The 57,671-nt window shown below is 70.6% G+C and carries 46 protein-coding genes and 1 pseudogene (1 of these 47 running past the window's edge); 28 read left to right on the top strand and 19 right to left on the bottom strand.

Features of this window, described 5'->3' with window-relative positions; genetic code table 11:
• A protein-coding gene (locus Cco03nite_RS43070; protein WP_203693068.1) for a hypothetical protein crosses the window boundary here: on the bottom strand, positions 1-801 show its 5' portion. Its footprint begins 54 nt before the window's first position; the window shows 801 of its 855 coding nt (coding positions 1-801); its start codon is at positions 799-801; its stop codon lies off the left edge, out of view.
• 352 nt (positions 802-1,153) lie between these two features.
• Between Cco03nite_RS43070 and Cco03nite_RS16940 the strand changes: the two genes are divergently transcribed.
• Both Cco03nite_RS16940 and Cco03nite_RS16935 read left to right on the top strand, forming a co-directional pair.
• Positions 1,154-2,380 carry a sensor histidine kinase gene (locus Cco03nite_RS16940; protein WP_239167436.1) on the top strand — a complete coding sequence of 409 codons (1,227 nt, stop codon included), beginning with the start codon at positions 1,154-1,156 and terminating at the stop codon, positions 2,378-2,380.
• A 28-nt stretch (positions 2,381-2,408) separates the two neighbouring features.
• Positions 2,409-3,095 (top strand): response regulator transcription factor, encoded by a 687-nt coding sequence (locus Cco03nite_RS16935; RefSeq protein ID WP_373314264.1) that lies wholly within the window; start codon positions 2,409-2,411, stop codon positions 3,093-3,095.
• A gap of 485 nt (positions 3,096-3,580) precedes the next feature.
• Here Cco03nite_RS16935 and Cco03nite_RS16930 read toward each other — a convergent pair whose 3' ends face one another.
• Positions 3,581-3,970 carry a ribosomal maturation YjgA family protein gene (locus tag Cco03nite_RS16930; protein ID WP_203693066.1) on the bottom strand — a complete coding sequence of 130 codons (390 nt, stop codon included), beginning with the start codon at positions 3,968-3,970 and terminating at the stop codon, positions 3,581-3,583.
• 332 nt (positions 3,971-4,302) lie between these two features.
• Between Cco03nite_RS16930 and Cco03nite_RS16925 the strand changes: the two genes are divergently transcribed.
• Entirely contained in the window at positions 4,303-4,971 is a 669-nt protein-coding gene (locus Cco03nite_RS16925) for a Type 1 glutamine amidotransferase-like domain-containing protein (protein WP_203693065.1), read from the top strand.
• 22 nt (positions 4,972-4,993) lie between these two features.
• On the opposite strand, the gene Cco03nite_RS16920 is transcribed toward Cco03nite_RS16925, so the two are convergent.
• Positions 4,994-5,152, bottom strand: coding sequence for a hypothetical protein (locus Cco03nite_RS16920; RefSeq protein ID WP_203693064.1), 159 nt, complete (start codon positions 5,150-5,152; stop codon positions 4,994-4,996).
• A gap of 99 nt (positions 5,153-5,251) precedes the next feature.
• Between Cco03nite_RS16920 and Cco03nite_RS16915 the strand changes: the two genes are divergently transcribed.
• Positions 5,252-5,572 (top strand): ArsR/SmtB family transcription factor, encoded by a 321-nt coding sequence (locus Cco03nite_RS16915; RefSeq protein WP_203693063.1) that lies wholly within the window; start codon positions 5,252-5,254, stop codon positions 5,570-5,572.
• The gene (locus Cco03nite_RS16910; RefSeq protein ID WP_203693062.1) at positions 5,572-6,051 is read left to right on the top strand and encodes an SRPBCC family protein; all 480 of its coding nucleotides are present in this window, start codon (positions 5,572-5,574) and stop codon (positions 6,049-6,051) included. Before Cco03nite_RS16915 ends, Cco03nite_RS16910 begins: the two co-directional genes overlap by 1 nt.
• Positions 6,052-6,191: 140 nt before the next feature.
• Here the strand turns inward: Cco03nite_RS16910 and Cco03nite_RS16905 are convergent, their stop codons facing one another.
• Positions 6,192-6,392: a hypothetical protein gene (locus Cco03nite_RS16905; RefSeq protein WP_203693061.1), complete on the bottom strand. Its 201-nt coding sequence runs from the start codon at positions 6,390-6,392 to the stop codon at positions 6,192-6,194.
• Positions 6,393-6,603: 211 nt separating this feature from the next.
• Between Cco03nite_RS16905 and Cco03nite_RS16900 the strand changes: the two are divergent.
• A pseudogene (locus Cco03nite_RS16900) lies at positions 6,604-7,245 on the top strand (Na+/H+ antiporter NhaA); the annotation flags it as partial.
• Here the strand turns inward: Cco03nite_RS16900 and Cco03nite_RS16895 are convergent.
• Complete coding sequence (locus tag Cco03nite_RS16895; protein ID WP_203693060.1) at positions 7,235-7,771, bottom strand: RBBP9/YdeN family alpha/beta hydrolase; 537 nt, start codon at positions 7,769-7,771, stop codon at positions 7,235-7,237. The pseudogene Cco03nite_RS16900 and the gene Cco03nite_RS16895 overlap by 11 nt on opposite strands.
• A gap of 150 nt (positions 7,772-7,921) precedes the next feature.
• Complete coding sequence (locus tag Cco03nite_RS16890; protein WP_239167434.1) at positions 7,922-8,485, bottom strand: GNAT family N-acetyltransferase; 564 nt, start codon at positions 8,483-8,485, stop codon at positions 7,922-7,924.
• 374 nt (positions 8,486-8,859) lie between these two features.
• Here Cco03nite_RS16890 and Cco03nite_RS16885 point away from each other — a divergent pair, with 374 nt between their 5' ends.
• The 4 genes from Cco03nite_RS16885 (at position 8,860) to chrA (ending at position 12,710) form a co-directional block, all read left to right on the top strand.
• Entirely contained in the window at positions 8,860-9,261 is a 402-nt protein-coding gene (locus Cco03nite_RS16885) for a tautomerase family protein (protein ID WP_203693058.1), read from the top strand.
• Between the two features lie 1,086 nt (positions 9,262-10,347).
• Entirely contained in the window at positions 10,348-10,845 is a 498-nt protein-coding gene (locus tag Cco03nite_RS16880) for a Chromate resistance protein ChrB (RefSeq protein WP_203693057.1), read from the top strand.
• A complete protein-coding gene (locus Cco03nite_RS16875; protein ID WP_203693056.1) occupies positions 10,842-11,276 on the top strand; it encodes a chromate resistance protein ChrB domain-containing protein in 435 nt (144 codons plus the stop codon). The genes Cco03nite_RS16880 and Cco03nite_RS16875 overlap by 4 nt, the downstream gene beginning before the upstream one ends.
• 33 nt (positions 11,277-11,309) lie before the next feature.
• Positions 11,310-12,710 carry a chromate efflux transporter gene (chrA, locus tag Cco03nite_RS16870; RefSeq protein WP_203693055.1) on the top strand — a complete coding sequence of 467 codons (1,401 nt, stop codon included), beginning with the start codon at positions 11,310-11,312 and terminating at the stop codon, positions 12,708-12,710.
• Between the two features lie 85 nt (positions 12,711-12,795).
• Here chrA and Cco03nite_RS16865 read toward each other — a convergent pair whose 3' ends face one another.
• Together Cco03nite_RS16865 and Cco03nite_RS16860 are read right to left on the bottom strand one after the other, a co-directional pair.
• Complete coding sequence (locus Cco03nite_RS16865; RefSeq protein ID WP_203693054.1) at positions 12,796-13,914, bottom strand: alpha/beta hydrolase; 1,119 nt, start codon at positions 13,912-13,914, stop codon at positions 12,796-12,798.
• Positions 13,915-14,165: 251 nt separating this feature from the next.
• On the bottom strand, positions 14,166-15,290 hold the full coding sequence (locus Cco03nite_RS16860; RefSeq protein WP_203693053.1) for a trypsin-like serine peptidase: 1,125 nt from the start codon (positions 15,288-15,290) through the stop codon (positions 14,166-14,168).
• 368 nt (positions 15,291-15,658) lie between these two features.
• Between Cco03nite_RS16860 and Cco03nite_RS16855 the strand changes: the two genes are divergently transcribed.
• Complete coding sequence (locus Cco03nite_RS16855) at positions 15,659-18,130, top strand: ATP-binding protein (protein ID WP_203693052.1); 2,472 nt, start codon at positions 15,659-15,661, stop codon at positions 18,128-18,130.
• Positions 18,131-18,244: 114 nt separating this feature from the next.
• Here the strand turns inward: Cco03nite_RS16855 and Cco03nite_RS16850 are convergent, their stop codons facing one another.
• Complete coding sequence (locus Cco03nite_RS16850) at positions 18,245-18,724, bottom strand: SPW repeat protein (RefSeq protein WP_203693051.1); 480 nt, start codon at positions 18,722-18,724, stop codon at positions 18,245-18,247.
• A 134-nt stretch (positions 18,725-18,858) separates the two neighbouring features.
• On the opposite strand from Cco03nite_RS16850, the gene uvrA reads away from it, so the two are divergent.
• Complete coding sequence (gene uvrA / locus Cco03nite_RS16845) at positions 18,859-21,387, top strand: excinuclease ABC subunit UvrA (protein WP_203693050.1); 2,529 nt, start codon at positions 18,859-18,861, stop codon at positions 21,385-21,387.
• A gap of 40 nt (positions 21,388-21,427) precedes the next feature.
• On the opposite strand, the gene Cco03nite_RS16840 is transcribed toward uvrA, so the two are convergent.
• The gene (locus tag Cco03nite_RS16840; protein ID WP_203693049.1) at positions 21,428-21,829 is read right to left on the bottom strand and encodes a hypothetical protein; all 402 of its coding nucleotides are present in this window, start codon (positions 21,827-21,829) and stop codon (positions 21,428-21,430) included.
• Between the two features lie 185 nt (positions 21,830-22,014).
• Here Cco03nite_RS16840 and Cco03nite_RS16835 point away from each other — a divergent pair, with 185 nt between their 5' ends.
• Positions 22,015-22,743, top strand: coding sequence for a neutral zinc metallopeptidase (locus Cco03nite_RS16835; RefSeq protein WP_203693048.1), 729 nt, complete (start codon positions 22,015-22,017; stop codon positions 22,741-22,743).
• A gap of 43 nt (positions 22,744-22,786) precedes the next feature.
• Here the strand turns inward: Cco03nite_RS16835 and Cco03nite_RS16830 are convergent, their stop codons facing one another.
• Positions 22,787-23,560 carry a 2-phosphosulfolactate phosphatase gene (locus Cco03nite_RS16830; protein WP_239167433.1) on the bottom strand — a complete coding sequence of 258 codons (774 nt, stop codon included), beginning with the start codon at positions 23,558-23,560 and terminating at the stop codon, positions 22,787-22,789.
• A 255-nt stretch (positions 23,561-23,815) separates the two neighbouring features.
• Between Cco03nite_RS16830 and Cco03nite_RS16825 the strand changes: the two genes are divergently transcribed.
• Positions 23,816-26,785: an AfsR/SARP family transcriptional regulator gene (locus Cco03nite_RS16825; protein WP_203693046.1), complete on the top strand. Its 2,970-nt coding sequence runs from the start codon at positions 23,816-23,818 to the stop codon at positions 26,783-26,785.
• Here Cco03nite_RS16825 and Cco03nite_RS16820 read toward each other — a convergent pair.
• On the bottom strand, positions 26,782-27,300 hold the full coding sequence (locus Cco03nite_RS16820) for a Calx-beta domain-containing protein (protein WP_203693045.1): 519 nt from the start codon (positions 27,298-27,300) through the stop codon (positions 26,782-26,784). The two genes, Cco03nite_RS16825 and Cco03nite_RS16820, sit on opposite strands and share 4 nt — an antisense overlap.
• 307 nt (positions 27,301-27,607) lie before the next feature.
• Here Cco03nite_RS16820 and Cco03nite_RS16815 point away from each other — a divergent pair, with 307 nt between their 5' ends.
• Positions 27,608-29,446: a VWD domain-containing protein gene (locus tag Cco03nite_RS16815; protein ID WP_203693044.1), complete on the top strand. Its 1,839-nt coding sequence runs from the start codon at positions 27,608-27,610 to the stop codon at positions 29,444-29,446.
• Here Cco03nite_RS16815 and Cco03nite_RS16810 read toward each other — a convergent pair.
• Positions 29,409-30,050 carry a LamG-like jellyroll fold domain-containing protein gene (locus tag Cco03nite_RS16810; protein ID WP_203693043.1) on the bottom strand — a complete coding sequence of 214 codons (642 nt, stop codon included), beginning with the start codon at positions 30,048-30,050 and terminating at the stop codon, positions 29,409-29,411. The genes Cco03nite_RS16815 and Cco03nite_RS16810 overlap by 38 nt on opposite strands.
• A 233-nt stretch (positions 30,051-30,283) precedes the next feature.
• On the bottom strand, positions 30,284-33,313 hold the full coding sequence (locus tag Cco03nite_RS16805) for a 3-keto-alpha-glucoside-1,2-lyase-like domain-containing protein (RefSeq protein ID WP_203693042.1): 3,030 nt from the start codon (positions 33,311-33,313) through the stop codon (positions 30,284-30,286).
• A 296-nt stretch (positions 33,314-33,609) separates the two neighbouring features.
• Here Cco03nite_RS16805 and Cco03nite_RS16800 point away from each other — a divergent pair, with 296 nt between their 5' ends.
• From Cco03nite_RS16800 to Cco03nite_RS16775, 6 genes are all read left to right on the top strand, one after another.
• Positions 33,610-33,963, top strand: a complete 354-nt coding sequence (locus Cco03nite_RS16800; RefSeq protein WP_203693041.1) for a cupin domain-containing protein — start codon at positions 33,610-33,612, stop codon at positions 33,961-33,963.
• Entirely contained in the window at positions 33,947-34,726 is a 780-nt protein-coding gene (locus Cco03nite_RS16795; protein ID WP_203693040.1) for a cupin domain-containing protein, read from the top strand. Before Cco03nite_RS16800 ends, Cco03nite_RS16795 begins: the two co-directional genes overlap by 17 nt.
• A gap of 163 nt (positions 34,727-34,889) precedes the next feature.
• Complete coding sequence (locus Cco03nite_RS16790) at positions 34,890-35,777, top strand: ABC transporter permease (protein ID WP_239167432.1); 888 nt, start codon at positions 34,890-34,892, stop codon at positions 35,775-35,777.
• Positions 35,778-35,818: 41 nt separating this feature from the next.
• Positions 35,819-36,817, top strand: a complete 999-nt coding sequence (locus Cco03nite_RS16785) for an ABC transporter substrate-binding protein (RefSeq protein ID WP_239167431.1) — start codon at positions 35,819-35,821, stop codon at positions 36,815-36,817.
• Positions 36,818-36,821: 4 nt separating this feature from the next.
• Positions 36,822-37,610: an ABC transporter ATP-binding protein gene (locus Cco03nite_RS16780; protein WP_203693039.1), complete on the top strand. Its 789-nt coding sequence runs from the start codon at positions 36,822-36,824 to the stop codon at positions 37,608-37,610.
• A gap of 95 nt (positions 37,611-37,705) precedes the next feature.
• Positions 37,706-38,818 (top strand): purine-cytosine permease family protein, encoded by a 1,113-nt coding sequence (locus Cco03nite_RS16775; protein WP_203693038.1) that lies wholly within the window; start codon positions 37,706-37,708, stop codon positions 38,816-38,818.
• A gap of 12 nt (positions 38,819-38,830) precedes the next feature.
• Here Cco03nite_RS16775 and Cco03nite_RS16770 read toward each other — a convergent pair whose 3' ends face one another.
• On the bottom strand, positions 38,831-41,614 hold the full coding sequence (locus tag Cco03nite_RS16770) for an AfsR/SARP family transcriptional regulator (RefSeq protein ID WP_203693037.1): 2,784 nt from the start codon (positions 41,612-41,614) through the stop codon (positions 38,831-38,833).
• A gap of 232 nt (positions 41,615-41,846) precedes the next feature.
• Between Cco03nite_RS16770 and Cco03nite_RS16765 the strand changes: the two genes are divergently transcribed.
• Positions 41,847-42,737 carry an AfsR/SARP family transcriptional regulator gene (locus Cco03nite_RS16765; RefSeq protein ID WP_203693036.1) on the top strand — a complete coding sequence of 297 codons (891 nt, stop codon included), beginning with the start codon at positions 41,847-41,849 and terminating at the stop codon, positions 42,735-42,737.
• Between the two features lie 57 nt (positions 42,738-42,794).
• Here Cco03nite_RS16765 and Cco03nite_RS16760 read toward each other — a convergent pair whose 3' ends face one another.
• The 3 genes from Cco03nite_RS16760 to Cco03nite_RS16750 form a co-directional block, all read right to left on the bottom strand.
• Positions 42,795-46,790: a GDSL-type esterase/lipase family protein gene (locus Cco03nite_RS16760; RefSeq protein WP_203693035.1), complete on the bottom strand. Its 3,996-nt coding sequence runs from the start codon at positions 46,788-46,790 to the stop codon at positions 42,795-42,797.
• A 150-nt stretch (positions 46,791-46,940) separates the two neighbouring features.
• A complete protein-coding gene (locus Cco03nite_RS16755; protein ID WP_203693034.1) occupies positions 46,941-47,570 on the bottom strand; it encodes a DUF2690 domain-containing protein in 630 nt (209 codons plus the stop codon).
• Between the two features lie 112 nt (positions 47,571-47,682).
• Positions 47,683-48,636: a LysR family transcriptional regulator gene (locus tag Cco03nite_RS16750; RefSeq protein ID WP_203693033.1), complete on the bottom strand. Its 954-nt coding sequence runs from the start codon at positions 48,634-48,636 to the stop codon at positions 47,683-47,685.
• Between the two features lie 197 nt (positions 48,637-48,833).
• Between Cco03nite_RS16750 and Cco03nite_RS16745 the strand changes: the two genes are divergently transcribed.
• Both Cco03nite_RS16745 and Cco03nite_RS16740 read left to right on the top strand, forming a co-directional pair.
• A complete protein-coding gene (locus Cco03nite_RS16745; protein ID WP_203693032.1) occupies positions 48,834-50,105 on the top strand; it encodes a M64 family metallopeptidase in 1,272 nt (423 codons plus the stop codon).
• Between the two features lie 139 nt (positions 50,106-50,244).
• Entirely contained in the window at positions 50,245-51,087 is an 843-nt protein-coding gene (locus Cco03nite_RS16740; RefSeq protein ID WP_203693031.1) for a CHAP domain-containing protein, read from the top strand.
• Positions 51,088-51,288: 201 nt separating this feature from the next.
• Here Cco03nite_RS16740 and Cco03nite_RS16735 read toward each other — a convergent pair whose 3' ends face one another.
• Complete coding sequence (locus Cco03nite_RS16735; RefSeq protein WP_203693030.1) at positions 51,289-51,942, bottom strand: DUF6357 family protein; 654 nt, start codon at positions 51,940-51,942, stop codon at positions 51,289-51,291.
• Between the two features lie 352 nt (positions 51,943-52,294).
• Between Cco03nite_RS16735 and Cco03nite_RS16730 the strand changes: the two genes are divergently transcribed.
• The 4 genes from Cco03nite_RS16730 (at position 52,295) to Cco03nite_RS16715 (ending at position 57,616) form a co-directional block, all read left to right on the top strand.
• Complete coding sequence (locus Cco03nite_RS16730; RefSeq protein WP_203693029.1) at positions 52,295-52,894, top strand: hypothetical protein; 600 nt, start codon at positions 52,295-52,297, stop codon at positions 52,892-52,894.
• Between the two features lie 454 nt (positions 52,895-53,348).
• Positions 53,349-54,761 (top strand): radical SAM protein, encoded by a 1,413-nt coding sequence (locus tag Cco03nite_RS16725; RefSeq protein ID WP_203693028.1) that lies wholly within the window; start codon positions 53,349-53,351, stop codon positions 54,759-54,761.
• A gap of 129 nt (positions 54,762-54,890) precedes the next feature.
• Positions 54,891-56,213, top strand: a complete 1,323-nt coding sequence (locus Cco03nite_RS16720) for a hypothetical protein (RefSeq protein WP_203693027.1) — start codon at positions 54,891-54,893, stop codon at positions 56,211-56,213.
• Positions 56,210-57,616, top strand: a complete 1,407-nt coding sequence (locus tag Cco03nite_RS16715; RefSeq protein WP_203693026.1) for an ABC transporter substrate-binding protein — start codon at positions 56,210-56,212, stop codon at positions 57,614-57,616. The genes Cco03nite_RS16720 and Cco03nite_RS16715 overlap by 4 nt, the downstream gene beginning before the upstream one ends.
• Positions 57,617-57,671: the final 55 nt, after the last annotated feature.

Below are 57,671 nucleotides of genomic sequence, written 5' to 3'. Positions count from 1 at the left end.
ACCTACCTGGTCGGCGACGGGCGGCTGACGTTCACGAATGTCGGAGCCCAGGTGCGGGTCGTGCCCGCCGAGCTGGGCGAGCTGCCGCTGCTGCGGGGGTTCGCCGACGAGCAGGTGCTCGAATCCCTGCTCGTCGGAGGTCGATACGCCGTCAGGACGGTCAGCTGTTCGAGCGCGCACCAGCCGCACGCCGGTCGCGAGCAGCCACACGAGCCAGGCGGCGTAGCCGGGCATCCCCACGAAGAGGAGCCCTGAGCCGTCCGCGATCGCGAGGTTGGCCGCCCCGGCGGCGAGCAGCAGGCCTCCCCCGGCCACGGCGAGCAGACGCTGCCACGGTGGCGTCAGCTGGCTCGCATGCGCCGCCAGCGCAGCGCCGATAAGTGTGGCGCCGAGTGCCGGCAGCGCCAACGCGAAGGCTGCTGCGTGCAATTGCCAGGTGAGCTCGAACTCCGGGCTCGGCTCGGCGAGCTCGCCGGCGGACAGCACGACACCGTTCCACAGGACGGCGTAGAGCGCGAAGACTGCCGAGAGGGTCGCGCCTGCGGCGACCGCGAGGCGTGACCAGTCTGCGCCCGCACGCCCGCGGCGCGCGACGAGCCCGTGGAGACCGGTCAGGAACCCGAGCAGCAGCGGCAGGTTCAGCGCCTCCAGGCCGACCGCGATCGTGACCGCGACCCGGTGCTCCGCGTGGAAGGCGAGTACCTCCTTGATCGGGTCCCCGTAGTCTGGCGCTCCGGCCCAGACCACCACCGCGTTCTGGATCGCCACCGACGCTGCCAACGTGATCGCCGTCGCGCCCACGACCCGCTCTCGGAGCGCTCGGGTCGGGGTCGGCCTCGTCGTTGCCGCCGCCGCGCTCATGGGTACGTGCAGGGATTCCAGCGCGGTGGCGGGGTTATGCGGTGATCTCATCTCTCACTCTTTCGTTGCGGTCGGATGATCGGTGCAACACCGCGTCATTCGCTGGCGCAGGTATGGTCGGAATTGGTTTCGGTCTTCTTTGGCTGTCGGTTCCGGTGATGTGGAACAGGTTGCTGGAGCAGCCGGATACACCGCTACGAGCCAAGGTCGATGGTGGTGGGCCGAAGGTCTACACCGCGGGATCGACTTTGGTCGGATGCCGTGGGGCCCGACCCGGCCGTACCCTTTGATCATGATGTTCCCGGCGCCGCCGCAGGATCGGAGCCTGCTCCCGGCGGGCGTGACCAGCGATGCCGGCCACGATCCGGCACGCCCGGCCGGGCGCATGATCCGCGGCCGGGTGGTCGACGCCGCGTGTTTCCTGCTGGCCGTCGGCCTCACGGTGCTCGCCCTGGGCGACGGCCTCGCGCAGCACATCGCGCCGGTCCCGCTCACTGTCGACCTCGTCCTCGGCGGCCTGTGCAGCCTGGGGGTGTGGCTGCGCCGGCGCTGGCCGGTCGGCCTCGCCGTGGTCGCCGGTGTGGTCGGCGTCTACGCGACGTCGGCGGCGGGCGCGGCGGTCATCGCGCTGTTCACCGTCGCTGTTCACCGGCGCTTCGCGGTGGTCGCCCCGATCGTGGCTGGGTACGCGCTCGTCCCGTTCCTGACGCTGCTGGTTCGGCCCGACGTCCCAGTCGGGTCCCCGTCGGAGATCGTGCTGGGCGTCGTCTTCGCGGCCGCGGTACTCGCCTGGGGCATGTTTGTACGGGCCCGACGCCAGTCGCTGCGGGAGCGGGCTGGGCGGGTCGAGGCCGAACAGGAACTGCGTGTCGCCGAAGCCCGCCAGGGTGAACGCAACCGGATCGCCCGGGAGATGCACGACGTGCTCGCCCACCGCCTGTCCCTGCTTTGCCTGCACGCCGGGGCGCTGGAGCTACGCCCCGACGCCGCGCCCGAGGAGGTCGCCCGTGCCGCAGGGGTGGTCCGCGACAGCGCCTACCAGGCGCTGGAGGACCTTCGGGAGGTGATCGGCGTCCTCCGTACCGGTGTCGACCGGTCTGACGAGACGCCGGAACGGCCGCAGCCCACCCTGGCCGACCTCCCTGACCTCGTCGACCAATCGCGGCGCGCCGGGATGCGGGTACGGCTCGACTGGCAGACCGACGCGCTGTCGGCCGTACCGGCTGGTGTGGGGCGCAGCGCGTACCGGATCGTGCAGGAAGGGCTGACCAACGCCCGCAAGCACGCCCCCGACGGCGAGGTGGCCGTCACCGTCCGGGCAACCCCGGGCGACGGCGTAGCCGTCGAGATCCGCAACTCGCACCCTGCCGAGGCCAGTCCTGCCGGCATCCCCGGCGCCGGCATCGGCCTCATCGGGCTCACCGAACGGGCCGCCCTCGCCGGCGGACGCCTCGAACACGGCCCCACCCCCGCCGGTGACTTCCGGCTCAGGGCCTGGCTACCGTGGCCTACCCTCTGATCGCGGTCGGAACCGGCCTCCGGCCCAGGTGAGCACGGACAAGGAGCCCAACGTGAACGCACCGGTGCGGGTCCTCATCGTCGACGACGACCCGCTCGTGCGGGCCGGCCTCACCATGGTCATCGGCGGCTCGCCGGACCTCGCCGTGGTGGGCGAGGCCGGTGACGGAAGCGAAGTAGCCGCCGCCGTCGACGCATACGCCCCGGACGTGGTGCTGATGGACATCCGCATGCCCACCCTCGACGGCCTCGCCGCCACCGAACGACTCCGCGCCCGACCCGGCCCGCCTGAGGTCATCGTCCTGACCACCTTCGACGCAGACGAGTACGTCCTGCGCGCCCTGCGCGCCGGGGCCAGCGGCTTCCTGCTCAAACACACGCCACCCGCCGAGATCCTGCGCGCCGTCGCGCGGGTTGCAGCCGGCGAACCCATCCTGTCGCCGACCGTCACCCGCCGGCTCATCGCCCACCTCAGCAACACCGGCGCCGCCGCCCGGCAACAGCACGCCACCACCGCGCTGCGTCTGCTCAGCGAACGCGAACGCGAGGTAGCCATCGCCGTCGGGCGGGGCAAGTCCAACGCCGAGATCGCGGGCGAGCTGTTCGTGAGCGTGGCCACCGTGAAAGCCCACATTTCCCGGATACTCACCAAACTCGATCTCAACAACCGTACCCAGGTCGCCCTACTCGCCCACGACGCCGGCCTCACCGGCTGACACCGGAAACCTTCTGGCCCCCGCCCGCACCCAGCGTGGGCAGGCGAGCCGACCAGCTCCCCACCGCCAGACAGCTCAGGCTATGTCCGTCGACCACTTGCCATTGCCCAACTTCTGCACATCGACAGAAGCGCGCGTCGACCCCTGGTCCAACATCACTGTCGACGTCTACGCAGAATGACGTGGCAGCCCGTGCGCCAGTCTCGCCGCTGACTCCCGATGGTCGACAAGTGGCGCGCGTTCTGACGAACATCCGCAGGAAGACAGGAGCACGAAGTGGCGGACATCTGGCTCGGATACCTCTGCGACAGAGGTATCCCCTGCTCAGAGCCGTGTAGCGTGCCGGACAGGTCGCGGGTCCTGGTCGGCACGCTCCGCCAGGGGTAGCAGGTCACGGATCGCGCGGCGCGGTCGCCTGGCCCGCCGCCCGGTCGGGCGGACCGGGGTCGGCCTCGCGCCGCCGACCCACCTGGTGTTGAGTTTGTTTAGGAACGTGTGCGGGCACGCAGAAGCCAGTGCGCGGCGACCAGTGGAACGGCGCCGACGGGATACCAGGCGACATCAATGAGGTCGAATTGGGCACCCAGCAGCTGGCGTGCGAGCCAGTCGCGCTGCGAAAGTGCCGCAGGCAACGGGGTGAGCTGCGCAAACTCGATGAGCCAGCAGTATGCGATCGCGACGCCACCGGCGGCCAGCGGAGAGATCATCGGCTTTATGAAGATCACTATCGTGTAGACGATGGCCGCGGACAAGGCGGCCCCCGCGTACTGCTCGACAGGCCCGTCCATCGCAGCGCGGATGGCGTAGGCCGCGCCCGCGAAGCCGGCTGCCGATGCCACCATCAGCAGCCGAGTCCAGCGCACTGCGAGAGACATCGCGCCATCATAAGCGGCCTCGCGGCCAAGGCTGGCGACTGGTCTGCCGAGCTTGCACGGGCTCGTCGACGCGAGACCGGCCGCTGCGCCTGGCCCGCTGCGTCGCCTAGAACGGCTGGCTACTGCGCCGGGCCCGTGGCCACCGCGCGGTAGCGCTTGAGCCGATCCTGCCCCCCGGTGTCATGGCGGTCCCAGTCCCAGCCAGCTTGCTCGTACACTTGTGCGAGTCAGTGCACCGTGATTGACTTCTCAACCGAAGCTCCCGACAGCGTTCGATGGATTCCACGGCTCGCCGTGACCGGTCCGAGCTCTCGATGGATAAGGAAGACGCGATGAAGCTTCTCCTCACCTCCGGCGGCGTCAGCAACCAGAGCATCCGTGACGCCCTCGTCGACATGCTGGGCAAACCCATCGACGAATCCACCGCTTTGTGCATCCCCACCGCGATGTACGGCATGCTGCCCAGGACCGCCGTCATGACGTGGCGCCAGATCGCCGGGCAGACGTCCACGCCCATGGTCGAGCTGGGATGGAAGTCCGTAGGAATGCTGGAGCTGACTGCGCTGCCCAGCATCGACGCCGAGAACTGGGTCCCCTTGGTCCGGGAGACCGATGCCCTGCTCGTGTGCGGCGGCGACGTGCTGTATCTGCACCACTGGATGCGTGAGTCCGGCCTGGCGGATCTGTTCTCGGAGCTGACCGAGACGGTCTATGTGGGACTGAGCGCCGGCAGCATGGTGATGGCCCCACACGTCGGCGAGGAGTTCGTGGGCTGGAAGTCGGCCGCCGGCGGCGACAGCGCGCTGGGTATGGTCGGATTCTCGATCTTCCCGCACTTGGACAACGCGATGTGCCCGGAGAACACCATGGCCAACGCCGAGAAGTGGGCCGCGCGCGTGCCGGTGCCCGGATACGCGGTCGACGACGACACGGCTATCAAGGTGGTGGGCGGTGCCGTCGAGGTCGTGTCCGAGGGCCACTGGAAGCTCTTCGAGAGCTAGAGCGCGGTTGAAGGGGACGTAATCAGTCGTTGATGGCCGCGGTCTGCACGGTGGCCGCGTAGCGGATGGCGAGTTTGTCGAAGCGCGTTGCCACCGCGCGGTGGCGCTTGAGCCGGTTGATCCCGCACTCCATCGCGTGCCGCTGCTCGCAGATCGCGGCATCGAACGCGTCTCCGGCCACCGGCGCGTGTCGAGCACACGCGGGTGGGAGCAGGTTGCCCAGTTCAGAGCATGATCGGGGCGCTTGACATCCCGCTTATGAAAGTCGTAGCTTTCGTTAGTGCCTACTTTCAAAGCACATGAGGGCTGGGAGGCTCTCGGCGATCCCAGCCGCTTCGCCATCGTGCAGTGCCTGGCCGAGCGGCCCAGTGACGTCGGGCAGCTGGCCGGCCGGCTGCCCATCACCCGCCAGGCCGTGTCGCAGCACCTCCGGGTGCTCAAGGACGCCGGACTCGTCTCGGCGGAGCCGGTGGGCACCCGCCGGGTCTACCGGCTGAACCCGGCCGGGGTCGCCGCACTCAAAGATCAGCTCGACACGTTCTGGCGCCGCGCACTGGACGGCTTCCAGAACACGGTCGAGGACACACCAGAGGAGAAGTGATGACAGAGGCAGGTTCTGCGGTGGTACGCCGCCAGGTCGTGGTCGACGCGTCCATCGACAAGGCGTTCAGCGTGTTCACCGACCGGTTCGGCGACTTCAAGCCGCGTGAGCACAACCTGCTGGCGGTGCCGATCACCGAGACCGTGTTCGAACCCCGAGTCGGCGGCAACATCGTCGACCGCGGCGAGGACGGCAGCGAATGCCGCTGGGCGCGCATCCTCGCCTACGACCCGCCGCACCGCGTCGTGTTCACCTGGGACATCGGCCCCACCTGGCAGGTCGAGACCGACCCGGGCCTCACCAGCGAGGTCGAGGTGACCTTCACCGCCGAAGCAGCCGACCGCACCCGCGTCGACCTCGAACACCGCCACATCGACCGGCACGGTCCCGGCTGGGAGTCGGTTCGCGACGGCGTCGAGCACGACCAGGGCTGGCCGCTGTACCTGGACCGGTACGCCGCACTGTTCGACAAGGCATAACCACGGCACACCCGCCGCCGCAGGCTGCGCCGCCCGGCTGCTCGACCAGCCGGGCGGCCGTCGGGCGGAGGGCGGCACCGCCAACGGCGCCGTGCGGTCGAAGACCAGCGGCGCGCACCGTGCCGGTCGCCGGGCCGAGCTCACGGAATGAGGTCGGCGACATGGAGCCGGGTGAACGGCGTCCAAGGCAGGTTACGCAGCACGATGGCATGGATCAGGAAGAACGCGATGTAGGCGGCGATGGTGTATCGGCCTGGCCGCCATATGCTCACCGGCCTGCCGTGCACGCGCGTCGCGTGACGGCCACGAGAGCGGTCATGAACCGATACATCAACACCCATCCGATTGTGGTGTCCTCCCCTGGCGTGGTTGCGTAACCGCAGCCCCCTGGGGATGACCGGCTCCGCGCGACGCCTGTGCCTCCACTGCGTCCGGGCCGCAGGTGCACGCACGGGCGGGGGCACCGTCGAGGCCACGAAGTCCGCACGAGAGCGACGCCGAACCACTCTCTTGAAATGTTAGTGACTAACATTTACGGCGCCGCCGGCGTTCGCCACGTGGGCACTGGTGCACGCCTCCGGGGTCCACGCCACCGTCGCCGGGGTGCTGCTGGCCTTCACCGTGCCGGTCCTGCCCCGCCGCGGCGGCGCCGGCCGCACCGACCCGGGCCTGGCGCAGCGGTTCGAGCACCAGCTGCGGCCGCTGTCAGGCGGGGTGGCGGTGCCGGTGTTCGCGCTGATGAGCGCAGGCGTCGCGATCGGCGGCGCGGCCGGGCTCGCCGACGCGCTGTCCACACCGGTGTCGGTGGGCATCGTCGGCGGGCTGGTGCTCGGCAGGCTCATCGGGGTGCTGGCAGCGACGTTCCTGGTCGCCCGGTTCACCTCCGCCCAGCTCGACGACGGTCTGACCTGGGCCGACGTGGCCGGCCTGGCGATGTTGACGGGTATGGGCTTCACCGTGTCGCTGCTGATCTCCGACCTGGCGTCCGGGCCGGCGGCAGGGTCCGACGCGACGATCGCGGTCCTGGTCGGGTCGGCGGCGGCCGCGGTGCCCGCGGCGGTGGTGCTGCGGCTGCGCGACCGGGCCTACCGGCGTATCGCGCAGGCCGAGCGGCAAGACACCGACGGCGACGGTATACCCGACTTCTCCACGGGCGCCGGGATCGTGTTCGGCGTGCGCGGTGTCAGTCGATGAGCCTGTCGAGGAGTTCGAACGTCGGGTACTGCTGGTCGTGATCACCGAAGTGGCCGTCGTCGCGGACGATCTGCGTGCCGCCCAGCTGTTCGAACATCGCACGTCCCTGCTTGTCGTCGCAGCCGTACGGGTCCTGGCGAGAATTGATGAAGTACAGGTCGCGTACGTGGGCCCTGATCGCCGGCCAGTCGTAGCCGCTCTGCAGGACCGGTTCGTCGCCGGTGTTCGGTCGGGTGGAGTACCCGGCGACGAGAACGGCCTGGGACACGGTGACGTCGATGTGTTCGAGAACGGCCAGCAGCAGCGCGGCACCGCCTGAATGGCCCACCAGCACGGTGTTCTCGTCGAAGCGGTGGTTGCCCAGCACCTTCGGCAGGAACGTGGCGATCGGTTCCACGTTGACGCCCGGGTAGTGCGGGATCTCGACGGCGTACCCGCGGTCGGCGAGTCGCCGCCCCAGCCATGGCAACCAGCAGACCTCGGGGTTGCCACCCGTTCCATGGAAGATGATCGCGTTGCGCTGCACCGGGGCAGTCCTTCCTGCTGTCGACGTCTCAGCTGACGGCTGCACTCTGGACAGCCTGACCGACGAAGATCCGGTTGGCGACATCCCAACCTCGTCCCGCGCTGCGAGCAGGATCGGCCGTGCTCGCACCCGCCGCCATGGTCTTCAAGGTCATGCCGCGTGAGTGAAGCTCGTGATCTTTGAGTGTAATTGCCAGCCGAGACGCTCGTAGAGCGCACGCCCTTCCTCTGTCCCATGGAGTACGGCGGTCACCGCCCCCTGATCCATGGCCGCGACGGTCAGTGCGTTCATCACCGCTGTGCCCAAGCCACGGCGCTGATGTGCGGGCTCGGTGCCGACACGATCCACGACGGCGACACCGTCCACCACGGCCGTGTATCCCGCCGCGGCGACTTCACCGTCGGCCTGCACGCGCACGTTGATGACGCCCGCGTCGATCGTGGTGGTGAGGTCATAGCCGACGGGCACGCTCGACGCGATCTGCCGCAGCGCGATCGTCATGATCGGCTCCGGCGGCGTACTCTGCCAGGCCGGCCCGAGCAGGGCGGCTACCGCGTCCTCGGCGGCGGCAACGATGATCACACCGTGCGGGGCGGTCGCGTCCTTCGCCGCGCTGCGCACCGCGTCGAGGTCGTCGCGAAACACCAGACAGCGGGCGCGGGTCTTCGGCCGGACTTCGTCGATCCGCAGGCCCCAGGCGGTCTCGACAGGCACGGAGTTGCGCCTGACCGCGGCCAAACCCGTTGCCCAACTGCGGAGTACGTCTGCTGCTTCATGCGAGATCATCCGCACGAGAGTACTCGTAGGCCAGAGGGCCGCCACCCGTGTACTGCACGAGCAGGGATACGCGCGCAACCAGGGACGGCCGGCGTCCGAGCTTGTCGAACCTTCGGGCCACGGCTCGGTTGCGTTCGAGCCGGTTGATTCCGCAAGTCACGGAGCGCTCGGCCGGTGCCGCATCGGCCGATACGCTTTGGTCTGGCGACGGGAACAATTCGATTCCGACACCGAATGGGCAGCACTATGCTGCTTGATCGCAGACCACCACCGGAGTCCGCCCGCTGCTTTCTGACATCGAGGACCTGCCGATGCCCCACGTGACGCTTTACGCGCTCGAAGAAGAGCTCGCTGGTCGGGAACCCGGCCTTATCGCCGAACTGACCTCCGCCGTGGTGTCGGTGTATGGCGAGTGGGTTCGGAGCTCGGTCGATGTCAGGCTTATCGGCGTGCCTGCGGGACGATGGGCCCGCGGCGGCGCGACGGTCGCGTCGGCGGCACCCTCGATCACCTTTGGCATGCGCGAAGAAGTATTCGCACGGCAGGATGCGGCCAGAGTCGTCGCACAACTCGTCTCCGCCTTCACCGAGGCCGTCACTGCCGTATTCGGCGACGATTGCCGCGACGAGGTCCTGGTCGAATTGGTCGGCCAGCCCACGTCCCGATCCGGGCTCGGCGGTAAGGTCATCAGCGCCGACGGTACACACGATTAGCGGTTTCATCCGGCCCGCCACACCACCGGAGAACCTGCCAGCGCGGGTCTGTGCAGGCTGATACGCAGTTGGCCAGTAGGGATCCTGCGGCGAGATATGCAGCGTCGCCTGAATCGCCGAGGCCCGCTCATCCCAGTAGCCGGTCATGTCCAGGAAACCCCAGATGGCCCAGGCGATCCGCCAAGCGAAATCGTCGGCACGCTCGTTTACGGCGCGATGGATCGACGCGGACGCGTTGAGCGCACCCGCCTCGAGCTTCTCGGGAGCCGAGGCGTCCCAGCCGTACCGGTAATGGTCGATGTCCTGCAGCTCGCCTGCGGCGAAGTCGGGCGTGAACGTGAAGACGCCGGCAACCGTGGTGCCCCCATGCCAACGGTTGTCGGCGGGATACACGTCGCTGGTGACCCTCGGTCCGCGGCGACACCGACAGCTCGGTGGGCTTGTTCGGCTTGGTGTTGTATTCGACGTACAGCACGGTGCGGCCTGGATCGTACTCGCGCCAGTGGCTCGAGTTGCCCTCGTCGTAGACCGCGACGGTGTTGACACGCCTTGATGAACTCCTTGCCACCCAGCCAGCGAGTGTCGAACTGAAATAGGTGCGGGCGACGCCGACGACCGTTGCGGTTGGACCAGTTGCACAGACCCACCTGCGCGGTGCCGTTCGGGTCGGCGGTGCTGTTGTAGTACGCGCGACCGGCGTTGCCCGAGTAGACCCCGCCCCACGCGAACTTGCCGAGCTGCGCCGGCGCCGAGTCGATGGTGACCGGGAAGGTCGTGTCGGGATCGTCGAGCAGCTTCGCATCGGCCGTGATCACCAACGACCTGTTCCGGATCGCGACGGTGGCCAGCGCTTCCTTCCGGTTGTGCGCCGAGTCCCGCATGAGCGACGGCGGCGACCGGAAGATCGGCTCCCCCGCAGATCCCGCCCCTCGATCGACCCGTCGCGTCCGACGCCGACCTTCACCCCCTTTCAGATCGCTTTCAGTCTCCAAACAGATGCGGGCCCCCGGCATACCTGCCGGCCCACCACCGCGGCGAGCGGTCCCACCTCGCACCATATGCTGTAACCATGGTTACACTGCCGTAATGAGTGCTGGGTCGGTCGGAACCTGGGTGCTGCTCGCCTACCGCATCCCGCGTGAGCCGTCGCGCCCGAGGATCGCGGTGTGGCGCAAACTCGAAGCCCTGGGCGTGGCCAGGCTCGGCGACGGGCTGGTCGCGCTGCCCGCCGACGCCCGCACCCGCGAGCACCTCGACTGGATCGCCGACGAGGTCACCGAAGCCGGCGGCGCCGCCACCATCTGGGTCGCCGCACCGGGCAGCCTCGCCCAGGAACGCTCCATCGCCGCCGCGATGGGCGAGGCACGGGCTGCCGAGTACGAGCAGATCGCCGCCGAGGCCCAAGCCGCCGCATCGAGCGACGAAACCGAACGCCGACGAGTGTTACGCCGGCTGCGCGCCGAACTGCGCCGCATCGGCCGCCGCGACCACTTCCCGCCGCCCCAGCGGCAGATCGCCCACACGGCCGTGCAGTCCCTGGCCGAACCACAGACGAGCGACCTTTCCACGGAGCAGCACGTATGAGCGCCTGGGCCACCCGAGCCGGGATCCACATCGACCGTGCCGCGTGCGCCTGGCTGATCCGCCGCACCGTCGACCCGCACGCGGCGTTCGTGTTCGTCACCGACCCCGCCGAGGTGCCCGCCGGCGCGACGCCGTTCGACATGCGCGGGGTGGAACTCGGCCACCACGGCGGGAACTGCTCGTTCGAGACCATCCTGCGGCGTTACGAGGTGACCGACCCGGTGCTGTGGAAGATCGCCGAGGTCGTGCACGAGGCCGACCTCGACGACGAACGCTTCCACGCGCCCGAAGCCCCAGGCCTGGACGCGGTCCTGCGCGGACTGTCGATGATCGCCGACGACGAGCAGATCCTCGCGATCACGGGGCCGATGTTCGACGGCCTGTACGAGTACTTTCGCCGCGGACTGCTGCTCGACCGCACCCCCGCCTGAGCCCACGACCACGCCACCCCGCGGAGCGCCATGATGACCACCACCCGCACAGACGGCGGCACCGAGACGGCACAGCCGGCGGCCGGCGACGTCATCCCGCTTCGCCAAGCGGTCAGGACCTGGTTCCTGATCTCGCTGCAGACGTTCGGCGGGCCGGCCGGGCAGATCGCCGTCATGCAGCGCCACCTCGTCGACGAGCGGCGCTGGATCGGGCAGAAACGCTTCCTGCACGCCCTCAACTACTGCATGCTGCTGCCCGGCCCCGAAGCCCAGCAACTGGCCATCTACGTCGGCTGGCTGCTCAACGGCGTCCGCGGCGGGCTCATCGCCGGCACCCTGTTCGTGCTGCCCGGCCTGGTCGCGCTGCTGGCCCTGTCCGGGCTGTACGTCGCCTACGGCGACACCACCGCCGTCACCGCGATCTTCACCGGCCTCGCGCCCGCCATCGTCGCCGTGGTCGCCCAGGCCGTATGGCGCGTCGGCAGCCGCTCGCTGCACAACGCGGCACTGGTCGGCTTCGCCGTGGCCGCATTCGCAGCACTCGCCCTGTTCGGCGTGCCGTTCCCGGTCGTCATCGCCGCCGCGGCGCTGGCCGGCTGGGGCCTGCACCGTCTGCGCCCACAGCTGGTGGCGACCGGCGGTGGCGGGCACGGCAAAGGCAAGGACGGCCCGGCACCGCTGATTCCCGACGACGCGCTGCACCACGACCGCCCCTCCGCCAGGCGCGCACTGACCATCCTCACCGTCGGGCTGGGAGCCTGGGCCCTGCCGATCGCGATCGTCGCCGCCACCACCGGCACCGGCAGCGTGTTCACTCAGCAGGGCCTTTTCTTCTCCGGTGCCGCGGTCGTCACCTTCGGCGGCGCGTACGCCGTCCTGTCGTACGTCGCGCAACAGGCCGTCGAGCGCTATGCCTGGCTGTCGGCCGGCGACATGGTCCGCGGCCTGGCCCTCGCCGAGTCCACGCCCGGACCGCTGATCATGGTGGTGCAGTTCGTCGCGTTCCTCGGCGCCTACCACCACCCCGGCAGCCTCAACCCCTGGACCGCGGGGATCATCGCCTCACTGCTGACCACCTGGGTCACCTTCGTGCCATGTTTCCTGTTCATCCTGCTCGGCGCCCCGTACGTCGAGCGGCTGCGCGCCAACCACAGCCTGTCGGCGGCGCTGACCGGCATCACCGCAGCGGTCGTCGGCGTCATCGCCAACCTCGGCCTCTACTTCGCCTTCCACACCCTGTTCACCGACACCCGCACCATCACCAGTGGACCCCTGAGCCTCCTGCTACCCGATCCGACCAGCCTGCGCCCGGCCGCAGCAGTCATCGCAGCAGCCGCAGCTGTGATGATCTTCTGGGCGAAGTGGTCCGTGCTGCGGGTGCTCGGCCTCTGCACCCTGCTCGGCATCTGCGCCGGGCTGCTCAGCCTGATCTGAGCAGTGCCCACCTCGCAGTCCGGCGACGACGGCCGGGTCGGGCTGTCGCCTGAGCCGATGCCAGTGGTGGGGAGCCGCTGACGTGTCAGGTGCCGAGGCGGCGGGAGCCGGTCCGGCCGTCGAGGTTCCAGCGCAGGTCGAGACGGCAGCCAGGGGCCGCCGGGAACTGCGCCACACCCTGCAGGTGCGCGCCGGCGAACCGCTCCTGCTCCGGGGTCAGGTCCACCTGCGGCGGTTTCAGGTCGTCGCCGACCCGGGCACGGCCCAGCGGCACCGGCAGGTGCGTGGACAGGAACAGCGCGACCAGGTCCGCCATCGCACCGCCGACCAGCGGGCACGGGCCGCGCAGGACCGAACCCGTGTCCGCCGCGCGCAGGTAGTCGAAGTGCTCGCCCTGGTACACGGCAGCATAGCGGGCCTGCGGCAGGCCGTCCCAGACCTTCGTCGGCCGGTCCAGGTCCTCGAAGACCAGGCCCAGACCGTCGCCGTCGGCCCAGGCGAAGAACGTCGGCCGGCCGATCGCGGTGAGCACCGCCTGCCGGTCGTTCAGCTCCGCGTACGGCGCGCCCAGGCTGGCGAACGCCGCAAAACCTGGGTTGGCCGCCATCACCCGCGAGCCCAACACCCCGCCGTAGGAGTGACCGACCACCGCGGTGGACTCCGCCCGCGCGTCGACCCAACGCCGGTGCTCCCACTGAGTGCGCACCCAGGTCAGGTCCGCGCCCGCCGCCGCGATGGCCGGGTCGTCGGCGCCCTGCGACAGGACCGCGGTGTGACTGGGCACGACCACCACGTACCCGCACCGGGCCAGCACCGCCGCGAACCGCTCCCAGCGCGCGTGGTAGCCGGTGTTCGACACGCCCTGCGGCGGCTGCCCGTGCAGGAACAGCACCACCGGCCACTTCGTCAGGCACAGCTTGAGCATGGGGGCGTTCGCGGTCGCGCCGTCGTAGCTCGGGTAGTACACGCGCACGTCACGCGGCGTGCCGTGGGTGGCCGCGGTCAGGTCCTGCACGCCCCAGAACACGGGCCGGCCGATGTCGGGGTTCCAGGTGACGCCCCCGGACTCGGCCGGATCCTCCGGGCAGCTGTCGGCCGCCGCTTCGATCGCCTCCCGGCAGCCGGGCAGCATCGCCAGTGCCGCGAGCCCGCCCAGGCCCGCCATTGCCCGTCGCCGGGACAGCCCGGCCGCAGTGTCCGCCATCGACCGAGCATGCGGCCGCCGCGACCGCCGCACTGTGTGATGGGCGACCGCCGCCGGTTCGGCTATCCGACAGTCAGCCGTAGGCGGGACGCTGGGGCCGAGCCCTGGGACGCGTCCTCTCCGCCCCGCGACCGCCCGCACACGGACAGGTCCGTGACGATCGACAAGGATGCCGTTCCCGATGTATGGCGATGCTGTGGGAGTCACGTGACTCCCACAGCATCGTCATGAGATCCGCGGCTGCGGACAGCTCACATGTTCTTGGTGAAGTCGTACAGGTCCAGGGCCGTCTGGTCGAAGTACGGCGACGCGACGATCGTGGGGTTGGGCAGCTTGTCGACGCGGCTGTTGATCCCGTTGACCAGGCCCCAGTTGCCGTCCCAGTTCAGCAGCCAGCCGCCGCCGCTCGCGCCCTTGTTGAAGTTGCAGGGGATCTTGATCGTCTCGGTCCAGACGTTGGCGTTCTCCTGCGAGGAATAGCCACTGCAGCGCAGCAGGTTGCCGCCGTCGAACGGGGACTGGGCGGGGTAGCCGAACGCGTTCTGCAGGTTCTGCGTGCCGGCGAACGTCCACAGTCCCTGGCCGCCGAGGTAGCTGACGATGTGGTTGCCGTTCAGCGTGCCCATGATCGCCACGCCCATGTCCTCGGCCGGGGCCGACGAGTTGATCCATGCGTTCATGGTCCAGATGCTGACGGCGGTCCAGGTGCCGTACGGCCGCGGGTTGGCCAGGTCGTCGTCGTAGGCCGGCACGAACGCCCAGCTGGAGGCGGCCTGGCCGCCCGCGCCGCTGTGGATGCAGTGGCCGGCCGTCCACACCGTGTCGGCTCCCGCGGAGTTCACCACGGTGCCGGAGCACTGGTAGGAGAGCCCGCCGAGCACGAAGAACGCCTTGCCGCTGGTGCGCGCGGTCGGGTGGGACGAGGCGAAGTTCGGGTTGACGGCCAGGGTCGACGCGCCGTCGCCCTTGGGGGTGCCCAGGGCCCCTTCATAGGGTGGGATCACCGTCGGTTTACGGGCGCCGGTGGCCGCCTGTGGCGCCGCGGCCTTCGCGGCCGCGCTGCCCATGGCCATCGCGCGGGCGTACTCGGGCGACTCCTCGATCGGCCTGGCCGCGCGCATGCGCTCCGGCGTCCAGAACGCGTCGACCGCCTGGGCCGCGGTGACGTTTCGCCCGTACTTCGCACGTCCGGCCGTCCACGCTTCGGCGTGCACAGCCACCGCGCCTCCGGTCACGCCGGCCTTCGCCGAAAGACCTGCATCGTCGGGGGCGGCCGCAGCGGACTGGGGCACCGCCAGGGCTACCCCGGCCGCCAACGCGACGGCCGCGAGGATCCGGGCCGCGGAAGCCTGCCGCCCGGTCGTTGTGACTGACATTCATGTTCTCCCAACCTGTGGCGGAGCCCGTGCGACATCCGCTCAGACGGTTACTGTTATCGATGGCACGACCGTCCAATGGGGATGTTGGACATCGTTGGACACCTGGACCTGTGGCACAGGCCTCCGCACTGGCGCGGTGGATCGCCATGGGCGGCGGCAGGGCACCGTCGAGCATTGCCGCGGTGGTCCGCAAGCGACCTACGGCACCCGACCTCAGCCACGGGCGGCCTTCAGCAGGTCCGGCCATGCGTCATTCATCCGTTATCAACGGGTCCGGATGGCGATGTTCCAGTGATGCCAGAAAGGCTGGACCACCCGCGGTGTCAGCACATGAGACCGCCGGGTGGCCGGCAGGGGGAGACAGAATGTACGACCAACCGGTGCGCCCCGGTGCCCGGCAGGCGTTCCACCAGACACCCGACGCACCCCATTCCGCGCTCGCGGTCGACCGCGAACCGCAGACGGTGCAGGACCTGGCCCTGCTGCTGCGCAAGCTGCGGCACCGCCACGCACGCCAGCACGGCGGCACCTTGTTGACCTACCGGCAGCTGGCAGCTAAGACCGGCTGGTCCCACGGAATCATCGGGGAGTACTTCGCGGGAAACGTCCTGCCCCCTACCGAGCGGTTCGACATCCTCACCCGGCTGCTCGGGGCCACCAGCGCCGAGCAAGGCCGGTTGGCCACCGCGCGCGACCAAGTCGAGGAAGGTCGACGTCGCATGAATCCGGCCGGCGGGCAGGCCGGACCGGGCACCGCGCGGGCACCGGCGAACGGCATGGCGGCAGGTGTTCCCGTGCCGCAGCAGTTGCCACCGGCCCTGACCGCCTTCGTCGGCCGCGCGGAGCTGCTCGCCCAGCTCGACGCCGCCACCACCACCGGTGGAAGCAGCGCAGCCGAGCCGGCCGCGACGAGCGTGGTGCTGTCGGGCACCGCCGGGGTCGGCAAGACGAGTCTCGCGGTGCACTGGGCCCACCGCGCCGCAGAGCGTTACCCGGACGGCCAGCTCTACGTCAACATGCGCGGGTTCGACCCCAGCGGCTCCATGATGACGCCCGCCGAGGCGCTACGCGGGTTCCTGGAGGCACTCGACGTGCCGCCCGAACGCCTCCCGATACACCTGCCCGCGCAGGTGGGGCTGTACCGAAGCCTGCTCGCCGGCCGGCGGATGCTGGTAGTGCTGGACAACGCCCGCGACGTCGAGCAGGTGCGCCACCTGCTACCCGGCAGCCCGACGTGCCTCGTGCTGGTGACCAGCCGCAACCGCCTCGGCGGCCTGGTCGCCGCCGAGGGCGCTCGGCCGGTCACCGTCGACCTGCTCTCCTTCGACGAGGCGTGGCAGTTTCTGGAACGGCGTCTCGGAGCGGACCGGCTGACCTCGGAACCGCAGGCCGTGAACGATATGATCGAACGGTGCGCGCGGCTGCCGCTGGCGCTGGCGGTGGTCGCCGCCCGCGGAGCGGCACATCCGTCGTTTCCGCTGTCCACCCTCGCCGCCGAGTTGCGGGAGACCAGGCGGCTACTCAACAGCGGCGACGCCGGCACCGACGTGCAGGCGGTCTTCTCCTGGTCGTACCGGCATCTGAGCCAGCCCGCCGCGCGCCTGTTCCGGCTGCTCGCCTGCCATCCTGGGCCGGACACCGCCATCCCCGCCGCCGCCAGCCTGGCCGGGCTGCCCCTGATCCAGGTGCACCGGCTGCTGGCCGAACTGGCCCATGCGCACCTGGTCACCGAACACGCGCCCGGCAGGTTCAACCTCCACGACCTGCTGCGGGGGTACGCGGCCGACCTGGCCGAAAGCATCGACGCCCCCGACGTCCAGCGGACGGCGATCCAGCGCGGCCTGGACCACTACCTTCACACGGCACACGCGGCCGCGCTGCTGTTGCAGCCTGGCTGGGACCCGATCAGCCTGGCCGACGCCCCACCCGGGGTAGCCCCCGAGGAGATCACCGATCACAGCCACGCGCTGAGCTGGTTCACCGCCGAGTACCGCGTGCTCCTGGCGGCGGTCGCCCACGCCGAACGCGCCCGGTTCGCAGGGCACGCCTGGCGGCTGGCCCGGACCCTGGTGGACTTCCTGCAGCGCCAAGGCCACTGGCCGGACCTGGTCGCCGCCCAGCGAACCGCCCTCGCCGCGGCACAGCAGGTGGGCGAGCGGCCCGGGCAGGCGAGCGCTCACCGCGACCTCGCCCGGGCGCTTGCCCGAGTCGGCGAACGGGAGGAGGCGGAGGGCCACTACCGCGCGGCGCTGAAGCTCTTCAGCGAACTCGGTGACCACACCGGGCAGGCACGGACCCACCGGGCGTTCGGCGCGATGCTGGATCGGCTCGGCCGTCACGCCGAGTCCCTGCACCACGCGCAGCAAGGCCTGGAGCTGTACCGGATCGCCGGTCACCTGTCCGGAGAGGCCAGCGCGCACAACGGGGTGGGGTGGGCGCACGCCAGGCTCGGCCAGTACGGGCCGGCGCTCGACCACTGCCGGCGAGCGCTGGTGCTGTTGCGCCAGACCGACGACCGGCACGGCGAGGCGAACACCTGGGACAGCCTCGGTTTCATCCACGACCGACTCGGCCGCTACCGCCGGGCGGTCTCGTGCTACCACCGGGCCCTGGTCCTCATCATGCGGATCGGTGACCGCTACGACGAGGCGGACACCTTGCACCGGCTCGGTGACAGCCGATGGTCCCTGGGCGACCGAGCAGGCGCCGCGCGTACCTGGCAGCGGGCCCTGCGCATCCTCGACAACCTCGGCCATCCCGATGCCGAGGGAGTGCGCGACCGGCTGGTCCGCGCCACCGGGCCTGCGGCGAGGGCGACCAGCTCTGCCCGACCGTGACTGGATAGCACTGTTTGGCGCTGCCGCCGTCGGCAGCGCCAAACAGCCGCCCGTGCGCCCGTGCTGGAAGAGCAGGTCACCGCATCCGACCCGGCGAGGGCCGGCTACCGGCGACTACGGCCGCGGCACATCCCGGTACGACTGCGCCGATGCCCTCAGGCCTGCCGTGTCGGCAACCCTTCGCCTGCCCACGGACATCATGGCGATGGTGCACACCAGGCCGACCAGGCCGACGATGACGTTGCTGACGATGACGCGGACACTCGGTGTGGGACCGCTGACCAGCCAGGGCGAGACGATCACCCAGGCGCTGATGATCGGGGCGACCCACGCGATCCGGTGCGAATGCCCGTACATGGTGGCGAAGCACAGGGCCAGCACGGCCAGCGCGACACCGCAGATGACGTTGCTCGCCGTGAGGCTGGAGTTGCCGGTGAAGCCCACTACCCAGGGCGAGATGGCGAGGTAGAGACCCGACAGAAAGGTCAGACCCTCCGCCACCTGTGCGGTCGGGGTTTCGGCGGCTTCCTCGTAGCGCAGCCGAAGCTCCGCAAGGTCCGGATGATCTTCGATGCGAGGGGTTCGAACAGTCATGCTAAACACCTCCGAACGACAACATCAAACAACCTTCCTAAGGCCGACCTTAGCTGACTTTACGCTGGTCAGGACCTATTGCGGGGCCATGCGGGCCGGTGAACTCGAGGCGGGATCCGCGGTACCCTCGGTGTGTGGCCAGGACGCGGCCGCCGGCTCACGACCAGTTCGTCCGGGTCCGTGGCGCTCGGGTGCACAACCTGCGCGACGTCGACGTGGACCTGCCGCGCGACGCTCTGGTCGCTTTCACCGGCATCTCCGGCTCGGGCAAGTCCTCACTGGCGTTCGCGACCATCTACGCCGAGGCCCAGCGGCGCTACTTCGAGTCGGTCGCGCCGTACGCCCGGCGGCTGCTGAACCAGCTGCCCGCGCCGCAGATCAAAGAGATCACCGGGCTACCACCCGCGGTCGCGCTGCAGCAGCGCCGCGGCTCGGGCGGAGCCCGCTCGACGGTGGGCACGCTGACCACGCTGTCGAATCTGCTGCGGCTGCTGCTGTCGCGCGCGGGCACCTATCCGCCGGGCACCGAGCAGCGGCTGGAGGCCGAGGCGTTCTCCCCGAACACCGCCGCGGGCGCGTGCCCGACCTGCCACGGCCTGGGCCGCACCCACGTGGTCTCCGAACGGCTCATGGTGCCCGACCCGACGCTCAGCATCCGCGAAGGCGCGGTCGCGGCCTGGCCGGGCGCGTGGCAGAGCGTCAACCTGCGAGACATCCTCGTCGCACTCGGCGTCGACGTGGACCGGCCCTGGCACCGGCTGCCGAAGTCGCAGCGGGACTGGATCCTCTACACCGACGACCAGCCGGTCGTCGAAGTGCACCCGCAGCGCGACCGGGGCGAGGCCGTGTACCACGGCCAGTTCTGGAGCGCCCGGTCGCACATCATGCACACGCTGGCCAACTCCAAGAGCGAGCGCAACCGCGAACGCGCCCTGCGCCATGTGACCATCGGACCGTGCCCCACCTGCCACGGAACCGGGCTGCGGCCGGAGGCGCTGGCGGTCACCTTCGCCGGGCGCACCGTCGCCGACCTGGTCGCGCTGCCGCTGTCGGCGCTGGCCGAGGTGCTGCGGCCCACCGCGACCCTGCCCGATCCGGAGCCCGCCTGGGAGTCGTCACTGTCGGGAGAGCGCACCGAGGTCGCCCGCGCACTCGCCGCCGACCTGACCGAACGCATCGGCGTACTGGTCGACCTGGGACTCGGCTACCTGCAGCTCAGCCGGCCCGTGCCGACGCTGTCACCGGGTGAGGCACAGCGGCTGCGGATCGCCACCCAGCTCCGATCGGGACTCTTCGGCGTCGTGTACGTCCTCGACGAACCGTCCGCCGGGCTGCACCCCGCCGACGCCGAGCCGCTCCTGCAGGTCCTGGACCGCCTGCGCACCGCGGGCAACTCGGTCTTCGTCGTGGAGCACGACATGGACGTGGTGCGCCGCGCCGACTGGCTCGTCGACGTCGGCCCCGGTGCGGGCGAGTCCGGCGGGCGGATCGTCTACAGCGGCCCGGTCACCGGGCTGCGCGACGCCGCGGATTCAGCCACCCGGCCGTACCTGTTCCCCGGCCGGACCCGCCCGCCGCGGCGCGAACCACGGCGGCCCACGGGCTGGCTGCGGTTGCGCGGCGTCAACCGGCACAACCTGCGCGACCTGGACGCCGACCTGCCACTGGGCACGCTCACCGCGGTGACCGGGGTGTCCGGGTCCGGGAAGTCGACGCTGGTGACACAGGTCGTGGCCGAAGTCGTCGCCCGCCACCTCGGCGTCGCGGCGGCCGAACCCGACGACACCGCCGAGGCGGAGTTCGGCCTCGCAACGGTCGACGACTCCGACGTGCTCGCCGCCGACGTGCGCGGCCTGGAGCACTTCGACCGCCTCGTCCGCGTCGACCAGAAGCCGATCGGCCGCACTCCCCGGTCGAACCTCGCCACCTACACCGGCATGTTCGACGCCGTACGCAAGGTCTTCGCCAACACCGAGCAGGCCAAGGCCCGCGGCTACGGCCCCGGCCGGTTCTCGTTCAACGTGCCCGCCGGGCGCTGCCCGACATGCCAGGGCGAAGGCTTCGTCACCGTCGAGCTGATCTTCCTGCCGGGCACCTACGCGACCTGCCCCGACTGCCACGGCGCGCGCTACGACCCGGAGACACTGGAGATCACCTACCGCGGGGCGACCATCGCCGACGTGCTCGCGATGACTGTCGAGCAGGCCGGTCGCTTCCTGCACGACGTGCCCGCCGCCGCGCGCAGCCTGGTCACCCTGCGCGAGGTCGGCCTCGGATACCTGCGGCTCGGCCAGCCCGCCACCGAGCTGTCCGGCGGTGAGGCGCAGCGCATCAAACTCGCCACCGAACTGCAGCGCGCCCACCGCGGCCACACCCTGTACCTGCTCGACGAGCCGACCACCGGCCTGCACCCGGCCGACGTCGAGCTGCTGCTGGGCCAGCTCCAGGACCTGGTCGACGCCGGCAACACCGTGATCGTCGTCGAACACGACATGGGCGTGGCCGCGACCGCCGACTGGGTCGTCGATCTGGGGCCGGACGGCGGCGACGCGGGCGGCCGGATCGTCGCGGCGGGCACCCCGGCACAGGTCGCCGCAGCCGACGGGCACACCGCCCGCTACCTGGCCCCCAGGGTGAGGCTCAGCGCACGTCGGTCGCCGTAGCCGGTCCGGGCCCTGTTCGGCGCGCTGTCCTCCGCCGCCCTCATCGGCTCGCCGGATCCGGATTCGAGGTCTTTGGAGGAGAATTGCCGAGGAGTTTCCCCGGGGCTGCGATGATGCCGTCCTTGCCGTTGATGTTGAGGACGCCTGAAGCGATCGCGAGGATCCCTGCGTCGAGGTCCTGGATGTCCGCGAACGACTTGGTGATGCCGTACTTCGTCAAGATGCCTTCTGCGATCGCGACGAGCTCGCTGAGCCCTGGGCCGACCGGCCCCCCGTTCGCGACCTTGCTGTCGTCGTCGCCGCCGGGCTTGAGTAGATCGCTGACGATATCCAGTCCTCCGAGCCCCTCGCGCGGCCCGGGCTCAGCGGCCTGAGCGGGTGTCGCCAGGAGCAAGGGCATGGCCGACAGGGCGATGACCCCGAACACGGCGCGTGGCTTCATGTCGTGATCAACGATCCGGCCGATCCGGAGACACACCTCCCGCGAACGCCACTCCCGTGTTCAGGGCCGTGTGCTGACGGCTTGGGGGCGACGCGGCACACCTCACCACACCGCCGCCGACTGAACCCGCGCGGATTGGGCATCGGAGGGTACAACAGAGGACACCCCTTGAAAGGACGCCGCCGATGCCCGCCCGCCACCGCACCCGCTGGACCGTCGCGCTCGTCGCGGCCGCCGTGCTGACCCTCGGCTGCGGGGCGCTGCCCGACCCGACCCTGCCCGAGGACGTGACCTCCACGGCCCCCGCCCCCGCGGCCACGCCGACTGCCAAGGTCGACGGCACCAAGACCGTCGAGGAGTTCGAGGAGGACGCGGGGGACGCCGTCAGCCTCGCCGAAACGTACTGGTCCGCCGTCTTCGAAGCGTCCGGGGTGACGTTCGGGCCGGTCCGCGCCGTCCGGCCCTACCGCGACACCGGCGACCTGGCCTGCGGCCGCGAACCCATCCCCGCCGACAACGCCGTCTACTGCCCGGCCGGTGACTTCATCGCCTACGACGCCGACTGGGCCGTCACCGCGTTCCGCCGGATCGGCGACGCGTTCGTGTTCTACCTGCTCGGCCACGAGTACGCCCACGCCGTCCAGGCCCGCCTCGGGGTCGAGCACCGCTACGCGATCGACCACGAGCTCCAGGCCGACTGCATGGCGGGCGCGTACCTCGGCGACTCCGTCCGCCGGGACCTGCTCAGCCTCGCCGACGGCGACCTCGACGAGTTCCGGCGCGGACTGCTCGCCGTCGGCGACCCCGAGGGCCAGCCCTGGTTCGCGCCCGAGTCGCACGGCACCGTCGCGCAACGCACCGACGCGTTCTTCTCCGGCTATGACGGCTCCCTGAAGGCCTGCCGGCTCAGCTGAACGGCCACCACGTGCGGTCCCGGCCGACCGGCCGGGTCCTGGTTCATGCCAGACGCTGCGGCCGGAAACTCACGCCCTCCAGCACCGGGACCACCCTGCTGCCGGCCACCTCGGCCGCGATCGCCACATCCTGCGGGTATCCGTAGCCGATCAGCTCCCGGCCGCTGGCGCAGTCCTGCAGCGCCTGCGGCAACCGGCCCGCCACCCGCTGGTACGCCGCCGCGGCGACCTCCGCCTCCGGCGACAGCGGCCCGAACCCGTGGCCGGCCAGCGCGCCGACGAACGCGCCCGCGCCCCACAGGTCCTCTACCGCCGGGCGCAGCGTGTCGTCGGCCCGCCACCGCTCACCCGCGGCGACGACGGCCACCACGGCGTCGTCGGCCCCGGCCAGGTGCGCGACCGTCCAGGCCGCGGCCGCCGCGGCGTTGCGCAGCGACACTCCGACGACGGTCGCGCCCGCCTCGGCCAGCCGCTGGGTGATCGCCGATCCGTTGGGCGACGGCAGCACCAGCCGCCGTACTCCGGCCGCGGACCGGATGGTCGCCGGCGACAGGCTCACCGGATGCGCCGGGCCCACCTCGGAGCGGCCCACCGCCAGCAGCGCGTCGTGGCTGCGGGCGAATTCGAACGCCCGCGCGTCGCGCCACCGGTACGGGAACACCTCGATGCCCTGGTCGGCGGCGACGGTCAGCGCCGTGGTGAACGACAGCACGTCCACCACCGCGACCAAGGCGGCTCCGGCGCCCACGGCGTCGGCGCCCTGCGGACCCCAGTCGACGCGCACCCGGTAACCGGCCTGCTGATAAGGAGTGATCACCGGGAAATGATGCGGCACTCGCTCGGCCGACCGCGCGACGGGACCCGAACAGACTCGGGCCGGACAGCCGCGGGCCTCTGTCATTCGGCTGCGGGACGGTTGTCGCCTTTGTCGATCACCGCCTATCCTCGACCTAGAGATAGGTGATGATAACTGTCTGCGTTCGCGCGTCCGCGAGGGAGGCCGGGTTTGCCACAGACCAGATCAGCTCCGGCTGAGCAGGCGCCGCGTATCCGGTTGCTCGGTCCGATCGAGGTGACCGGACCTGCCGGCCACGCAGTGTTCACCGGAAACCGCCAACCCGCGCTGGTCGGGCTGCTGGCACTCGGCGCACCTGACACGATCTCCAAGACCTGGCTGGTCGACGGCCTCTGGGGTGACGAACCGCCGCGCACCGCCGTGAAGACCCTGCACAGCCACATCGCCCGGCTCCGGCAGGCACTGGACGAGTGCGGCCTGGTCGATCTGGTGCACACGAACGACTCGGGCTACCAGCTGACCATCGACCTCGGCCTCGTCGACGCGCACCGCTTCGAACGCGAGGTCAGGCTGGCGCGCGCCGAACTCGGCGACGGCGCCGACACGGCGGCCGTCAGCCGGCTGCACCGGGCGCTGGACCTGTGGCGCGGCGACGCCTTCGCCGGCGCCGAGGCGTACGGCTGGGCGGCGGGCGAGCTGATCCGGCTGGAGGAGGTCAGGCTTGCCGCGTTCTGCGACCTGTGGGACGGCGAGCTGCGCCTGGGGCGGCACGTCGCGGCCGTCGGCGAGCTGCAGCGGCTGCTGGCCCGGTACCCGTTCCACGAACGCCTGGTCGGACTCGCGCTGCTGGCGCTGTACCGGTGCGGGCGGACCAACGACGCGTTGAACCTCTACCACCTGCTGCGGGTCCACCTGCGGGAGGAGCTGGGCGCCGAACCGTGCTCCGAACTGGCCGTCCTCTACGTGCAGATGCTTCGCCGCGATCCCGTCCTCGACCAGCATGGGCCGGCGCCGGTCGAGGTGTCCTCGCCGCTGGTCCGCCCGCGGCCCCGCCCGGCCGAGTTGCCCGGCCCGGTCGGGCACTTCACCGGGCGCAGCGACGAGCTGGCGCAGCTGGACGCCGCGGCCGCCGACCCCGACGTCCAGGTTGTGGTGATCTCCGGCGCGGCAGGCATGGGCAAGACCGCCCTGGCCGTGCAGTGGGGCCACCGGGCCGCCGCGGACTTCCCTGACGGGCAGGTGTTTCTCGACCTGCGTGGGCATGACCCGGCGGTGGCGGTCACCCCGACCGAGGCGCTGGCACACGTGCTGGCCGGCCTCGACCAGCCCGATCGTGGCGGCCCGGACGACGGGCTGGGCCGGGTCGGGCTGTACCGTTCGCTGACCCGCGACCGGCGGATGCTGATCCTGGCCGACAACGCCGGCACCGTGGCGCAGGTCCTGCCGCTCGTCCCGGCGAACACCGACACGCTGCTGGTGGTGACTTCCCGGCACCGGCTCACCGCGCTGAAGACCCATCATGCGGTCAAGGTCGTCGCTCTCGATGCGCTGCGCCCCGACGAGGCGCTGGACCTGCTCGACAGCGTGCTGGGTTCGCAGCGGCTGGGCCGCGAGCCCGACAGCGCCGCCGAACTCGTCGAACTGTGCGACCGTATGCCGCTGGCCCTGCAGATCGCGGCGGCCAAGTTGACCTCCCGACCGATGCGGGACATCGCCGACCTGGCCGAGGAGCTGTCCACCGGCGAGCGGCTGGACGAGCTGTCGGTCGAAGGTGACTCCCGCAACCTGCGGACGGTCTTCGCGACGGCGTACGAGGTCCTGGAGCCGGTCACCGCGCGGGTGTTCCGGGCGTTGGGGCTGCACCCGGGTGCCACCTTCGGCCCTCATCTGGCCGCGTCGGCCGCCGACGTCACACCGACCGCGGCCCGGCAGGCGCTGGACGAGCTGGCCGCCGTGCACCTGGTCACCGAGATCGCCAATGGCCGCTACCGCTTCCACGACCTCATCGGCCTGTACGCGCGCGAGTGCGCCCAGCGCGGCGAGTCCGAGCAGGCCCGCGCCGACATCGTGGACCGGATCCTGGACTGGTACCTGACCGTCGCCGACGCCGCCAACAAGATCGTCGACCGTGGCCGTGACCGGGTCCGCGTCGCTGTCGCCCACCCTCCGCCGACGCTGCCGTTCCGGGCCGACGCCGATCGCGCGCTGTCGTTCCTCGACGGCGAGCGCGAGAATCTGCTGCCGGTCCTGACGTGCGCGATGGACCACGGCCGCCCCGACACGGCCTGGCAGATGACCTACCTGGTCACCGGGTTCTTCGACTCCCGTGGCCACTGGACCCAGCGCATCCAGCTGTGCCGGCTCGGTCTGGCCGCCGCCCGGGCCGCCGGTGATCCGGTGGCCGAGGGGCTGATGGGCAGCGGGCTGGGCGTGGCGTACGTGACCACCCGCAGCTTCGACCAGGCGCTGACCACCCTGAACCAGGCGCTGGAGGTCCTGCAGGCCCACGGCGACAAGCGGGGTGAGGCCCACGTGCGCAACAACATCGCGGTCGCCCTCGCCGGCGCCAGGCGCTTTCCCGAAGCCGTCGACGCCTACGGTCAGGCGCTCGCGCTGCACCTGGCCGAGGGCAACGAGCTGGGCGTCGCGCTGACGCTGAGCAACCTGGGTGACGCCTATGTCCGCATGGGCCAAGCCGACCTCGCCCTCGACCACCTCAGCCGCGCGCTGGCCGCCAGCCGCGAGATCGGCAATCCTCGGCTGGAGGCCGTGGCGCTGGGCGGCCTGGGCCAGGCTCACCGCGACCGCGGCGAGTGGGAGCTCGCCACGGCCCGGTTCCACGATGCGCTGATCCTGCGGCGCCAGACCGGCGACCGCCGCTACCAGGCCGAGACGCTGAACAACCTCGGGCTGACCGAATTCGCCCGGCAGCAGTTCACCTCGGCCACCGAGTACTTCCTCCAGGCGCTGACCCTCAGCCGGCAGCAGGCCGACCCGCACCAGGAGGCGATCGCGCTGGCCAACCTGGGCCGCATCGATCTCGCGGCCGGCGACGCCGCGGCGGCCGGCGAACATCTCAGTCTGGCCCTGTCGGCGCGCGAGCTGGCCCCGGACCCGTACGAGACCGCCGCGATCCACCGCGACCTGGGCCAGCTCGCCGCCCGCACCGAACGCACTGCGCAGGCGCGTCACCACGACGAGCTGGCCGCCGAACTGTTCGGGCAGGCCGGAGCCGAAGCCCGTTAGCCGCGCGAGCGCCTGATCGTCACCGTCGCCATCGGTCTGATCAACCCGGCGCCCGACACCTCGAACAGCTCGACGCCGAACGTCCGGTCCTCGCGCGCGTTCGGATTCGGTATCAGCTGGATCGAGATCTCGGCCGAGGACTGGTTCGGCTGGATCACCAGCGTTCCGGAGTCGACCCCGACGTAGTCGATCCCCGGCCGGGCGGTCATGCCGACGGTCTTGAAGCGTGCCGTGACCGCGTTGGCGCGGGCCGGCACCCGCACCACGAGCACGAAGCAGCGCGGGTGACTTTCCCAGCAGAGGGTGTCCGTCGGTTGGACACAGCCGTCGCAGCCCGAGCCCGGTGACGGGCTCGGGGAAGGCGACGGGCTGGGAGACGGCACCGGGCTCAGCGAGACGGTCACGTTCACGGGGCGGATCGGTGTGCCGGCCGGGCTGCCGGCAAGCAGGATCATCGCCGTCAGCGTCGCGGCGGCGGCCGCGGTCAGCAGCGGCAGGCGGAGCAGTCGTATCACGGGACGCCTTTTCCGGCCGCCTCTTCTCGCCGTGGCCAGTCCGACGGCGGGTTGGGGACGTCGACGGCCACGGCCAGGCTACGAAACGGCGGTTGTGAATCGGTTGTGACGGCTCCGGATCGACCCGCCGGCACGTGCCACCCGGCCGGCGTCGAGCGGGCGACCTGCAGGTCTGTCCTGTCGCCGGCGCGGCCGGCGTCGGCTGTCGATGCCGATCCCGGCGGGCGGCAACCGTTTCGCAGCTGGATCACAGCCGCTGCCTGCTGTCCTGATTGGTGCCCCACAGACAAGACTCGGGAGGAGAACGATGAGGCTGTCCCGCCCCACACGAACCACGAGGCACCGGGTGCTGACCGCGGTCACCATGGCGGCCCTGCTGCTGGTGTCCACGGGAGCCGCGCAGGCCAGCGCAGCGATCGACGCGCAACCCACCATGGCCGCCCAGCAGACCTGGCAGACGAGGATCTCACAGCTCACCAGGCCCACGAAGGGCTGCTACCAGGCAACCTACCCGGCCCTCGCGTGGCAGGAGTCGGCGTGCGCCACGCCGTCGCAAAACCCGATGGTCCCCCGCCCGGCTCTTCCGATGGGCCCTCGCACCGGTCCGCGGCCCATGGTGGTGGGCAACGGCGATGACCTCTCGGCGAAGGCGCCCAGCGGGTTCATCTTCAACGCCATCGGCTCGTTCGACAACGTCTCGGGTGTCACCAGCGTCAGCAGTCCCCCCAACGGCGTGGGGGCCCCGGTGGCCAACGCGTACTCGCTGCAGCTGAACACCGACTTCTTCGTCAGCACCGCCTGTGCGGCCTCGCCCGACCCGAACTGCCGGGGCTGGGAGCAGTTCATCTACGCGCAGGACGGCACCAGCGGACTGTCGTTCATCCAGTACTGGCTCATCTTCTACAGCGCCCCCTGCCCCGCCGGGTGGTTCACCTACGGCATCCACTGCTACCGCAACAGCCCCTTCGGCGCGGTGGTGCCCATGCAGCCGATCACGAACCTGGCCAACCTGCGGGTGTCCGGCACGGCGAACCCCGGCAGCGACAGCGTCACCACGTTCGTCGGGCTCACCGCCTACACGATCGCCGGCGGCAACTACGTCAACGCGGCCGCGGGCTGGAAGATCGCCGAGTTCAACGTGTTCGGCGACGGCGGCGGATTCCAGGCCAACTTCAACCCCGGCGCGTCGCTGACCGTCCGGACCCGCATCAACTACGGCGGCACCGCCGCACCCATCTGCGTGGCCCAGGGCTTCACCGGCGAGACCAACAACCTCAGCTTCGGCTCTGCCCCGCCGCCCGCCGGACCGCCCGGCCCCGCCATCGTGTTCACGGAGAACACGACCAACTCCTCGACCGCCAACTGCGCGTACGCCACCGCCATCGGCGACACCCACCAGCACACCTTCTCCGGGCTGTCCTACGACTTCCAGGCCAGCGGCGACTTCGTCGAAGCGCGTACCGGCACGGGCTTCCAGGTCGAGTCGCGCAAGGTGTCCGGCGCCCCGAACTGGCCCAACGCCTCGGTCAACTCCTGCGTCGGCGCCCGCACGGGCAGCACCAGCGTCGTCGTGGCACTGGGCCCGAAGCTCTACGTCAACGGCAACCTGACCACCCTCACCTCAGGCCAGCTCGCCGTGCCGGGCGGGGTCGTCGTCAACCGCAGCGGCAACACCTACACCGTCGTCAACGAAGCCGGCGACAGCATGAAGGCCCAGGTCAACCCCACCCACGTCGACCTGTCGGTGGGCCTGGGCACCTGGCCGACGACGGTACGCGGCCTGCTCGGCAACCCGAACAACGACGCCACCAAGCTCGAAGCGGCTGACGGCACCGTGTTCAACGTCCCGCTGTCGTTCAACGACCTGTACAACGTCTACGGCAAGAGCTGGCGGGTCCCGCCGACCTCCACTCTGCTCGCTCCCTGCAGCGGCCAGATCCCCAACGGCACCCCGAGCCGGCCGTTCTTCGTGAACGACCTGCCGCAGGACCTCCGCCAGCAGGCGCAGGCCGTCTGTGTCCGGGCCGAGATCCACCAGGCCTGGCTCGACAACTGCACCCTGGACGTCGCGGTGCTCGGCGAGAGGGCTGCGCAGGCTTATGTCGGCGCTACTCCTCCGGTACTCGACGGCAACCCCCGCCAATAGCACCTGACCAGTACCCGCTGGCCGGCCGGAACCCGGCCGGCCAGCGGGGATCTTGCCGTTTCTGGAACAGCCGCACATCGTCGATCCCGCCGAGGAACCGCAGACCCTCCAGAGCGTGGCCGATGCGCAGGGTATTGTTCGCCGCCCACGAGGTCACACCTGACCGCGACGACTGCAGCCGGCCGTTGACGTACAGGCGAATCTGGCCGGCCCCGGCGTCGTAGACCGGGATGTCGGTGTGCCAGGCCAGGTGCTGACCGATGATGGTCTGGTTGTTCGTTCTGGCGAAGTCGACGACAGGGTCGAGCCGATCGAACCCGTACACACCGTGGTACGGGTTGGCCGGGTCGGCACCCCGGTTGACAGACCCCCACACAAACTCGCTCTCGGGCGCGATGAGGCTGAACTCCTGCGCCGCCCGCTGCGTGTACGCGTCGTCGCCCATCGCGCTGTGCCGCATGGCGGAGCCGATGAGCGGCCCGGTGCCGCCGCGTGAAGCGGCGGCGAGGGTCTTCAGCGACTCGGCGGCGGCCGCGGCCGGACCGGGCGCGACCAGGAGCGAGCCGATCAGCGTCGCCGCGAGAGCGACCGCCAGACGTTTCACGTTTCCTCACGATTGGCATCGATTCGGGGAGGATACCGCCGGACGGGCACCGGCACTGCCCTGCTGGCACTCGACGACACACGGGGCCGACGCGACCCACCAGTCGGCCCCTCACCGACACGACGAATCCTGATCGAGCTTGACCCGGTTTCTCCGGATGGTTCTGCGGTGGCGATCACGTGGCTCAGCACTCTGGTGCCGCCGCGCGGAGAGCGGCGGCACCAGGGTGTGCGTCAACTCAGCGGTTCGATCCAGATGTTGCGGAAGCGGGGGTTCGCGCCCGGGTCGCCGTGGTCCTGCAGACCTATCGGGCCAGGCGTCGGCCCTTCGGGCTGGCCGTTGCCGGTGGGGCCGTTGACGGCGACGTTGTTGTGGACGACGACGCCGTTCCACACCACGGTGACCCTGGCGTCTTCGAGTTTCGTGCCCGTCGCGCTGAACCGCGCGGCGCGGAACGTGATGTCGAAGGTCTGCCAGGTGTTGGGCGCGGTGGCCATGTTCCGGTCGGGGGCTCGCTTGAGGTAGATGGCTCCGGCCTCGTTGTTGGCCAGGGTGGTGTCACCGTAGGAGTCCAGCACCTGGATCTCGTAGCGTTCCTGAAGGTAGAACCCGCTGTTGCCGCGGGCCTGTCCGGTGACCTCCGGCGGGTAGGCCGGTTCCAGCCACTCGCCGTGCAGCTTGAAGTCGCCGAACTTCGCCCTGGTGCGGATGTTCCCGCCCAGCGATTCCATGGACCCTCCGGACACCGGCCAGGTCGCCGGGCTGCCGTCCGAGTGCTCCCACGCCGCCAGCCCGGTGCCGTCGAACAGTGCGATACGGGACACCGGAGTGACGACCAGCTGGTCGAGGTTGCTGCCGTTGGCGCCCGTCGTGGTCGCACGGATCTTGACCTGCCCGGCCGGCAGCGTCGTGGCCAGCGACGCGGTTCGCCAGGTGGTCCACGCGCCCGTCGGCGGGAACGACAGCGCCGGGCTGAGTGCCGTGCCGTTGACCGCGATGGCCAGCGGCCGGTCGACGGTCTTGCCGTTGGCGTACCGGAATGCCAGCGAGTGGGATCCCGCGGTCGGCACGTTCACCGTCCATTCGACATATCCGCCGGTGTTGGCCGCATCGGCGAAGTCGGCGTACCCGGTCCCGCTGTACCCGGCGTGTTCGGTTCCTACGTTCGCGCTGCTGAGCGCCGCCTGCTCGGCCTCATAGGTGCTGCCGGGCAGCGCGTTGAGGGTGTACCAGGCCTCCGTGCTCCACAGGGACTGCCCGGAAGCCGAGCTGAACGGCCGCGGCGAGTGCACGTACACCACCCGTCCGGCTTCCAAGCCGTTGATCCGCAGGGTGACCTTCCTGCCGTCGGCCGAGGGGATCGCCGAGGTGACGCCCAGCGTCTCCAGGTCGACCTTCGGCCCGCCGTAGGCCGAGGTCGGGGTGTAGCGCCATTGCTGGACCTGGTACCGAGACGTCAGCGAGCTCAGCGTCGCGGCCGACAGCGGCTGGGTGTATTCGAGTTCGAAGCCGCCGGCCACCGCCCGCATCGCCAGGATGTCGAAGGCGTTGCTGCTGGTGGGGGTCAGCTTCTGCAGACCGTAGCGGAGCTTGCCCTGCTGGCGCCAGTTGCTGCTGGCGCGTTCGTCGCCGATGCCGCCGGCGTAGATCGCGCCGTCGGGGCCGAGGGTGATCCGGCTGATGCCGGCCTCCAGCCCCTGGGTGAAGCGGAAGACCGCGCCCTGGTACTCGCCGTTGACCTTCTCCAGGTAGCCGCGCTGGATGCCGCCGTAGGTGACGTCACCGAACAGCATCTGCCCGGCGAACTGGCCCTGGGTGAGCATGATCGGGGTGCTCGGCGAGTTCGCGATCTCGTTGTGCGGCAGCCACAGGACCGGCTGGGTGACGGCGTTGGAGTCGAACGGACCGGCCGGGTCGTTGTAGTGGTTGAAGAACCGGCCTGGCTTGAGCTGTACCAGCTTGTTGGCCGACAGCCAGTCGCCCTGGTTGTCGGTGACGAAGATGCCGCCTTCGGGACCCCAACCCATGCCGTTGGGGGTGCGCAGCCCGCTTGCCGTGTACTCGACCTGTCCGGTGGCCTTGTTCACCTTGATCGCGGTGCCGCGGTTGGCGGCGAGCTGCGGTCTGGTGGTGCGCCCGCCGGGGGTGATCTGGACCGACAGGTTGAGGTAGAAGTATCCGTCCTTGTACAGCAGGCCGAACGCGAACTCGTGGTAGGTGCCGCCGAACGGCCAGGTCGCGACCGTCCGCTTGGTATCGATGATCTCGTCGCCGTTGGTGTCGTTCAGCTCGACCAGCCGGGACCGTTCCGAGACGTACAGCTTGCCGTCGACGTACTTGATGCCCATCGGGTCCTGCATGCCGGTGGCGATCCTCTTCACCGTCACCTGGGCGGCGGAGGTGGCGCCGGTGACGTTGCCCAGCAGGTAGACCTCGCCGAGCGGCTGGGTGGTGCCGTAGTCGCCGCCCCAGGTGGTGATGGCCAGCCGGTTGTCGGGCAGCCAGTCCATGCCGGTGACTTTCGGCTGGAACCCGCTGGGACGCAGGTCGGTCAGCGCGTAGTTGGGGTGCACCGCGTTCAGTGGCAGCCCGTCGCCCGGGGTGTCGCCGCCTTCGACGCATTCCTTGGTCCCCGGCGCGGTCACCCGGGTGACTCCGGCTTCGGTGCTCAGCGCCGTGGTCGGCACGACGACGAACTGTGTCGTGCCCGGTGGCTGCCATTCCAGTTTGAGCGCCTGCCCACCGGTGTTGTCGAAGTGTTCGATGCGCAGCTTGTGGTAGCCGGCGGACAGGTCGACGGTGCCGTCTTTGGACGAGGTGCCGTGCACGCCGTCGTGGTTGACGACCGTGGTGAAGCTGCTGTTGGAGTCGTCGTTGTCGACGACGGTGCTCTTGTCGATGCGCAGGCGGGAGCCGTCGTCGCTGGTGAGCCGGAAGGCGTACGAGCCGGCGGTGGTGATGTTGATGTTCGCGATGACCTGGGTGAGGAATCTGTCGGCGATGCCGAAGTCGGTCTGGGTCGACCAGTTGATCACCGGCATCAGCTTGTCGTAGTTGGGGGTCTGCCCGGGCTTGAGCGTGCACAGCACGGTCAGATCGGCTCCGAGGCCGTAGGTGCGCAACGTGACCCCGGGATCCTGGGGTGGGATCGCGGCGTGGGCGGGTCCGGGCGCGGACACGGACAGCACCACCAGACTCAGCCCCAGGGCGAGGGCTGAGGCGCGGCGGCGGCGGGCGGTTTCAGGGACGGGTGGAGAACTCATGGCGATCCTTCTCGCGATCGCACCCGGGCAGCAGCGCGAGCGCAGGCCCGGATGTCGGGTGGATCAGGCGGGTTGCCTGACGCGGATGGACGTGCGCCGCCACGTCGTCTTCACAGGTGAGCTCACTGCTGTCGCTTCGTCGAACTACCTCCGGGGGTCGGCGAGAGTGGCCCTTCTTCGGACATCACATCGAAACGTTGACGTTCATCTACGCGGGAGATTAGCGTCTACCCACCGTCGGGAAAACCCTTTCCCGATTTTTGCCTCAAGCGCAACCGACGATGAGGAGCCGCGGGATGACGACCCCGGAACCGGCCGGCAGCGCCGCGATCGCGCTGGACGAGATCGCCCCCAGGCAGTGCTCCTGCGGCACGACCCGGCGGGCGTTCGCGCGGGAGTCCGGCGGCGCGGTGAGCGTCCACCTGCTGCAGGTCGACAAGGCGATCACCCACCACCACCGGATCGCGACCGAGGTGTACGTGATCCTCGACGGGGTCGGCGAGGTGGAGCTCGACGGCGTACGGCATCCGGCCAAGCCGATGTCGGCGTTCCTGATCCCGCCCGGCACCCGGCACCGGGCGCTGGGTGACCTGCGGGCCCTGGTGGTCTGCCTGCCCGCCGCGAATGACGCCGATGAGTACTTCGACTGAGCCGGGTTCCCCGGCCGCGATCGCGCCGCTGCCCGGCGGGGTCGGCGTCTCGCAGCTGCGGGTGTACGACACCACCGCGCCCGACGGCCTGGTGGGCGGCACCCCGCACCTGCATCTGTGCTGCACCGAGGGGTACGTGGTGCAGGCCGGTGCCGGCGCGGTCCAGACGCTGACGATGAGCGGCTTCCGGCAGACGCCGCTGCGTCCCGGTACGCTCGCCTGGTTCACCCCGGGCACCATCCATCGCCTGGTCAACCACGGCGGCCTGGAGATCACGGTGTTGATGCAGAACAGCGGGCTGCCGGAGGCCGGCGACGCGGTGCTGACGTTCCCGCCTTCGGTGCTGGCCGACCCGGAGCGGTACGCCGCGGCCGCCACCCTGCCCGGCGGCGGCGCTCCGGACGACGCCTCGCCGGCCGACGGCACGCCCGGCGCGACGCTGGCCGCCGCGTACGCCCGGCGCGATCTCGCGGTGCTCGGGTTCGAGCGGTTACGGGCGGCGGCCGACGCCGGCGACCTCGGTCCGCTGCGCGACTTCCACCACGCGGCCGCCCGCCTGGTGGCACCACACCTGCCCCGATGGCGGGAGCGGTTCGCCGCGGGCGCGTTGCGGGCGGCGCAGGACACCGCCGCCCAGCTGGACGCGCTGGCCGCCGGGCGGTCCGATCATCTGGCCGACGCCGCGGTGCATGGCTTCGCCGCGCCCGGCGAGCAGGGCCGGCACGGCATGTGCGGGCTGCTGGACACCTACCCGATCCGGTAGCGAGCCGGCTCCTCCGCGGCTCTGCAAACGTATCATGTAAATATTTAAGATACCTTCGGGCGCAGCCCTTGCCTGATGGGGACATCCTCTCTAGTGTCCGTTCATCGGAAAGCGCTTCCCGGCAATCGCCAGGAAACTTTCCGTCCGTCCGGGAGGAGTCCCCGTGCACGATGGATCAGCCAGTGGTTCAACCGTTGGCAGCGCGTCGGCGCGCGCGGCCGGTCAACCCACGCTGGCCCTGCGGACTCCCGTCCAGCCGCTGACCCGGCTGGTCCGGTTCGGCGATGCGCTGTGGCGGCCCGCGCTGCTGCTGGGCATCGTGTTCGCGGGGTGGTGGGCGCTGTCGGAGAGCGGCACCGTCCCGCACTACCTGGTGCCGACCCCGGCGCAGGTGTGGCAGACGATGGTCGAGAAGCGGGCGTTCCTCTGGCTGAACACCTACGTCACGCTCTACGAGACCGTCATCGGCTTCGTGCTGGCCGTGCTGTTGGGCCTGCTCACCGCCGTCCTGATCGCCTACTCGCGCACCATGGAGCGGGCGCTCTACCCGATCGTGCTGTTCGCCCAGGTCATCCCCAAGATCGCCATCGCTCCGCTGCTGATCGTCTGGTTCGGCTTCGGCCTGGCCCCGAAGATCATCCTCGCGGTGCTGATCGCGTTCTTCCCGGTGGTCATCTCCGGGGTGGCCGGGCTGCGGTCCACCGACCCCGAACTGGTGGACCTGTCCAAGACCATGGGCGCCAGCCCGTGGCAGACCTTCCGAAAGATCAGATTCCCCAACGCCCTGCCGCACCTGATGGCCGGGGTGAAGGTGGCCGTCACCCTCGCGGTGGTGGGCGCCGTGGTCGGCGAGTTCGTCGGCGCGAACGAAGGCCTGGGATACGTGCTCCTGCTTGCCAACGGCAACCTCGACTCGGCCCTGCTGTTCGCCGACCTCTTCCTCATGTCACTGATCGGCATCGTGCTGTTCGCGATCGTCGAGGGGATCGAGGCAGCACTCATCCCGTGGCACGCCAGCAGGCGGTCCGGGGTCCCGCTCACCACGTCCTGACGGGGATCAGCCTCCCGTCGCCGCGTTAGGAGGACCAACCAATGAGAAGACTTCCCATGCTGGCGGCCGCGTTCGCGCTGCTGCTGGGCGCCGCCGCCTGCGCACCGGGCACCAACGACCAGCCCGCCGCACCCGGCGAGAACAAGAAGGTCACGCTGACCCTCAACTGGGTCCCGTACGGCGAGCACGCGCCGTTCTACTACGGCTTCGACAAAGGCTTCTACCAGGCCGAAGGCATCGACCTGACGATCAAGGCGGGCGGCGGCTCCGGCAAGACCATCCAGGCCGTGGCCCAGCAGCAGACCGACTTCGGCTGGGCCGACACTCCCCCGCTGCTCAAGGCCATCACCACCGGGATGAAGGTGAAGAGCGTCGGGGTGTTCCTGCAGAAGGGGCCGTCGTCGGTCGAGTTCCTGGCCGACAAGAACATCACGAAGATCAGCGACCTCAAGGGCAAGACCGTCGGCGGCACACCCGGAGACGCGATGTATGCGACCTTCCCGGCCCTGCTCAAGGCCAACGGCGTCGACCCGGCCGAGGTGAAGGTGGTCAACGTCGACGCGGCCGGGAAGATCGCCGCGCTGGCCGAAGGCAAGGTCGACGCGATCCAGGGCTTCTTCCACGACCAGGCCCCGACCATCGAAGCCAAGACCGGCAAGAAGGTCGACCACCTGCTGTTCGCCGACTTCGGGCTCAACCTGCTCGGCACCGGCCTGGTCGTGCACGACGACACCCTGGCCAAGGATCCGGAGCTGGTGAAGGCCTTCGTCCGGGCCACCCAGAAGTCCTGGGCCGAGGCGGCCAAGGACATCCCGGGCGCGGCCGCCGCGATGGAGAAGCTCGCCGAGAACGAGCCGGCCAAGGACGTGCTGATCAAGCAGCTCACGCTGTGCCTGCCGCTGGTCGACACGGCGGCGCCGGGCGTCAACGCCGAGGCCAAGTGGACCGAGACCATCACCCTGATGACCACGCACGCCGAGTTGAAGGACGCGGGCGCGCCGAGCAAGTACTGGTCCGGCACGTTCGCGACGAAGGGCTGAACCGATGACCGTCTCATCGACGGCCGCGACGGCGGTGGACATCACCGGACTGACCGTGCGCTTCCAATCCAAGCGCACCCAGACCGTCGCGGTCGACGACGTCACGATGCGGGTCGCCCCCGGCGAGTTCGTGACCATCGTCGGCCCGTCCGGCTGCGGCAAGTCCACCCTGCTCAAGATCGTCGCAGGGTTGGTGGCGCCGACCTCCGGCACGGTCTCGTTGATGGGACGGCCGGTCACCGGCGCCCAGAAGGAGATCGGGTACGTGTTCCAGCGCGCCGCCCTGCTGGACTGGCGCGGCGCGCGAAAGAACATCCTGCTGCAGGCCGAGATCCGGGGCATGGACCGGCGGCAGGCAGCCCAGCGCGCCGACGAGCTGATCGCCCTCACCGGGCTCACCGGCTTCGAGGACGCGCTGCCGCACGAGCTGTCCGGCGGCATGCAGCAGCGGGTGGCCCTGTGCCGCGCGCTGCTGCACCAGCCGTCGGTGCTGCTGATGGACGAGCCGTTCGGCGCACTGGACGCGCTCACCCGCGAACAGCTCAACGCCGAGCTCAACCGCATCTGGCGCGAGACCGGCACCACCATCCTGCTGGTCACGCACTCCATCGCCGAAGCGGTCTTTCTCGGCACCAGGGTCGAGGTGATGAGCCCCCGGCCCGGCCGGATCATGCGAACCATCGACGTCGACCTGCCGGCCGAGCGCGAATACGCCAAGGTGATGTCCGACCAGCGCTTCGACCGGTACGCCACCGAGATCCGCGGCCTGCTCGGGGCCGGAGCGAACCACTGACCGGGGCACCGGCGCCGGCCCGCCGATGGAGCGCGGCGGCCGGCGCCTGGCTCGGACTGGGCGCCGCGCCCGCCGCGCTGATCCTGGGCGCCGGGATGGCCCGCCGGCACGACGGCGCCGTCCCGCTGCTCGCGCTGCTCGCGGGCGCGATCCTGATGGCGGCGCTGCTGTTCGGGCAGGGCACGCTGGGGCTGCGCCAGCCGTACGGGGAGAACGCCGCCCTCACCGAACTGGCCCCGCGCTACCTGCCGGACCGGGCCGGCGTCCTGCTCGGCGCGGTGCTCGCCGCCGCGATGATCGGCTGGAACGGCTTCAACGTCGGCCTCGGCGGGGCGTCGCTGGCGAAGGTCACCGGGCTGCCCGGCCCGGCCGGCGCGCTGCTGCTGGCCGGCGCCGTGCTGGCCGCGTCGTTCCTGCCAGGCCGGTGGAACAACCGGATCGCCGTACTGACCACGGTCGCGGCACTGGCGCTGGTCGCGGTGTGCGTCCTGCTGCTGCGCCCGGACAGCGCGCCGGTGACCGCCGACCCGGGTGGCTGGGCCACCCTCGCCGACATCGCCGCGATCGGCGGCTACGTCGCGGTGTTCGCGCTGCGCGCGCCGGACTTCAGCCGTGGCCTGGCCACCCGGCGGGACCTGGCGATCTGCGTGGCGCTGCTGGTCGGGCCGGCGATCCTGGTCACCGCGGCCGGCGCCGGGGTCTGGCTGCGCACCGGCAGCGCCGACGTCGTCGCGGTGCTGGCCAGCGCGCCGGGCGTCGCCGTCTACGGCAACATCTTCGTCACCGTCGGGGTTTTCGCGCCCGCGCTGACCACCACCTTCTCCGGCGCGCTCGCGCTGCGGGCCGTGTGGCCGCGGCTGCCGGCCACCGCCGGGATCGCGATCGTCGCGATCCTCGGCGGCACGCTGGCCGCGGCGCGCTTCGACCGGGCGCTGCTCACCTGGCTGACCGTACTGGCCGCCACCCTGCCACCGCTGATCATCCCGATGGCCGTCGAGGGCTGGCGGCGACGGCTGGGCCACCCGGCACGGCTCGTAGCGGTCTGGACCTGGCTGCCCGCCGGGCTGGCCGCGACCGCGCTGACCGTCGCCGGCTCGCCGGCCGGGCCGGTGGCCGGCCTCGCGATCGCGGTGGTCGCCACCGGCTGGCAGGTCCACCGGCAGCGGCGATCCGTCCGACCGGCGTCGCCGGCCCGACCGGCCCGGTGACCGCGAACGCGGTCAGCCGGCCGCGGTCCGGTCGAGCACGGCCCAGACGTCGGCCGCGCTGAGGTGGTCCAGGTGCTGGGCTATCCCCAGCGCCTGGGTGCGCAGCTCGCGGGCGGCGGGACCGTCGTCCTGCCGGTCGCGCACGTCGGCCAGCCGCAGCAGCACCATCGCCTCCTCGTAGCGGTCACCGAGCCGGCGCGTCAGATCCAGTGCCTGGCCGTACGCGTCGGCCGCGTGGGCCAGCGCGCCGGTCTGCAGATGGATGAAGCCGACGCTGTCCCAGGTGTCGGCTTCGGCGGCGTGGCTGCCGATGTGCCGGTGCAGGGCCAGCGCCTGGTTGCAGTGGTCGAGGGCTTCGGCGTGGCGGCCCTGGTGGGCCAGGCCCCAGCCGATGGCGTTGAGCGCCCGCGACCGCCCGACGACGTCGCCGGCCGCCGTGAACAGGTGGAGGCTGTGGTGGGCGTGCTGGAGCGCCTCCGGCCAGCGCCGCTGCCCCTCCAGCATCAGGTTGATGTTGAGATGGGTGTATGCCTGCCCGGCCCCGTCACCCAGCGCGGTGTGCAGGTCGAGGGCGAGCGCCAGATGTTCGAGCCCTTTGTCGTGCCGGCCGAGCCGCGCCGCGCAGCGAGCCAGCATCCGGCAGCAGCGGGCCTGGCCGGGCAGGTCGCCGAGGGCACGGGCCGAGCGCAGCGCCTGCTGCTGGGTGTGGTCGAGGTCGTGCCAGTGCCCGTGCCGGTCGAGGAAGTTGGCCACGACCCAGGCCAGCTGCCAGGCGTGGGCCGGTGATGCGCGCAGCGCGGGCTGCTCGAGCAGGCTCAGCAGGGTCTGGTGCTCGCGCTGGAACCAGGCCATGGCGTCGGCCGGTCCGGTGAACACCTCGGCGGCGGTGCCGGTGGCCGCGTCGGTGAGGGTGATGGTGTCGCGGTGCGGGTCGAGCGCCCGGTCGGCTCGGTACGCGCTGTGCAGGTAGTGGTCCAGCAGACGGCCGGTGGCGGCCTGCCGGGCCACCTCGCCGTCGGTCTGCTGCAGCAGGCCCACGGCGTACGCGCGGAGCAGGTCGTGCAGCCCGAACCGGCCGGGGCGGTCCTCCAGCACCAGGTGCGCGCGGACCAGTTCGGCCAGCGCATGCCGGGCCCGGTCGGACGGCCAGCCGGTCAGGCTGACCGCGGCCTGCCGGTCCAGGGTCGGGCCGGGATGCAGGCTGAGCAGCCGCAGCAGCACCGCCGCGTCGGCGGGCAGGGCCTGGTAGGACCACGAGAACACGGAATGCACGTCGGTGGTGACGTCGGACCCGGCGAACGCGGTGAGGCTGCCCCGGGCCTCCTGCAGCTCGGCGACCAGCCGGGACAGCGGCAGCCGCGGCTGCACGGTCGCGTGCGCGGCCACGATGGCCAGCGCCAGCGGCAGCCCCGCGCACAGCTCGACGAGCTGGTCGACGGCGTGCGGCTCACGGGCGACACGCTCGGGGCTGAGCCGGCGGACCAGCATCTCCCTGCCCTCACGTGCGTCGAGGATGTCCAGCGCGATGTGGGCGGCCCCGCCGAGAACCAGGCCGGTGAGATCGTTGCGGCTGGTCACCACGACCATGTTGCGGGCGGTCCCGGGCAGCAGCGGGCGTACGTGGTCGGCGTTGCGGGCGTTGTCGATCACGACGAGGACGTCGCGGTCGGCGAGGGTGCTGCGCAGCAGCGCCGCCTGCGCCGACGGGCCGGTGGGCAGGCTCTTCGGCAGCACGTGCAGGGCTTCCAGGAAGCCGCGCACGGCGTCCTCGGCGGGCACCGGACCGGCCGGGTCGAACCCGTTGAGGTTGACGTAGAGCTGCCCGTCGGGGAACCGGCCCGCGACGCGGTGCGCCCAGTGCACGGCCAGGGTGCTCTTGCCGATGCCGGCCATGCCGACGATCGCGGCGACGGGCGGCCCAGGGCGGCCGCTGTGCGCGAGCAGCCGGTCGAGGCGGTCCAGGTCGTCGCCGCGGGCGGCGAAGTCGCCGATGTCGGCGGGCAGCTGCCGGGGCACGGAACTGGGCCGGCGAGGCGCGGCGGGCTGCGCCGCCGGCACCGCCGGCGAACCGCGCCGCAGGATCTCGGCGTGCACGGCGACCAGCTGCGCGCCCGGGTTGACACCCAGCTGCTCGCGCAGCCGGTGACGTACGGTGTCGAACGCCGCGAGGGCGGCGTCGGCGTTGCCTGCCCGGTCGTGAGCCCGCATCAGCAGCTCGGCGACGGTCTCCCGCGTCGGGTGCTGGTCGGCCAGCTGCTGCAGCTGCCAGATGGCCTCGTCCAGCCTGCCGACGTCGATGCGGGCGGCAGCCAGCAGCTCGGCGGCGCGCAGGTGCTGGTGTTCCAGGCTGCCGCCGATCCTGCCGCGCAGTGCGGCATCGGCGACGTCGGTCAGCAGCGGGCCCCGCCACAGCCGCAGTGCCTGCTCCAGCAGCACGATCCGGCCGGCGGGCTCGTCAGCGCCCTGCGCACTGCGCAGCAGCGCGGTGAACCGGTGCGCGTCGACGGCCGCGGGGTCGGCGTCCACGACGTACCCGCCGCCGTGGGTGGCGATGGTGAGCCCGTGCGGGGCGAGGCTGCCACGCAGCCGGGCGACATAGCTGCGCAGCGTGCTGCGCGGCAGCCCCGGGGGCTCCTCGGTCCAGATCAGCTCGGCCAGCCGCTCGACGCTGACCACCTTGCCGAGTTCCAGCAGCAGCAGGGCCAGCAGGAGCCGCTCCTGGCGGCGGCCCAGCGGCACCGTGCCGCCGCCGCCGTCCACGGCACTGAACGGGCCCAGCAGCCGGAACTCCAGCACGTCACTTCCCCGAGCATGCAACGCCGCGGTGGCCGGGCCGGTGTCAGGTGGCCAGGCTCGTCATCCGGGCGATGGTAGCGCGATGGTAGCGCGATGGTAAGACCGTGGCAGCACCTCGTCTCCAAGATGGACCATCGCTCGATCGTCTCAATAGTCCTGTCGGCGAGGGCGGCTCCCGACGCCGACCAGAGATCTCACGCTCGCCCGAACAGCGTGCCCGTGAAGGAGTCCGATGTCCGAGTCAGACGTTGCCACCGACTTCCGCATCCTCGGCCCGATGACGTTCCGGTCGGCGGCGGGCTACCGGCCGGTGACCGGCGCGCGCCATCGCCGCATGCTCGCGATACTGCTGCTCAATGCCAACGGACTGGTCTCCGTCGACCGGTTCATCGACGCGATGTGGGACACCGAGCCGCCGGCCACCGCCCGCCAGCAGGTCCAGAACTGTGTCGGGCTGCTCACCGGCAGCATCACCAAGGCCGGGCTGGCGTTCTCGGTCGTCCGGCGGCCGCCGCACTACATGCTCGAACTCGACGACGACCGGGTCGACGCGCTGCGTTTCCAGCGGCTGTGCCGGCAGGCCGAGGCCGACGCCGCCGGCGGCGCGGCCGAACGCGCGGTGGCCCGGCTGCGCGCGGCGCTGGCGCTGTGGCAGGGCGACGCGCTCGAGGACGCCGACTCCGCGCTGCTGCGCGGTGTGGCGACGAGCCTTCGCGAGACCCGGATGCGGGCCATCGAACGGCTCGTCGTGCTGGAGTTCGCGCGGGCCGGGCACGGCCGGATCCTGGCCGACCTCACCTCGTGGGTGGCGCTGTACCCCTACCACGAGGGGCTGCACGTGCGGCTGGCGCAGGCGCTGCACCACTGCGGGCGCACCGCCGACGGGCTGCAGGCGCTGCGTACGCTCCGGGCGCGGCTGGCCGAAGAGCTCGGCCTGCAGCCGGGGCAGGACGTGCTCGCCCAGGAGCGCCGCCTGCTCGGCGCCGAGGCGGACCCGCCGGCCGACGCCGGCTTCGACGGGCTGGCCCACAGCGAGCTGCTGCACAGCCTCGGCCGCACCGTCGCCGACCTGTCCGCCATCGTGCACGTCCTGCTCGGACAGGTCAGCGTCCGGCGGCCGTGAGCACACCGGCGGGGCCGGGACAGGATCCGCCCTGTCCCGGCCCTGGTCGGTTCCGGGTCACATCCCCCAGAGGTCGTAGAGCGTGTCGCGCATGCGGCGGGCGTAGATGTTCGCGCCCGACACGGTCGGGTGGAAGGACTGCTGGGACTTGCCCAGCGCGTTCCATCCCTCGGGGAAGAACCCGGGCAGCGGGCCCTCCTCACCCGGGGTCAGCACGGTCACGATCCGGTGGATCGACTCGTGCGCGCCGCACACGCCGGAGCTGCTGAAGTCCGAGATCGGGTTCGCGAAGGTGACCTGCAGTCCCGGGAACTCCCCCTTGATCTCGACCACGGCGTCCTGCATCCGCGCGGCGACCAGGTCGGCGGTCTCGGTGAGCCAGTCGACGTCCAGGTCGCCGAACAGCAGGTCGCATTCGAGGGTGTCCTCCAGCAGCCGGGGATAGCCCATCAACATGATCCTCGCATTCGGGGCCTTCTTGTGGATCTCCCTGAGCACCGACACCACCGACGCCTTGAACGGCCCTGCCAGGTACGCCGGCTCGGCGATCCGCAGCACCTCGGTGTCACCGTCGAGGACCTTGTTCTTGCAGTCCGACCCCAGGATGCACTCGGTCAGGATCGGCACGAAGCGGGCGTCGTTGCCGCCGATCGACAGGGTCACCAGGGTCGTGAACTCGTCGACATAGCCCTGGTCCAGCTGGGTCGGCTCACCCCACAACCGGTAGTCGCCCATCTGCCCGTCGCCGTTGCGCGGCTTGAGCTCGTCCGCCGGCACCGAGTAGTACGGCAGGATGTTCTCCGACTCGGCACCCGAACACGCCCGCAGGTGGAAGTCCATCTGCGGATCCCAGGTGTCGGCCCGCTCGCCGATGGAGCGCCCGTCGTCGGTCAGCACCGCCTGCCGCGACCAGGCGTACTCCGAGCGGTGGCACAGGTTCTGGTAGAGGATCTTCTCGTTGTCGCCGGCGACGAAGATCTTCTGCTTGACGTCGGTCTCCCGGTAGTAGTTCTCCCCGCCCGTCGACGAGGCGCCCTCACCGGAGGCGTACGAGTCGCCGAGCGCGACGATCTGGTGCCGCGGACGCTGCGCCAGCGGCTCGAACGCCACCGCGTCCCACGCGATGTCCTCCTCGCCGGTGCCGTCGCCGGCGTCGCTGGTCAGCCGGATGCGCGGCACCCCGCTGACCGGGAACGCGCCGAGCGACACCCACCGGTTCTGCTGCACCCGCTGCTGCACGATGCGCTTGCGGCCGGTGAACCCGCCGCCGAGATCGATCTCGTACGCCGCCAGCCGGGTGTGGGCGCCGTGGTCGGGCAGGTGCACCATGAACCGCACCCACTGGGCCAGCGGCCGGTTCAGCGCCCACGTGCCGCTGACCTTCATCTTCCCGCCGTCGGCCCCGGCCGGGCGGGTGTGGGCGAACCAGAAGTGCCCGCCGAACCCGCCACCGATCTGATGGAAGTCGATCTTCGCTGGGTACGTTCCGCCCGACCCACCGAACTCCAGCTCGAACGTGCCGTTGCTCGTCGGCGGCGTGCACCCGGTCCGCACCGACGGCGTCCCGTCCGGCACGTCGTCGACGACCAGCGCACCGCCGGGCAGGCCGCCCCGGTCGCAGCGCGGCGGGTAGGACGCCGCGTCGGGCTGGTACTCCCAGCCCGGGTCGAAGCGCAGCAGCTCGTAGCCGCAGTCGTCGACGCACGTCTTCCACTGCGCCGGCCGGTGGTACCAGCACTTGAGGTCGTACTGGTTGAAGATGTTCTTGTGGTAGCAGGGCCCGGCCGGCTCTCCGACGACCTCGGGGTCCTGCGGCGGGAACTGCCCGCCCGGCTGGCAGGTGTTGGTGGTGTCGCAGAACAGCTCGACCGGCGGCTTGGCGAGCAGCCGGTTCATCAGCGGCGACGCCCCGCCCCACCACGCCGCCCGGTACGCGCTCACGAGCGTGTCCACGCCGTCAGGCAGGCTCGGCGGGTACGCCGCGAACCCGATGACCTTCTCCGGGTACGGCCACCACTGCGGATTGCGCGCGTCGTCGTAGCTGCTCGCCAGGAACGCCGGGCGGCCCGCCGGATACTTCGGGTTGATCGGGTTGTTGGCCCAGCCCACGCCCCACGCACCGTTGTGCTGCGACGCCGTCGACTCCGGGTAGAACCCGCTGTTGTACGCCCACACGGCGTAGAACCAGTTCTCGATGTTGGCCGCGTCGCCGTCGTTGACGACCAGCCCGGCGTTCCGGGTCTCGTTCCACTTGCGCTGCAGGATCTGCAGCCCCGCGGCGACGTTCACGGCGAAGTCCAGCGCCACGGCGCGCTGCGTCTGATACGGCAGCGCGACCTCGCCGGGCTTCTCCTTGCCTGCCAGCCGCATGCCGTCGGTGACCTGCCCGACACCGTAACCGCAGTCCGCCTTGGCCCAGTTGATGTCCCAGTCGTCGGCCGGAGTGCTGTTGTAGATCTCCAGGCCGTAGAAGTTGCCGATCAGCGGGTTGGCGGTCACGCCGGGCACGGCGAACCGCGCCGCCTGCCACATGTTCGACTCCTGGGCGACGATGCCCAGGTAGATCTGCGCCGGCACCCGGCCGCCGCCCGCCAGCGGCACCCGCGGGAACAGCCCCAGCGGTGAGTACGCCGGCATGCCCAGGTTCATCCAGTTCGCGGGCCGCGACGCGTACCCGGTGCCGGTGACCGCCTGGTCGACGGCCCATTCCACCTGACGCGGCCGCGGCTGCAGGGCCTGGTTGCGCGGATCGTTGCGAGGCACCGCGCAGTAGCGCTCGGTCTCGTCCTCCACCGGCGACGCGGGGCTCGCCAGCGAGGGAGCGACGCGCAGCCCCGCCGGACGCGACACCGACAGCTTCGGGTGCGCCAGCCGGCCCGGCGGCGTGCTGCCCGGCCGCGCCGCCGAGGCGTGCACCCCGAACCTGACCTCCCGGCCGGTCTTGCGGACCCTGGCGGTGACGGCGACGGCACGTGGCACCGACGGATCCGAGGCGAGCTGCCGGTTGTCACCGGCGAACCCGACCCGGGTCAGCACCAGCTCGCCGCGGCTGGACAGCGTCGCCGCCGGCGGGGCGGGCACCCGGGTGATCCCCGCCGGCAGCGCCGCCGGCAGGGTGGCGGTCTCGCCGGTGATGAAGACCCGGCCACCCGCGGCGCGGGTCAGCCCCAGGCCGGTCCGCGCGCCCTGGGCCAGCGTCGACGCGACCGACCGGCGGGCGCCGTCGGCGAGGCGGACCCGTGCCTGGTCACCGGCGTGCTCCAGGAACACGACCCGGCCCGCCGCGTCCGGCACCAGGCCGTACGCGACGCCCGCGGTGCGGGCCAGGCCGCTGGCCCGCCCGGTCCTGTCGACGCGTACCAGCTGGTCCCTGGCGGCCGCGACGATCCCGCCGGGCACCGGCACCGCCGAGGTGAGCTCGATGCCGACCGTGACCGGCGCGGCGACCTTGGCCGTGTCGAGGTCCACCGACAGCAGCCGGGTCTGCCCGGCGACCCCGCCGAACTGCGACAGCACGGCGGTGGAGCCCGCGCCGCAGCCCGGAGTGAAGTAGGCCAGACTCGACATCACGGGCAGCTTGACGACCGTGCCGGACACCAGGTCGACGACCGCGGCGAACCCACCCCGGTCGAACAGCCGCTCCTCGTTGGTGAACGTGCGCGGCGCGTACACGACCGCGAGCCGTCGACCCGAACCGGACAGGCAGGCGTTGCCGATCCACTGGTCGGCCTCGAACCCCGGCTCGGACAGCGAGGCGACCGCACGCCACGTGTAACCGGTGTCGGCGGCCGCGGCCAGGATGTGGAACCCGTTGGCGTCACCTGAGGTGGTCCAGGCGATGTCGGTGGACTTGCGCCAGCCGGAGCCGAGCACGGCGTCCCGTTCGGCGGGCGCGACGGCCATCGGCGCGTCCTCGGCGGTGGCGGCAGGGGCGGCGTCGGATGGCGGCCGGACGGCCGGTGGCGCCGGGGCGGCGGCGGCCGGCTGCGGCAGCAACGCCAGCACGGTGAGCATCACCAGTGCCGGCAGGCCAGGCCGTGGGCGGGAAGACATGCGTACCTCGTTCCGCGGGTCGGGAAAGGACGCCGTCAAGGTCGCAGGGCCGGCCATCACCGTGCCATCGCAGCCGCATCCCCTGGTGGGCGGGCACAGCACGACGGCCGGTGTCCCCCCGATGACGAGGACACCGGCCGTCGCAGGCGGTCAGTAGCAGGTCGTCCAGTCGAAGGCGCTGCCGGCGGCGTAGATCTGGCCGCGGCCGCACCGTCCCGCGTCGTTGAGCATCTTGGAGTACCGCACGCCGTTGCCCGCGGGCAGGTACACGGTGCCGTAGATGGTGCCGTAGTTGCCGTACGGGTGGGTGCTCATCGCGGCGCCCTGCACGTTGTTGCAGCACACGTACGCGTTGCCGCGGATCCAGATCGTCTGGCAGTAGTTGCTGTACCGCAGCTCGATGTAGTCGCTGCCGTGCCAGGCCGTGTCGATGGTCACCGCGTCGTCGCCGCAGGCGATGTAGCAGTACTGGCCGCAGTAGGTGGCCGGGAACGTCGCCGGGTCCTGGTAGTCGCAGCGGGAGCCGCAGCTCCAGGCCAGCGTGCCCACCCCGGCCTGGCCGGACAGCGCCTTTCGGTCCACGGCGGCCGTCGCCGCGCCCGGCGTCAGCTCCCTGAGGATGCGGGCGGCGTCGGCGCCGGCCGGGGCGCTCACCGCGGCCGACGTGGCGTCGCCGACCGCGGCGGCCGGCGCGGCCGAACCGGAGCCGGCCGTCAAGAACAGGGTCCCTAGTGTCGCGACCACCGTGAGGGCGGCCACTCGTCGAATGCTGAACGACATGCTGTGTCTCCCATTGCTGGACCGGTTACCGAGCAGATGAACTCTCGGCCCCCGGGCCATCGGCGCCTCATCGCAACGCCATCACGACCGCCACGCGCGCGTGGTCAGGGCATCAGTCGCCAGACTGCCCGTTGGCGCACAGCCAGGCCTGGTAGTGCGGGCGGCGGCCGGCGTAGGCCGAGTACGCCTCGCGGGCCAGGCGTACCAGTCCGTCGAACATGTGCGCCACCGGGCCCTCGTCGCGGCAGAGCAGCAGGTGCCGCATCTTCACGGGATCGCCGGCCAGCGGCCTGACCACGACGCTGTCCGAGCTGTCGAAGACCGCCTGGCAGGCGGCGATCGCGCGCCGCGTGGCGATCAGCTCGCGCAGCGGCTGCGCGTCGGCGACGGTGTACAGCACGCGCGGCCTGAACCCGGCCTGTTCGCAGGCGACCAGGAAGCAGTCGGGCCAGCCGGAGCCGTCCGGCGGGCTCAGCGCCCACGGCTCGTCGGCCAGGTCGGACAGCTCCACCCGGTCTCGGCCGGCGAGGCGGTGCTGGTGCGACATCGCGACGAAGACCGGCTCCACGGCGACGACCTCCGCCAGGACCGAGACCGGCTGGCGCAGCGGAAACCCCGGGTAGTCGACCGTGGCGACGGCGTCCAGGCGTCCGGCCAGCAGCAGCTCCCACAGCAGGCGGGGCGAGTACTCGGTGGTCAGCTGGACCTCGGCCTCGGGCAGCAGGTCGCTGAGGCGGTCGGCCAGGCCGACCGACACCGCGCCGGCTATCCCGCCCAGCCGGACGACCGGCCGCTGGGTCGACGGGTGCCGGCGGGCGCCGCTGCGCAGCTCGTCCATGGCCAGCAGCACTCCGCGAGCGCGGGTGAGCAGGTACTGGCCCAGCGGCGTGGGGGTCACCCCGCGGCGGCCGCGCAGGAAGATCTGCGCGCCGAGTTCGCGCTCCACGCGCTGCAACTGCGCGGTGAGCGCGGGCTGCGAGACGCCGAGCAGGGTCGCGGCCTTGGTCAGGCTGCCGGAGTCGGCGATCACACACAGCGAATGCAAATGGCGCAATTCGAGCTCCACGAGCGGCACGTTATGCCAACCCGGGCGTGCGGGGAAGGCCGCCGGCGGGGCGCAGCCATCACACCGCGGTTATGGCACATCGGGATTGCCGGTGCGCGGATGCCGGGCGGCACAGTGAGACGCCATCCACACACCGTCATCGATGTATCGGGCTCGGTGACGGCGGGCGTTTCCGTACCAGCCCAGAGGAGGCGCCGATGCGCCGAAGTCCCCTGCCACTCGCCGCGGCCGCACTGCTGTCGGCGATCCTGACCCTCACCGCCGCGCCCGCGACCGCCGCGCCGCAGGACCGGCAGTGGCGGGAGGTGTTCTCCCCCGACGGCACCATCACGACCATGCTGCTGCCCGCCGAACGCTCCGGAGCCGTCAGCCCCGACAGCCGCGCCGCGGCCGCGGCCGCCGCGACGGTGGCGATCCAGGACACCGGGCCGCCGAGCGAACGCTTCGACCTGGTCATCGTCGGCGACGGGTACACGTCCTCGGAGATGGGCCTGCTACGCCAGCACGCCCAGGCCAAGTGGGAAGAGATCGCCGCGACCGCGCCGTGGAGCACGCATCGGGCCTCGGTGAACGTGTGGCTCGTCGAGGTCGTCTCGGCGCAGTCCGGGGTGGACAACGATCCGACCCGGGGAATCAGCCGCGACACCGCCCTCGACATGTACTTCTGGTGCGGCAACATCGAGCGGCTGCTGTGCCTGAACGAGACCAAGGCCAAGCAGTACGCCGCGCAGGCTCCTGCCGTCGACGCGATCGTCGCGGTCGGCAACACCACCAAGTACGGCGGCGCAGGGTATCCGAGTCTCGCGACGGTGTCGGGCGGCAACGCCCGGGCGGGGCAGATCGCGATCCACGAACTGGGCCATTCGGTGGGCGGGCTCGCCGACGAGTACTGGACCGCGGGCACCACCTACACCGGCGGCGAACCAGGCGAGCCCAACGTCACCAAGTCGCCGGGCTGCGCCAAGTGGTCCTCGTACCTGGGCCGGGCCACCCCGGACGGCGGGGTCATCGGCTGCCATCAGGGCGGGCACCAGTACGCCAACGGGATCTACCGGCCCTCGCAGGATTCGCTGATGCGCACGCTGGGCAAGCCGTTCAACCTGGTCGGCCTGGATGCCATGGACCGGGCCATCCGCGCGAAGATCGGCGGTGGCGGCGGATGTGCCGGATACCAGAACACCCGGACCGGCAGCCTGTCCAGCGGTGGTTCGGCGTACCAGCCCGACGGCACCTACTACTACACCGCAGCCTCGGGCACTCACCGTGCCTGCCTGGACGGGCCCGCCGGAGCCGAGTTCAACCTGCAACTGCAGAAGTGGAACGGCTCCGCGTGGGCGGTCGTGGCCAGTGCCGCCACCGGCGGCCCCGACGAGACGCTCACCTACAGCGGCACCGCCGGGTACTACACGTACCTGCTGCAGTCGGTGTCGGGCTCCGGTTCGTACACCTTCGCCTACACCGCACCGTGACCGGTCGGGGGGCCACTTTGGGTGATGTTGCGGGCCGCCTCGCGCTTGCATCCCATCTGTAGCGGAAATGTACGAAGTGTGTAAGTCGGCTTCGTACATTCGCCTCACTGTCCATCCAGTTCCCACCCGGGGAGGCAACATGTCAGGGAGAGTGGGGCGCGCGCTGCGCGCCGTGGGCGTGACGATCGCCATCGCGGTGTCCGGTGTCGGCATATCCGCGACACCGGCCCAGGCGGCTTCGCGTGACGGCGTCTGCGACAGCGGCGAGTTCTGCTACTACTACAACAGCGACTTCGCCGGGTCGATCTCCGACCACGGATCGTCGCTGGCTGACTATGGCGCCACCCAGCCGACCTGCTACGAGTTCAAGAGCGCCGGCAACGGCCAGGGCCTGTGCGTCAAGAACAACGCGGCGTCGGCGTGGAACCGCACCGGCAGCACGATCCGCGTGTACTACAACAGCGACTTCGGCGGCACGTCCCAGGACATCGCGTCCGGGGCGAAGGTCAACCTGAACGCCTCGCTGAAGAACAACAACGCCTCGCACCAGCCCGTGTCCGCCGGCGGCGGCGACAGCTACCCCGCCAAGGACGACTACCCCTACCGCGGGCAGACGACCGGTGTCGACCCGTGGAACTTCTACAAGGGCCAGTGCACGAGCTTCGCGGCGTGGGCCGTGCGCAGCCGCCTGGGCGTCGCCTTCCACAACTACTACGACGGCGTCCACTGGGGCAATGCGAACAACTGGGCCAATGCCGCCCGCAGCGCCGGCATTCCGGTGTACGGCAGCCCGAAGGCCGGCGACGTGGCGGTCCGCCTCGGCGGCACCTGGGGGCACGTCGCGTTCGTGACCAGGGTGAACTCCAACGGCACGTTCGAGGTCGACGAGTACAACTACAACGGCGGGTCGGCCTACAGCCACCGCACGGTGTCGGTGGGCACGGCCAACAGCCAGTTCTCCCAGTTCGTTCGTTTCAAGTGATCCCGAAGGTTTTCGCAGACCCGTTGCCGCAGGACTGAGCTGCGGGTTGCCACGATCCGCCGACATACGCCCGGCGGATCGTGGCGCTCCTCCGTGATGTCTGTCATAGGTCAGGCCCGCCCAGAACCGCACCGGGTGCACATGGTCGCCAGGAACCGCGGCGGGCATCACGGAGATTGATGCAGCCCTCGCAGCACAGGTTCACGACCACCTTGCGAATTCGGCGTCGAGGCGCGTGTCCGTGCGCACCCAGACCTCGCCCCCGGCTGCGTCGTTCGGGGCGGCGACTCGTTCGAGACCGAGGAGTTCGATCAGCTTGAGCAGTTCGGCTCGGTCGGCTCGGTCATCGTCGACGCCATGCGAGTCGAAGAAGACGTAGTACTGGTCACTCGGGTCGACGATGCCCGAGGCTGCCCAGATCCGAGCGACTTCTTCGATCGCCGCTGGTTCCGTCGTGAACGTGGCGGCGCGGGCGGCACCGCGTGTCTCCGGTGACGCGTCGAGGTCGGCGAGGTCGTCGAACCACTGGCCGAAGCGGTCGAGGCCGGCATATCCGTTCTCGAAGAACAGCATCGCGCTCGGAAGGTAGCGATTGACCCTGTCGACCTGGAGGTACTCCGTCCGGGGCCGGCCCGCATCGTTGACCCGGGAGATCACCCCTGCACGGGGCATGAGCACCAGACTCTGCCCCGCCGGTTCATCCCTGATGGCGTAGATGTCAGACTCTCGCCCCCGGAAGAACCCCGAGAACGCTACGTAGGCCTCCTGCGGGTCGCCCACGGAGACCTGCTGGTCGTTGCCGTCACCGACCGCGAAGACGAACTGTTTCGGACCGGGATCGTAGGGGCGGGCCATGTGCGTCCTTCATTCACGTGTGACAGTCGCGCCAGTGTAGCCGGCTCAGCAGAGCCTTCGCGCAGCCCTGGCCGCTCACGGCCGAGCACCGTGCCGGCCGCTCGCCAGGCCTCGCCCATGCCGTCGGCGCCGATCTGCTCCTGAACTGTGCATGACCTTCTTCGCTCCTCGCTTGGCCGGCTCGCCGTCCGACGACAGCGCCGAACTCCGACGCCCTGCACCGTGATCGCATCACGAGCAGGTCCCTCGCAAGATCGATCGCCGCGCAGTGCTATCGCATCTGCGACGTATCACCGTTGTGGCGCGCCGGCTCTCACCAGTATCCGATTCCCTGCCCGGTGAGGAGCACCAGATGCCCCAGACTCTGCCCATCACGCTCGTCGTCCCGAACCCGCTCAACGACGTCGCCAAAATCGGCATGCTGCTCGGCACCGCCGAGACCGCATTCCAGGTCAACGGATGGGACGTCAAGTTCGACGTCGAGATCAAGTACCTCGACCGGCCCGACGGCGCCATCTACGACCAGCGCTACTGCATCCGCACCTCGCAGGCGACCGTGCCGGTCATGCTGCAGGCGGCGCGGCAGATCGTCGGCGGCAACGGCGCCCGCAAGCGGTACGTCGTCTTCCTCTGCGACATGATCGTCGACGCGCCGAACATGCAGACCACCACCGTCACTCCGACGGGGGCCAACGGCGAGTCCGTGACCGGCGGCGCGGTGTCCAGCCTGTCGCTCATCAGCCGCAAGAGCACCGTCGGCAACGCCGACGGGCGCACCTGGGCCCACGAGATCGGGCACGGCCTCGGCCTGGGCCACGTCGCCGACACCGACAACTTCATGAGCGCCTCCCGGCACCTGGCCAACGGCCAGATCACCGGGTTCGACATCACCAAGGAGCAACTGGTCACCATGGCCCAGCACTGCCTGGCGTTGGTCAAAGACGGCGTCTGATCCGAGGCGCTGGGCCCTATCACCAGGTCTCGAAGATCTCAGCACCACCGCGCGGGCTGTGCCGGAACAAGCCGGTTCCGGCACAGCCCGTTTCGCGACGAGCAGCGCCCCGGCGTGGTGGACGCCGCGGTGGACCCGACGCTCGCCACGCCGTCCCGCGTCGAGGCAGACGACCGGCATCGGCAGGGCTGGCCCCCATCGGTGGCAGCATCCGGAACCTTTCCCGAGGCGGATGTCCGGCCTGGACCCTTCACGGCCGGCTGGCACGCGCCGGACCACGGCCGACGGACATGCGCATCCGGCACAGGTCCGCGCCGACAAGTGGTCACAAGCGACCGCATCGTGAGTTCAAAACGCACGGGTTAGCAATTTAACGAATACAGTTCCCGCAGGTCATCGGCTCGATAATCTGTCTTCGGCTCCCTGGTGGACAGCCGGACGGAGGGTTCCTGTCATGGTTCAGAACCGCGTTGAGTCGCTGTGGCGGTGGAGTCCCGACGCCAGGTTTCTCCGCAACGACCACGGTGGCGTAGCCGTGAACTTCGCGTCTGCCGTCACCTTGCCGGTCGACCGGGATCACGCCGACGCCGTGGCTTCGATCAGTGGGATCACGACGCCATTCGAGTTACCTGCAGCGCTGGACAGCGGCCTCTGCGACGCCCTGCACACGGCGGGATTCCTGATCGAGGAACAGCGGGCGGCGCCAACCGAGCGACTGGTGCTCGAGCGCATCGCCGCGGCGCTGCAACGCTCGCACGGGTTCATCGTCATGCCGACCGAGCAGTGCAACTTCCGGTGCACCTACTGCTATGAGTCGTTTGCGAAGGGCCGGATGGCCGACGCGAACGTGGCTGCTCTGGAGAAAGCGATCGACGACGCGGCGTCGGTCGCTCCGCAATTCGGGCTCGCGTTCTTCGGCGGCGAACCGCTGCTGTGCGCGGACATCGTGCTACGGCTGTCGCAGCGCGCGTTGCAGGCGGTCGCCGGCCGCGGTCTGCCGTACGCGGCGAGCATTTCGACCAACGGGTCGCTGCTGCGGCCGGCGCTATTCACCTCACTGCTTGACGCAGGTGTCGTCGGCTACCAGATCACCATCGACGGGTCGGCGCAGGTTCACGACTCGCAGCGCAAGACCGCCGGTGGACTGCCGACGTTCCGGCGCATCGTCGAGAACCTGCGCGCGATGGCACAAAGCGATGAGAAGTTCCACTGCGTGCTGCGGTGCAACGTACGCGACACCGATCGAGACTCCATCCTCACGCTGGTCGACGACGCGGACGCCCTCGGGTTCATCCGCGACGATGCCCGGTTCCTCGTCGACATCCACCAGATCTGGTCATCAGACCGGCAGACCGTCAGCGGAGGGCACGCGCTGCCGGGATGCGCCTCCAGCCTGACACGTGAGGTCGACTTCTTCGTGCTCAACCGGCTTCTCGCCGAACAGGGGGTTCGCACGACGACGTACGACCGGCTGCCAGGCATCATGGGCAGTGCGTGCTACGCCGGCAAGCCGAACTGGTTCGTCGTGGGCTCCGACCTGTCGCTGTACAAGTGCACGGTCGTGTTCGACAACGAGCGCAACCAGGTAGGCCGCATCGATCCGGATGGCGCGCTGGTAATCGATGATGGCAAGAACCTTCTGTGGACCGGTTCGAACGCCCTCACCGACCAAGGCTGCACCGGCTGCCAGTATCGCGTCCCATGCGGCGGCATCGCCTGCCCGCTGTCGCGGTTCACGACCGGTGTGAAGGGCTGTCCGGACATGCGCGGCCCGCAGTATCTGAAGGCTTGGGCCAGATCACACCCGGCTTCGCCATCGCACGATGCCCCTCGCCGACTCCAGCTGCCGGTCGTGGCAGTGCAATGAAATGAGGTGAGCCGCCGACGACAACCTGCTGCCGGCGATACGCCCGGCGGCTGGGACAGCCCTGCGGCCGGACAGGCCGCCACGCAATCGATGTTCCCCTCTCGACTGCCCGGAAGGTGCGGTGCCGCCATGTTCTTCGATCCCGTCCTGTCAGACCGAGCCGCATATGATACAGCGCGCTCACGTCATGCCGAAGGCCGCAAGGCCTCCTACGCCGACGTCCTCGATCGCTGTGACGCGCTCTGCCCCGCCTCAGCCGGCTTCACGCGCACGGTGCGGTCGGTCATGGACCGGCTCGACCAGCACGGGATCGATCCGTACTACGTGACGTCGATCAGAGCTTGGGTCGACGCCCTGGCGCGAGGACTGCGGTGGGTCGACGCGTCGGCAAGCCCTGAGCTGCTCGGCTACTACACCGAGGAGACGGCGTTGCTCGCCGACCTGCATGCCGAGCTGCCGGATGTGTTCCCGCCGGCAGGCATCGCCCATCGCCGGACTGCCGACGGAATGCGTGTGGTGCCGGTTGAGGCGGTCGCATCCAGCCCGAGGATGGCCGCGCGCGTTCAGGAGTGCCTACCCGGCTTCCCGCAAGGAAGGCTGCCGATGGGGCCGGCCGACCTCGATCGAGTCGCCGCCCACATCGACCGCGCGCTGGACCTGCTGAAGTCCCATGACCAGGACGCCTACGCCATTCTGCTCGACAACCTTCACACCGTCTTCGTCACAGTCCACCCGGGGTTCAGGGTCTCCATGGGCACGCGGCTCGACTGTCCGGCGACGGCGATCGTGGGCCTGTCCCAGGAACGGCTCGACTCCGATGACGTCGCCGCCACCGCAGCGCAGCTTTTCCACGAGAACTGCCATGTGAAGCTCGCCCTCTATCTCGCGACCGAGCGTCCGGACCTTTCGGCGGACGTGCGATTCCTGTCGGCGTTCAAAAACGATCTTCGCGATATGGAGACGATGCTCCACACCACCTACACGATCGCGTTGGAGTGCCTGGTGCGGGTCGCGCTCACCCGCGACGAACCGGAGGTGGCGCGCCCGCGCACCCTGGCCTATCTCGCGGCACTAGGGGCACGGCTCAAGCTCACTGCGCGGGGATGCGCACTGGGCATCACCGACGACCTGCCGATGCCGTTGCGGCAGATCCCCGGACTGGCCGACAGCGCCTGCGCCACGGTAAACGCGCTGCTGGACGGCCTCGACGACAGCGCCCGCCGGCCCTACGACGAGGAAGTACACCGGGTCCTGGCCCGGCATGAATTCGACATCGCCCAGTTCATGCTGCGCGGCTATGACGTCGCCGACCCGCACGCGGCGCACGCGGTCATGACGGACGGCACCGTCACCTTCGATCAGCCGGTCCTCGCTGGCCGGTATCGCTACGCCGAACTTCTGCCTTCAGTCGGCGACTACGGCCGCTATATCGACTCGGCGCTGGTCGCATGAACAGCATCGTGGTCGCCGTCGAGGACGCCATCACGCAGCTGTCGCCGGACGGCTGGCGCACCCTCGCCGACTGTCAGGTCGGAAGGCACCTGTACCCGGGCATCCTCACGACGCCACGCGGGCACCGGCGACGTCGGGGCCAAGCCGCGGCATGGTCGGCGTCCGCCGACGGCACCCTGTGGCGTATCGATGTGCCGCCCGGCCGGGCATTTCAGGACGGCACCGCGGTAGACGCCGACGCCGTCGCGTTCAACCTGATCCGCCGCCTGGTGCCGATGCTCGGCCTGTACACCGACGTGGAGCAGGTCGACAGCGACGGCACTTCGGTCACCGTCCGGACCCACCAGCCCTTGGCGTCGCTGCCCGCACGCCTCGCCCTTGCCCAGGCGGCGCTGGTATCGCCGCCCTCCTGGGAGCGGGGGGCAGCGGTGGGCTCCGGCTACCGGCTGGTCGACGTCGGTCACGACCAGATCACCATGGCGAAGCCGCAAGCCGAGCACCCCGGTCCGCAGACCATCATCATGCGGACCTTCCGCGACGGTGCGGCGACGTGGGAGGCGCTGGCCTCAGGCCTGGTGGACGTCGCCTACGAGTGCCCCTACGAGGTGATCAAACTGTCCGCCCGCAGCGGGATCGTCGATGGCGTGCGGGTGCGCACCTGCCCGTCGTTGTCGATCAACATGCTGGTGTTCAACACGGTCGAGTCCGCAGCCCGCTCTCGTGGTCTTCGCCGCCGGGCCGCTGCCGCGATCGACCCGGCCGCGGTGCTGGCACGAGCGCACCAGGGTGTCGGCCAGGTGCCCCGCGGCCCCGTCGCGCCGTGCTCACGTTTCGAACGCGCCAATGACGGCCACAACCGCCCGGACGCGGCCGGGCCGGGCGGCCGGCCAACGCTCGGTCTGGTGGCCGAGGCCGCCTACAACCCCGTGGCGATCGACATGCTGTGCCACCAGTTGGCCGAAGCCGGCATCGCCTGCCGACCGGAACTGCTGCCACCCGGTGAGCTGATCAAACGCTTGAGGCTGAGGCAGTTTGACATGGCCCTCGTGGGCGCAGCGGTCAGCGACGACCCCGACATCTTCCTGACCGAATGCTTTCACAGCCGCGGGCGCAGCAACTACTCCGGGATACGCGACAAGGTCGTCGACGATGCGCTCCTGCAGGCTCGCACAACGCTCGACCCGCAGCGGCGGCTCCAGGCCTACCAGCGGGCGGTGGCACGGCTCAGCCACCTCGTCCCGGCCGTCTACCTGCGCAACGGCGCCTCGGTCGTCGCGTCCCGGCCGCATGTGCACGGGCTGCGCCCTCATCCCGACCACCTGCTCAGGCTCGAGGACGTGCACCTGCGGGATGACTCAGCGCTGGCCGGGTCTCGTCGCCGAGACAGAACACCTGCGGCCTGACTCGGTCCCTTCCTTCGACCCGACTCGCAGCTGAGGAGAATGCCATGCCCAACAG

The organism is Catellatospora coxensis, assembly GCF_016862635.1.
Taxonomy (GTDB): domain Bacteria; phylum Actinomycetota; class Actinomycetes; order Mycobacteriales; family Micromonosporaceae; genus Catellatospora; species Catellatospora coxensis.
The sequence above is the reverse complement of the archived record's forward strand: the minus strand, read 5'-3'. Positions and strand labels throughout refer to the sequence as shown.

Bases quoted from the DNA above. Each gene is read 5' to 3' on its own strand.
- Cco03nite_RS16850 (WP_203693051.1), bottom strand. From the start codon at position 18,724: ATGACTGTTCGAACCCCTCGCATCGAAGATCATCCGGACCTTGCGGAG.
- chrA (WP_203693055.1), top strand. From the start codon at position 11,310: ATGACCACCACCCGCACAGACGGCGGCACCGAGACGGCACAGCCGGCG.
- Cco03nite_RS16785 (WP_239167431.1), top strand. From the start codon at position 35,819: ATGAGAAGACTTCCCATGCTGGCGGCCGCGTTCGCGCTGCTGCTGGGC.
- Cco03nite_RS16940 (WP_239167436.1), top strand. From the start codon at position 1,154: ATGATGTTCCCGGCGCCGCCGCAGGATCGGAGCCTGCTCCCGGCGGGC.
- Cco03nite_RS16840 (WP_203693049.1), bottom strand. From the start codon at position 21,829: ATGAAGCCACGCGCCGTGTTCGGGGTCATCGCCCTGTCGGCCATGCCC.
- Cco03nite_RS16815 (WP_203693044.1), top strand. From the start codon at position 27,608: ATGAGGCTGTCCCGCCCCACACGAACCACGAGGCACCGGGTGCTGACC.
- Cco03nite_RS16735 (WP_203693030.1), bottom strand. From the start codon at position 51,942: ATGGCCCGCCCCTACGATCCCGGTCCGAAACAGTTCGTCTTCGCGGTC.
- Cco03nite_RS16875 (WP_203693056.1), top strand. From the start codon at position 10,842: ATGAGCGCCTGGGCCACCCGAGCCGGGATCCACATCGACCGTGCCGCG.
- Cco03nite_RS16905 (WP_203693061.1), bottom strand. From the start codon at position 6,392: ATGGGTGTTGATGTATCGGTTCATGACCGCTCTCGTGGCCGTCACGCG.
- Cco03nite_RS16725 (WP_203693028.1), top strand. From the start codon at position 53,349: ATGGTTCAGAACCGCGTTGAGTCGCTGTGGCGGTGGAGTCCCGACGCC.
- Cco03nite_RS16880 (WP_203693057.1), top strand. From the start codon at position 10,348: ATGAGTGCTGGGTCGGTCGGAACCTGGGTGCTGCTCGCCTACCGCATC.
- Cco03nite_RS16865 (WP_203693054.1), bottom strand. From the start codon at position 13,914: ATGGCGGACACTGCGGCCGGGCTGTCCCGGCGACGGGCAATGGCGGGC.
- Cco03nite_RS16745 (WP_203693032.1), top strand. From the start codon at position 48,834: ATGCGCCGAAGTCCCCTGCCACTCGCCGCGGCCGCACTGCTGTCGGCG.
- Cco03nite_RS16835 (WP_203693048.1), top strand. From the start codon at position 22,015: ATGCCCGCCCGCCACCGCACCCGCTGGACCGTCGCGCTCGTCGCGGCC.
- Cco03nite_RS16740 (WP_203693031.1), top strand. From the start codon at position 50,245: ATGTCAGGGAGAGTGGGGCGCGCGCTGCGCGCCGTGGGCGTGACGATC.
- Cco03nite_RS16730 (WP_203693029.1), top strand. From the start codon at position 52,295: ATGCCCCAGACTCTGCCCATCACGCTCGTCGTCCCGAACCCGCTCAAC.
- Cco03nite_RS16775 (WP_203693038.1), top strand. From the start codon at position 37,706: ATGGCCCGCCGGCACGACGGCGCCGTCCCGCTGCTCGCGCTGCTCGCG.
- Cco03nite_RS16930 (WP_203693066.1), bottom strand. From the start codon at position 3,970: ATGTCTCTCGCAGTGCGCTGGACTCGGCTGCTGATGGTGGCATCGGCA.
- Cco03nite_RS16795 (WP_203693040.1), top strand. From the start codon at position 33,947: ATGAGTACTTCGACTGAGCCGGGTTCCCCGGCCGCGATCGCGCCGCTG.
- Cco03nite_RS16860 (WP_203693053.1), bottom strand. From the start codon at position 15,290: ATGTCAGTCACAACGACCGGGCGGCAGGCTTCCGCGGCCCGGATCCTC.
- Cco03nite_RS16885 (WP_203693058.1), top strand. From the start codon at position 8,860: ATGCCCCACGTGACGCTTTACGCGCTCGAAGAAGAGCTCGCTGGTCGG.
- Cco03nite_RS16855 (WP_203693052.1), top strand. From the start codon at position 15,659: ATGTACGACCAACCGGTGCGCCCCGGTGCCCGGCAGGCGTTCCACCAG.
- Cco03nite_RS16765 (WP_203693036.1), top strand. From the start codon at position 41,847: ATGTCCGAGTCAGACGTTGCCACCGACTTCCGCATCCTCGGCCCGATG.
- Cco03nite_RS16780 (WP_203693039.1), top strand. From the start codon at position 36,822: ATGACCGTCTCATCGACGGCCGCGACGGCGGTGGACATCACCGGACTG.
- Cco03nite_RS16925 (WP_203693065.1), top strand. From the start codon at position 4,303: ATGAAGCTTCTCCTCACCTCCGGCGGCGTCAGCAACCAGAGCATCCGT.
- Cco03nite_RS16715 (WP_203693026.1), top strand. From the start codon at position 56,210: ATGAACAGCATCGTGGTCGCCGTCGAGGACGCCATCACGCAGCTGTCG.
- Cco03nite_RS16910 (WP_203693062.1), top strand. From the start codon at position 5,572: ATGACAGAGGCAGGTTCTGCGGTGGTACGCCGCCAGGTCGTGGTCGAC.
- Cco03nite_RS16755 (WP_203693034.1), bottom strand. From the start codon at position 47,570: ATGTCGTTCAGCATTCGACGAGTGGCCGCCCTCACGGTGGTCGCGACA.
- Cco03nite_RS16760 (WP_203693035.1), bottom strand. From the start codon at position 46,790: ATGTCTTCCCGCCCACGGCCTGGCCTGCCGGCACTGGTGATGCTCACC.
- Cco03nite_RS16805 (WP_203693042.1), bottom strand. From the start codon at position 33,313: ATGAGTTCTCCACCCGTCCCTGAAACCGCCCGCCGCCGCCGCGCCTCA.
- Cco03nite_RS16800 (WP_203693041.1), top strand. From the start codon at position 33,610: ATGACGACCCCGGAACCGGCCGGCAGCGCCGCGATCGCGCTGGACGAG.
- Cco03nite_RS16720 (WP_203693027.1), top strand. From the start codon at position 54,891: ATGTTCTTCGATCCCGTCCTGTCAGACCGAGCCGCATATGATACAGCG.